At 62.5% G+C, this 56,450-nt stretch carries 52 protein-coding genes and 3 pseudogenes (1 of these 55 running past the window's edge); 28 read left to right on the forward strand and 27 right to left on the reverse strand.

Annotated features, from left to right (window positions below):
• Positions 1 to 325: 325 nt before the first annotated feature.
• On the reverse strand, positions 326 to 1,258 hold the full coding sequence (locus HV770_RS08770) for a dihydrodipicolinate synthase family protein (RefSeq protein ID WP_175159026.1): 933 nt from the start codon (positions 1,256 to 1,258) through the stop codon (positions 326 to 328).
• 148 nt (positions 1,259 to 1,406) lie between these two features.
• On the opposite strand from HV770_RS08770, the gene HV770_RS08775 reads away from it, so the two are divergent.
• A complete protein-coding gene (locus tag HV770_RS08775; RefSeq protein WP_175159027.1) occupies positions 1,407 to 2,396 on the forward strand; it encodes a LysR family transcriptional regulator in 990 nt (329 codons plus the stop codon).
• 194 nt (positions 2,397 to 2,590) lie between these two features.
• Positions 2,591 to 5,671 carry a transglycosylase domain-containing protein gene (locus tag HV770_RS08780; RefSeq protein ID WP_175159028.1) on the forward strand — a complete coding sequence of 1,027 codons (3,081 nt, stop codon included), beginning with the start codon at positions 2,591 to 2,593 and terminating at the stop codon, positions 5,669 to 5,671.
• A 60-nt stretch (positions 5,672 to 5,731) separates the two neighbouring features.
• On the opposite strand, the gene HV770_RS08785 is transcribed toward HV770_RS08780, so the two are convergent.
• The 6 genes from HV770_RS08785 to HV770_RS08810 all read right to left on the reverse strand — a co-directional run bounded on the left by HV770_RS08785 (position 5,732) and on the right by HV770_RS08810 (position 11,669).
• A complete protein-coding gene (locus HV770_RS08785) occupies positions 5,732 to 6,958 on the reverse strand; it encodes an ROK family transcriptional regulator (RefSeq protein ID WP_175159029.1) in 1,227 nt (408 codons plus the stop codon).
• Between the two features lie 31 nt (positions 6,959 to 6,989).
• Positions 6,990 to 7,787: an ATP-binding cassette domain-containing protein gene (locus tag HV770_RS08790; protein WP_121323254.1), complete on the reverse strand. Its 798-nt coding sequence runs from the start codon at positions 7,785 to 7,787 to the stop codon at positions 6,990 to 6,992.
• Between the two features lie 29 nt (positions 7,788 to 7,816).
• The gene (locus HV770_RS08795) at positions 7,817 to 8,803 is read right to left on the reverse strand and encodes an ABC transporter permease (RefSeq protein ID WP_175159030.1); all 987 of its coding nucleotides are present in this window, start codon (positions 8,801 to 8,803) and stop codon (positions 7,817 to 7,819) included.
• A gap of 90 nt (positions 8,804 to 8,893) precedes the next feature.
• Positions 8,894 to 9,895 (reverse strand): sugar ABC transporter substrate-binding protein, encoded by a 1,002-nt coding sequence (locus tag HV770_RS08800; protein WP_175159031.1) that lies wholly within the window; start codon positions 9,893 to 9,895, stop codon positions 8,894 to 8,896.
• A gap of 477 nt (positions 9,896 to 10,372) precedes the next feature.
• Complete coding sequence (locus HV770_RS08805) at positions 10,373 to 10,573, reverse strand: hypothetical protein (RefSeq protein ID WP_175159032.1); 201 nt, start codon at positions 10,571 to 10,573, stop codon at positions 10,373 to 10,375.
• Between the two features lie 64 nt (positions 10,574 to 10,637).
• A complete protein-coding gene (locus HV770_RS08810) occupies positions 10,638 to 11,669 on the reverse strand; it encodes a LacI family DNA-binding transcriptional regulator (protein ID WP_175159033.1) in 1,032 nt (343 codons plus the stop codon).
• A 191-nt stretch (positions 11,670 to 11,860) separates the two neighbouring features.
• Here HV770_RS08810 and HV770_RS08815 point away from each other — a divergent pair, with 191 nt between their 5' ends.
• From HV770_RS08815 to HV770_RS08835, 5 genes are all read left to right on the forward strand, one after another.
• A complete protein-coding gene (locus tag HV770_RS08815) occupies positions 11,861 to 13,024 on the forward strand; it encodes an ABC transporter ATP-binding protein (RefSeq protein ID WP_175159034.1) in 1,164 nt (387 codons plus the stop codon).
• Positions 13,025 to 13,041: 17 nt separating this feature from the next.
• Positions 13,042 to 15,027 carry a beta-galactosidase gene (locus HV770_RS08820; RefSeq protein ID WP_175159035.1) on the forward strand — a complete coding sequence of 662 codons (1,986 nt, stop codon included), beginning with the start codon at positions 13,042 to 13,044 and terminating at the stop codon, positions 15,025 to 15,027.
• 79 nt (positions 15,028 to 15,106) lie between these two features.
• Positions 15,107 to 16,363, forward strand: a complete 1,257-nt coding sequence (locus tag HV770_RS08825) for an ABC transporter substrate-binding protein (protein ID WP_175159036.1) — start codon at positions 15,107 to 15,109, stop codon at positions 16,361 to 16,363.
• A 256-nt stretch (positions 16,364 to 16,619) separates the two neighbouring features.
• A complete protein-coding gene (locus HV770_RS08830; protein ID WP_175159037.1) occupies positions 16,620 to 17,597 on the forward strand; it encodes a carbohydrate ABC transporter permease in 978 nt (325 codons plus the stop codon).
• A gap of 11 nt (positions 17,598 to 17,608) precedes the next feature.
• Entirely contained in the window at positions 17,609 to 18,460 is an 852-nt protein-coding gene (locus HV770_RS08835; RefSeq protein ID WP_121323237.1) for a carbohydrate ABC transporter permease, read from the forward strand.
• Positions 18,461 to 18,577: 117 nt separating this feature from the next.
• Here HV770_RS08835 and HV770_RS38480 read toward each other — a convergent pair whose 3' ends face one another.
• Complete coding sequence (locus HV770_RS38480) at positions 18,578 to 18,949, reverse strand: hypothetical protein (RefSeq protein WP_241991500.1); 372 nt, start codon at positions 18,947 to 18,949, stop codon at positions 18,578 to 18,580.
• Between the two features lie 575 nt (positions 18,950 to 19,524).
• On the opposite strand from HV770_RS38480, the gene HV770_RS08845 reads away from it, so the two are divergent.
• From HV770_RS08845 to HV770_RS08875, 7 genes and pseudogenes are all read left to right on the forward strand, one after another.
• Positions 19,525 to 19,857, forward strand: a complete 333-nt coding sequence (locus HV770_RS08845) for a DUF2322 family protein (protein WP_175159039.1) — start codon at positions 19,525 to 19,527, stop codon at positions 19,855 to 19,857.
• 206 nt (positions 19,858 to 20,063) lie between these two features.
• Positions 20,064 to 20,333, forward strand: a pseudogene (locus HV770_RS08850) (short-chain dehydrogenase/reductase); the annotation flags it as partial.
• 182 nt (positions 20,334 to 20,515) lie between these two features.
• Positions 20,516 to 20,806 carry a hypothetical protein gene (locus tag HV770_RS08855; protein ID WP_175159040.1) on the forward strand — a complete coding sequence of 97 codons (291 nt, stop codon included), beginning with the start codon at positions 20,516 to 20,518 and terminating at the stop codon, positions 20,804 to 20,806.
• Complete coding sequence (locus HV770_RS08860; protein ID WP_175158854.1) at positions 20,807 to 21,004, forward strand: hypothetical protein; 198 nt, start codon at positions 20,807 to 20,809, stop codon at positions 21,002 to 21,004. It begins immediately after the preceding gene.
• Between the two features lie 105 nt (positions 21,005 to 21,109).
• Positions 21,110 to 21,337: a hypothetical protein gene (locus HV770_RS08865; protein ID WP_175159041.1), complete on the forward strand. Its 228-nt coding sequence runs from the start codon at positions 21,110 to 21,112 to the stop codon at positions 21,335 to 21,337.
• Between the two features lie 361 nt (positions 21,338 to 21,698).
• On the forward strand, positions 21,699 to 22,694 hold the full coding sequence (locus HV770_RS08870) for a M23 family metallopeptidase (RefSeq protein WP_246290760.1): 996 nt from the start codon (positions 21,699 to 21,701) through the stop codon (positions 22,692 to 22,694).
• Positions 22,695 to 23,552: 858 nt separating this feature from the next.
• On the forward strand, positions 23,553 to 24,419 hold the full coding sequence (locus HV770_RS08875; protein WP_175159042.1) for a sterol desaturase family protein: 867 nt from the start codon (positions 23,553 to 23,555) through the stop codon (positions 24,417 to 24,419).
• Positions 24,420 to 24,452: 33 nt separating this feature from the next.
• Here HV770_RS08875 and HV770_RS08880 read toward each other — a convergent pair whose 3' ends face one another.
• The 5 genes from HV770_RS08880 to HV770_RS08900 all read right to left on the reverse strand — a co-directional run bounded on the left by HV770_RS08880 (position 24,453) and on the right by HV770_RS08900 (position 31,215).
• A complete protein-coding gene (locus tag HV770_RS08880) occupies positions 24,453 to 25,628 on the reverse strand; it encodes an MFS transporter (protein ID WP_175159043.1) in 1,176 nt (391 codons plus the stop codon).
• Positions 25,625 to 26,419 carry a DeoR/GlpR family DNA-binding transcription regulator gene (locus HV770_RS08885; RefSeq protein WP_175159044.1) on the reverse strand — a complete coding sequence of 265 codons (795 nt, stop codon included), beginning with the start codon at positions 26,417 to 26,419 and terminating at the stop codon, positions 25,625 to 25,627. The genes HV770_RS08880 and HV770_RS08885 overlap by 4 nt, the downstream gene beginning before the upstream one ends.
• A gap of 226 nt (positions 26,420 to 26,645) precedes the next feature.
• Positions 26,646 to 28,178 (reverse strand): PepSY-associated TM helix domain-containing protein, encoded by a 1,533-nt coding sequence (locus HV770_RS08890; RefSeq protein WP_175159045.1) that lies wholly within the window; start codon positions 28,176 to 28,178, stop codon positions 26,646 to 26,648.
• 84 nt (positions 28,179 to 28,262) lie between these two features.
• The gene (locus HV770_RS08895) at positions 28,263 to 30,722 is read right to left on the reverse strand and encodes a TonB-dependent receptor (protein WP_246290761.1); all 2,460 of its coding nucleotides are present in this window, start codon (positions 30,720 to 30,722) and stop codon (positions 28,263 to 28,265) included.
• 82 nt (positions 30,723 to 30,804) lie between these two features.
• A complete protein-coding gene (locus HV770_RS08900; RefSeq protein WP_175159046.1) occupies positions 30,805 to 31,215 on the reverse strand; it encodes a DUF2946 domain-containing protein in 411 nt (136 codons plus the stop codon).
• Positions 31,216 to 31,415: 200 nt separating this feature from the next.
• On the opposite strand from HV770_RS08900, the gene HV770_RS08905 reads away from it, so the two are divergent.
• Positions 31,416 to 33,617 (forward strand): tetratricopeptide repeat protein, encoded by a 2,202-nt coding sequence (locus HV770_RS08905; protein ID WP_175159047.1) that lies wholly within the window; start codon positions 31,416 to 31,418, stop codon positions 33,615 to 33,617.
• Here HV770_RS08905 and HV770_RS08910 read toward each other — a convergent pair.
• The 3 genes and pseudogenes from HV770_RS08910 to HV770_RS08920 all read right to left on the reverse strand — a co-directional run.
• Positions 33,560 to 34,228, reverse strand: coding sequence for an O-methyltransferase (locus tag HV770_RS08910; protein ID WP_175159048.1), 669 nt, complete (start codon positions 34,226 to 34,228; stop codon positions 33,560 to 33,562). The genes HV770_RS08905 and HV770_RS08910 overlap by 58 nt on opposite strands.
• Positions 34,229 to 34,420: 192 nt before the next feature.
• A complete protein-coding gene (locus HV770_RS08915) occupies positions 34,421 to 35,731 on the reverse strand; it encodes a LysR substrate-binding domain-containing protein (protein ID WP_175159049.1) in 1,311 nt (436 codons plus the stop codon).
• Positions 35,731 to 35,937 (reverse strand): annotated as a pseudogene (locus HV770_RS08920) (GntR family transcriptional regulator); the annotation flags it as partial. The pseudogene HV770_RS08920 and the gene HV770_RS08915, both read right to left, overlap by 1 nt.
• A 416-nt stretch (positions 35,938 to 36,353) precedes the next feature.
• Here HV770_RS08920 and HV770_RS08925 point away from each other — a divergent pair.
• Entirely contained in the window at positions 36,354 to 37,199 is an 846-nt protein-coding gene (locus tag HV770_RS08925; protein ID WP_175159050.1) for a gallate dioxygenase, read from the forward strand.
• Positions 37,196 to 37,555 (forward strand): protocatechuate 3,4-dioxygenase, encoded by a 360-nt coding sequence (locus HV770_RS08930; RefSeq protein WP_175159051.1) that lies wholly within the window; start codon positions 37,196 to 37,198, stop codon positions 37,553 to 37,555. Before HV770_RS08925 ends, HV770_RS08930 begins: the two co-directional genes overlap by 4 nt.
• A gap of 133 nt (positions 37,556 to 37,688) precedes the next feature.
• Here HV770_RS08930 and HV770_RS08935 read toward each other — a convergent pair whose 3' ends face one another.
• Complete coding sequence (locus HV770_RS08935) at positions 37,689 to 37,862, reverse strand: hypothetical protein (protein WP_175159052.1); 174 nt, start codon at positions 37,860 to 37,862, stop codon at positions 37,689 to 37,691.
• Positions 37,863 to 37,920: 58 nt separating this feature from the next.
• On the opposite strand from HV770_RS08935, the gene HV770_RS08940 reads away from it, so the two are divergent.
• Positions 37,921 to 38,472 (forward strand): carboxymuconolactone decarboxylase family protein, encoded by a 552-nt coding sequence (locus HV770_RS08940; protein WP_175159053.1) that lies wholly within the window; start codon positions 37,921 to 37,923, stop codon positions 38,470 to 38,472.
• Between the two features lie 120 nt (positions 38,473 to 38,592).
• Positions 38,593 to 39,438 (forward strand): helix-turn-helix domain-containing protein, encoded by an 846-nt coding sequence (locus HV770_RS08945; RefSeq protein ID WP_175159054.1) that lies wholly within the window; start codon positions 38,593 to 38,595, stop codon positions 39,436 to 39,438.
• Between the two features lie 41 nt (positions 39,439 to 39,479).
• On the opposite strand, the gene HV770_RS08950 is transcribed toward HV770_RS08945, so the two are convergent.
• Complete coding sequence (locus HV770_RS08950) at positions 39,480 to 39,953, reverse strand: hypothetical protein (RefSeq protein WP_175159190.1); 474 nt, start codon at positions 39,951 to 39,953, stop codon at positions 39,480 to 39,482.
• Between the two features lie 551 nt (positions 39,954 to 40,504).
• Here HV770_RS08950 and HV770_RS08955 point away from each other — a divergent pair.
• Positions 40,505 to 41,452, forward strand: coding sequence for a phosphodiester glycosidase family protein (locus HV770_RS08955; protein ID WP_175159055.1), 948 nt, complete (start codon positions 40,505 to 40,507; stop codon positions 41,450 to 41,452).
• A 97-nt stretch (positions 41,453 to 41,549) separates the two neighbouring features.
• Here HV770_RS08955 and HV770_RS08960 read toward each other — a convergent pair whose 3' ends face one another.
• The 3 genes from HV770_RS08960 to HV770_RS38155 all read right to left on the reverse strand — a co-directional run bounded on the left by HV770_RS08960 (position 41,550) and on the right by HV770_RS38155 (position 42,656).
• Positions 41,550 to 41,951 carry an SRPBCC family protein gene (locus HV770_RS08960; RefSeq protein ID WP_175159056.1) on the reverse strand — a complete coding sequence of 134 codons (402 nt, stop codon included), beginning with the start codon at positions 41,949 to 41,951 and terminating at the stop codon, positions 41,550 to 41,552.
• 113 nt (positions 41,952 to 42,064) lie between these two features.
• A complete protein-coding gene (locus HV770_RS08965) occupies positions 42,065 to 42,496 on the reverse strand; it encodes a hypothetical protein (RefSeq protein WP_175159057.1) in 432 nt (143 codons plus the stop codon).
• A 13-nt stretch (positions 42,497 to 42,509) separates the two neighbouring features.
• Positions 42,510 to 42,656: a hypothetical protein gene (locus HV770_RS38155; RefSeq protein ID WP_217468577.1), complete on the reverse strand. Its 147-nt coding sequence runs from the start codon at positions 42,654 to 42,656 to the stop codon at positions 42,510 to 42,512.
• Positions 42,657 to 43,546: 890 nt separating this feature from the next.
• Between HV770_RS38155 and HV770_RS08970 the strand changes: the two genes are divergently transcribed.
• Entirely contained in the window at positions 43,547 to 44,677 is a 1,131-nt protein-coding gene (locus HV770_RS08970; protein WP_246290763.1) for a glycosyltransferase family 2 protein, read from the forward strand.
• A gap of 153 nt (positions 44,678 to 44,830) precedes the next feature.
• Here the strand turns inward: HV770_RS08970 and HV770_RS08975 are convergent, their stop codons facing one another.
• The 3 genes and pseudogenes from HV770_RS08975 to HV770_RS38495 form a co-directional block, all read right to left on the reverse strand.
• Positions 44,831 to 45,562: a transporter substrate-binding domain-containing protein gene (locus tag HV770_RS08975; RefSeq protein WP_175159058.1), complete on the reverse strand. Its 732-nt coding sequence runs from the start codon at positions 45,560 to 45,562 to the stop codon at positions 44,831 to 44,833.
• A 75-nt stretch (positions 45,563 to 45,637) separates the two neighbouring features.
• On the reverse strand, positions 45,638 to 46,549 hold the full coding sequence (locus HV770_RS38490) for an ATP-grasp fold amidoligase family protein (RefSeq protein ID WP_425497386.1): 912 nt from the start codon (positions 46,547 to 46,549) through the stop codon (positions 45,638 to 45,640).
• A 102-nt stretch (positions 46,550 to 46,651) separates the two neighbouring features.
• Positions 46,652 to 47,770: pseudogene (locus HV770_RS38495) on the reverse strand (glycosyltransferase); the annotation flags it as partial.
• A 378-nt stretch (positions 47,771 to 48,148) separates the two neighbouring features.
• On the opposite strand from HV770_RS38495, the gene HV770_RS08985 reads away from it, so the two are divergent.
• The 4 genes from HV770_RS08985 to HV770_RS09000 all read left to right on the forward strand — a co-directional run bounded on the left by HV770_RS08985 (position 48,149) and on the right by HV770_RS09000 (position 51,266).
• Positions 48,149 to 48,502 carry a hypothetical protein gene (locus HV770_RS08985; RefSeq protein ID WP_175159060.1) on the forward strand — a complete coding sequence of 118 codons (354 nt, stop codon included), beginning with the start codon at positions 48,149 to 48,151 and terminating at the stop codon, positions 48,500 to 48,502.
• Between the two features lie 154 nt (positions 48,503 to 48,656).
• A complete protein-coding gene (locus HV770_RS08990; RefSeq protein WP_175159061.1) occupies positions 48,657 to 48,905 on the forward strand; it encodes a class I SAM-dependent methyltransferase in 249 nt (82 codons plus the stop codon).
• A gap of 389 nt (positions 48,906 to 49,294) precedes the next feature.
• Positions 49,295 to 49,912 (forward strand): dihydrofolate reductase family protein, encoded by a 618-nt coding sequence (locus tag HV770_RS08995; protein ID WP_175159062.1) that lies wholly within the window; start codon positions 49,295 to 49,297, stop codon positions 49,910 to 49,912.
• A gap of 547 nt (positions 49,913 to 50,459) precedes the next feature.
• Positions 50,460 to 51,266: a hypothetical protein gene (locus HV770_RS09000; protein WP_175159063.1), complete on the forward strand. Its 807-nt coding sequence runs from the start codon at positions 50,460 to 50,462 to the stop codon at positions 51,264 to 51,266.
• Between the two features lie 290 nt (positions 51,267 to 51,556).
• On the opposite strand, the gene HV770_RS39530 is transcribed toward HV770_RS09000, so the two are convergent.
• Genes HV770_RS39530 through HV770_RS09010 form a run of 3 tightly spaced genes read right to left on the reverse strand, consistent with a single transcriptional unit; the run spans position 51,557 to position 52,825 of the window.
• Entirely contained in the window at positions 51,557 to 52,330 is a 774-nt protein-coding gene (locus HV770_RS39530) for a BON domain-containing protein (RefSeq protein WP_343048123.1), read from the reverse strand.
• On the reverse strand, positions 52,330 to 52,551 hold the full coding sequence (locus HV770_RS39535; protein WP_343048124.1) for an MHYT domain-containing protein: 222 nt from the start codon (positions 52,549 to 52,551) through the stop codon (positions 52,330 to 52,332). Before HV770_RS39535 ends, HV770_RS39530 begins: the two co-directional genes overlap by 1 nt.
• A complete protein-coding gene (locus HV770_RS09010) occupies positions 52,514 to 52,825 on the reverse strand; it encodes an MHYT domain-containing protein (protein WP_343048125.1) in 312 nt (103 codons plus the stop codon). The genes HV770_RS39535 and HV770_RS09010 overlap by 38 nt, the downstream gene beginning before the upstream one ends.
• Before the next feature lie 50 nt (positions 52,826 to 52,875).
• Between HV770_RS09010 and HV770_RS38160 the strand changes: the two genes are divergently transcribed.
• The 3 genes from HV770_RS38160 to trpS form a co-directional block, all read left to right on the forward strand.
• Complete coding sequence (locus tag HV770_RS38160) at positions 52,876 to 53,082, forward strand: hypothetical protein (protein ID WP_217468578.1); 207 nt, start codon at positions 52,876 to 52,878, stop codon at positions 53,080 to 53,082.
• A 486-nt stretch (positions 53,083 to 53,568) separates the two neighbouring features.
• A complete protein-coding gene (locus HV770_RS09015; RefSeq protein WP_246290765.1) occupies positions 53,569 to 55,347 on the forward strand; it encodes an alpha/beta hydrolase in 1,779 nt (592 codons plus the stop codon).
• Between the two features lie 424 nt (positions 55,348 to 55,771).
• On the forward strand, positions 55,772 to 56,450 hold the 5' portion of the coding sequence (trpS, locus tag HV770_RS09020; RefSeq protein ID WP_175159065.1) for a tryptophan--tRNA ligase. Its footprint extends 338 nt past the window's final position; the window shows 679 of its 1,017 coding nt (coding positions 1-679); its start codon is at positions 55,772 to 55,774; its stop codon lies beyond the right edge, outside the window.

Below are 56,450 nucleotides of genomic sequence, written 5' to 3' on the forward strand. Positions count from 1 at the left end.
GAGAGGCAACGGAGGCTGGTGTTGCGCTTATACGTGCGACCTCTCGAACGCAAACGAAGCGTTGCGGCTTACCCGAATAGCAAGAACACGGGGTGTGCGCGCAGGCAGAAGAGTGCCGTTGCACGGGCTCGAATCGACGACCGGCGACGGAGCCACGCGATGCAGGACGGACAAAGCATCGCGGGCGGGTTTGATGTGTTGCTTGAGCGTCGCGCTCATCCTGTGAAGGTTCGAACACTTGCCGAGTGCCTGGCAAGCGTTCGAACCGGAATGGATTCGCGGCCGCGTTTCGACAAATGCCGGACAAACGCCCGACAAGCGCCTCTTAACGACCCCAGCGCAACACCAGCGGATCGAGCCGCCGCGCGACTTTCAGCAAGCCTTCGCGGGTGGCCGGATGCATGGCCGGCAGCGGATGGCGCACCGCATCCGAGCGGATCACGCCGCCTTCCTTCATCAGCGCCTTGCACGAGGCAAGCCCGCCCTGGCGGTTTTCGTAGTTGATCAGCGGCAGCCACTGCTGATAGTGCGCGGCGGCCGCTTCGGTATCGCCGGCCGCATAGGCGTCGACGATCAGACGGATGCCGTCGGCGTAACCGCCGCCGGTCATCGAACCGGTCGCGCCAGCATCCAGATCGGCCATCAGCGTGATCGCTTCTTCGCCGTCCCACGGACCCACGATCGCATCGCCACCCAGTTCGATCAGCTCGCGCAGCTTGTTCGCGGCTTGCGGCACTTCGATCTTGAAGTACGACACGTTGTCGATCTCGCGCGCCATGCGGGCGAGAAACGGCGCCGACAACGGCGTGCCGCTCACCGGCGCGTCCTGGATCATGATCGGAATCTGGATTGCATCGGACACCGTACGATAGAACTCATAGATGCCACGCTCGCCGATGCGGATCGTCGCGCCATGGTACGGCGGCATCACCATCACCATCGCGGCGCCCGCGGCCTGCGCGCTGCGGCTGCGTTCCGCGCACTGATACGAGCTGAAATGCGTGGTCGTGACGATCACCGGCACGCGGCCCGCGACGTGTTCGAGTACGACGTGCATCAGCGTATTGCGCTCGTCGTCGGACAGGGCGAACTGCTCAGAAAAATTAGCCAGAATGCACAGTCCGTTCGAACCCGCGTCGATCATGAAGTCGATGCAGCGTTTCTGGCCTTCGAGGTCGAGCCGGCCGGCGTCGTCGAAGATGGTCGGCGCGACGGGGAACACCCCGCGCAATGCGGTGGGAAGCGATGCCTGGGTCATGATGATGTCGTTGTCCTTGGATGATCGGTGAAGCTGTTTGAATGTCTCCAACGCCGACTATACGGCGGCCTGCGCCGCAGGTATATTGAATTGTTTCCATCTTGTGATCGCTTTTACGACTCACCTCCTGAAAACTCGCACCTGTCCCATGAAAGACACTCTGAACGTCCTGCTGTCGAAACTACGCATGAAGCAACTGCAACTGCTCATCGCGCTCGACGACCTGAAGTCGCTGCACAAAGCCGCTGGCGCAATGTCGATGACGCAATCGGCGGCGAGCAAGGCGCTGCAGGAGCTGGAATCGATGCTCGACGCGCCGCTCTTCGAACGCTCGAAGACCGGCATGATCCCGAATCAGCTCGGCCACTGCGTGATCCGCTACGCGCGCCTTGTCGCGACGGACCTGACCGCGTTGTGCCAGGACGTCGCCGAGATACGCTCGGGGCGCGGCGGCCGGCTTGCGGTGGGCGCGATCATGGGCGCAATTCCGGAGTGCGTCGTGCCGGCGCTGAACCGGCTGCATGCGGGGCAGCCGAATCTGTCGATCGAAGTGATGGAAGACACCAGCGCGCGGATGCTGCTGCAACTCGACGACGGCCGGCTCGATCTGGTGATCGGCCGCGCGGCGGTGGCGGCCGACCCGTCGAAGTATCAGTACCGTCCGCTCGGCGACGAGCCGTTGTCGGTGGTGGTGGGCTACGGTCATCCGCCGTTGCCGAAGAAAGAGGTGCGGTTGCGCGATCTGGCCGGCCACCGTTGGGTGATGTATCCGTCGCACATGCCGTTGCACGCGCTACTCGAACGGGAGATGGATCTCGCCGGTCTCGACATGCCGGACAACGCGATTTCGACGGCCTCCACGTTTGTTACGGTCGCCTTGCTGCAAAGCAGCCCCGACTTGGTTTCCCTGCTGCCGACCGCAATTGCCGCGATGTTCGTCCGGCAGAAGATGCTGCGCTTGGTGCCCGTCAAACTCAAGTCGCCGTCACAGACCTTCGGCGTGGTGACGCGCAAAGGCGGCGTGTTGTCGTCGCCGGCCGAACAGTTCATCGGGTTGCTGTGCGACGAGGCGCTGGAGCACACACCAGCGCCCGCGCCCGTGCGGAGACGGGCGGCGCAAAAGCGCAAAGCCGCTTGAAGCGGCGCGTTTCCGGCGCGTGGAAGACCCTCAATATCTCACGCTAATTCGCGTTTTGCCATGTGCCGCCACGATGTGTTGTAGCCGCGACACTGTCGGGTTAATCCGAACCCATGGCGACCCGAGGTTCCGCGCTACACTGCTTCGAAGTCAGCCGGGTTAGGAAGCCTGGCGATCGCTCGGGGAGAGCAGCCATGAATCGGCCACTGCTTCGGTTTCCGCTTCGCGCGGCCGGCACGACACCAGTGCGGAAGTGGTTCAAATGGGGGCTGGCGGCTGCGTTGCTGCTCGCGCTGGCATGGGCGGCGCGTTTCGTGCAGCTCGAGATCGAAACGTCGCGGCTGCAGGCGCACTACCTCTCCGAACTGACTCGCGACGTGGGCTATTCCGTCGCCGACGGTCCCAGTCATTCGATCCGCTTTCCCCAAGCCGACAAAGGCCCGTACGACAGCCGGCTCGGCTATGCACTGCTGCCGTCGATCCAGCAACGTTTGCTGAAACGCGGGTTTGAAATCAGCGCGCAGGCACGCGATTCCGAGCGGATGCTGTCGCTGGCCGATAACGGTCTATTCCTGCCATACGCCGAAAAAGACATTGCCGGGCTACAGCTTTTCGACGGCACCGGCGCGCCGCTTTTCGACGCCCGCTTTCCGGGCCACGTGTACGACAGCTTCGACGCGATCCCGCCGGTCATCGTGAACTCGCTGCTGTTCATCGAAGACCGCTATCTGCTCGATCCCAATCAGCCGAACCGCAATCCGGCGATCGACTGGGCACGCTTTAGCCGCGCATTGGTCGACCAGGGCGTGCGCGTTTTCAACAGCCATCAGCCTGCGCCTGGCGGCAGCACGCTCGCCACGCAGATCGAAAAATTTCGCCACTCCGCGGGCGGCCGCACGGCGACGCCACCGGAGAAATTGCGGCAGATCGCATCGGCGTCGGTGCGAGCGTATATGAATGGTCCGCAGACGCTGCCCGCGCGGCAGCAGATCGTGGTCCGCTATCTGAACTCGGTGCCGCTCGCTGCGCAACCGGGGATCGGCGAAATCAACGGCATCGGCGACGGTCTCGCCGCGTGGTACGGACGCGATTTCGGCGACGTCAACCGCCTGCTGAATGCGTCTTCGACTGCACAGAACCTGGCGGAGCAGGGCAAGGCGTTCCGCGAGGTGCTCTCGCTGATGATCGCGCAACGCGCGCCGTCGTATTTTCTGCATCGCGGCTATGGCGAACTCGAACGGCTGACCGATAGCTATCTGCGTTTGCTGGCGAGCGGCGGCGTGGTGTCGGGTGAGTTACGCGATGCGGCGCTGTCCGCGCAGGTCGAACTGCATCGCGCGCCGGTCGCTACACAGAGCGCCAGCTCGTTCGTATCGCGTAAGGCCGTCACGTCGATGCGCTCGCATCTGCTGGCCTCGCTCGGCATTCCGAGTTTCTATGAACTCGACCGCCTCGATCTGGAGGCGAGGGGCACGCTTGACAACGCCGTGCAGCAGGCTGTCAGCGAACGGCTCGCGGCCGCCTCGACGCGCGACGGCGCGAAAGCCGCGGGACTCGTCGGTTTCGAAATGCTGCGGCCGTCCGACGATCCGTCGAAAATCGCCTATAGCTTCACGCTCTTCGAGCGGCGCGACGGCGCGAACCTCGTGCGGGTGCAAACCGATAGCGTGAACCAGCCGTTCGACATCAACTCCGGCTCCCGCCTGAACCTCGGTTCGACAGCGAAAATGCGTACCCTGGTCACGTATTTGCAGATCGTCTCCGACCTGCACGCGCGTTATGCACCGCTGAGCACAGCGCAGCTGAAAGCCGTGAAGCCCGATCCGACCGACCAGTTGACGCGCTGGGCGCTCGAATATCTCGCGCACACCTCGGACCGCTCGTTGCAGGCGATGCTCGATGCGGCCGTGGAGCGTAAGTACTCGGCGAGCCCCGGCGAAACGTTTTACACGGGCGGCGGCGCCCAGACCTTCAACAACTTCGAGTCCGACGACAACAGCCGCATCCTGACCGTGCATCGCGCATTCCAGCATTCGGTGAATCTGGTGTTCGTGCGGCTGATGCGCGACATCGTCCATTACGAGATGGTGCAGACGACTGGGCCCTCGGCACAATGGCTCGGCGATCCGGCGATCCGCAAGATGTATCTGACGCGTTTCGCCGATCAGGAAAGCCGCGTGTACATGAACCGTTTCTACACGAAGTATCACGGCAAGACGCCGGATCAGGCGTTGGCGCTGCTGGTGCTCGGCGTGCGCAAGTCGCCGCCGAAGGTGGCAACCGTGTTGCGCAGCGTCGCACCGGACGAATCGAATGCGTGGTTCAACGCGCAGATGCGCGCGGCGCTGAAGAACACCCCGGCCGCGTCGATGCTCGACGATGAAGACCTCGCGAACCTGTACTCGAAGTATGCGATCGACCGCTTCAATCTGAACGATCGCGGTTATATCGCGAGCGTCCATCCACTCGAACTGTGGACACTCAACTATTTGCGCGCGCATCCTGCCGCCACGCTCGACGAGATTCAGAAAGCGAGCCGTGACGTGCGCCTGTCGACCTATTCGTGGCTCTTCAAGACGCGTTATCACGCCACGCAGGATCGCCGCATCAAGCGGATGGTGGAACTGCGCGCGTACGACGCGATCGGCAAATCGTGGCAGGCGCTCGGCTATCCTTTCACGACGCTCACGCCTTCGTATGCGGCGGCGATCGGCGCATCGGGCGACCGGCCTGCCGCGCTCGCGCAACTGATCGGCGTGATTGCCAACGACGGCAACAAGGTGCCGACCGAAAGCCTCACGCAACTCGACTTCGCGAAAGACACGCCGTACGAAACCCACTTCAAGCGCGCGGCGGTCGCGCCCGAGCAGCAGTTGTCACCGGAGATCGCCGGTGTGATGAAAACGCTGTTGCGCGATGTCGTGACGGGCGGCACGGCGCGGCGGCTCGCGCAAGGCATGACGTTCCCCGACGGTCAGACGCTGGCGGTGTACGGCAAGACGGGTACAGGCGACCAGCGGTTGAATGTCTATGCCAAAGGCGCGCGGCTGATCGAGTCGCGCAAGGTGAACCGCAGCGCGACCTTCGTGTTCGCGATGGGTGACCGTTTCTACGGCACGTTGACTGCGTGGGTGCATGAACCGTATGCGGCGCGTTATGAATTCACCAGCGCGTTGTCGGTGCAGTTATTGAAGTCGATGGCGCCCGTGTTGCAGCCGCTGCTGGATAGTCCGAAGCCGAAGGCGGCTGTGATGGCGAAGGTGGTGGCGAAGTGATGGCGTGAGCGTCGTGATTGCGTGTTATTTGCCTTCAGCGATGGACGCTGTGAGCAGCGCTCAATAACCCGTATCCGACGCCGGTTTCAGGAACAGCTCGTGCACCGGCGCGAAATGCGCATACAGCGGCAGAATCGCGCCGCCCATCGCACGCGCATCGGCGCCGATCGCGCCTTCGAGCAATTGCGGACGCACCATCCCTTCCCATTCGAAGCGATCGAGCACGCGCTCGGTGCGGCGGATGATTTCGCGCACCAGTTGCCGGTCGAATTCGCCGTCGATAACGATCGCTTCGAGGTCGAGCAACGCGGCCGCATTGGTCAGCGCGCTGGCGATCGCCGGACATGCGCTGTCGAGCCACTGCTCGGTATGCCGCCACAACTCCGGCGACAGCGCGCGATGATCGTGCGCGGCGGCGGCCAACGCGCCCGCGTCGCTGAACAGCTTTTCAAGCACGAAGCCCGATGCCGCGTGCAGCAATTGCCGCGCGGGATTGCGCGCGCTGCCGTCGCGCAGCGGAATCGAACCGACGGCGCCCGCGTTGTCATGCGGGCCGCCATGCAAGCGTCCGTCGATCACGAGCCCGCCGCCGATGAAGGTGCCGACGAACAGATACAGGAAGTTGTGAATGCCGCGGCCCTGGCCCATCACGAGTTCGGCCGCGCAGGCAGCGGTGGTGTCTTTGGCGAACTCCACCGGCAGGCCGGTCATGGTCGCGATGCGGGCGCGCAGGTCGATCTCGTTCCAGGCGTCGAGCGCGTCGGGCGGCGCGCCGAGAAAGTCGCGCCAGCCGCCGAGCCACAGCGGCGCGGCGACACCCACGCCGACCAACTTGGCGGCGTTCGCGCCGAGCGTGCGCTTGACGCGCGCGAGCCTGCTTTCGAGCGCGGGAAACAGCGTGCGCGGGTCGGGATAGGCATACTCGAATACATCGCGGCACACCACATGGCCGGCAAAATCCATCGCCAGCACGTCGAGGCTGCGGCGTCCCACCTTGATGCCGATGGTATACGCGCCGTCCGCGCGCAACGCGATCGGCACCGACGGCTGGCCGATCCTGCCGCGCACGCGCGCCTGTTTTTCGAGCAGGCCGTCGTCGATCAGACGGTCGACGATCATCGACACCGTCTGCATCGACAAACGCGTGAGGCGCCCCACGTCGGCTTTCGGCAGTGGCCCGTGCAGGCGGATCGTCTGCAGCACGATGCGTTCGTTGAATTGACGCATGCCGACCTGATTCGAGCCAACCGTGCGTTTGAGCGGGGAGCGGGCGCCGGTGGTATCCATCGTCGCGAATCCGCTCAGCAGGAGGCGCGCGTCATGCAATCGCCTTGACGTCTGCTTCCTTTGCTCCGGTCATGATCGCAACCGCCTCCGACATGTGCACGTCGCTCCGGTTGACGAGAGCCGCGCGCCGGCCGAGCCGTTGAATATGAATGCGATCGGCGACTTCGAACACGTGCGGCATGTTGTGGCTGATGAGAATCACCGGTAGCCCGCGATCGCGCACGCGCCGGATCAGTTCGAGCACCATGTTGCCTTCCTTCACGCCGAGCGCGGCGGTGGGTTCATCGAGGATCACCACGTGACGTGCAAAGGCCGCGCTGCGCGCCACCGCGACGCCTTGGCGTTGGCCGCCCGACAGCGTTTCGACCGCCTGGCGCATCGAACGGATGCCGATCTGCAGGTCCTTCATGTGCGCAGTCGCTTCTTCGAGCATGCGGCGCTTGTCGATCATTTTGAAGAGCGAGCCGCGCCAGCCTGGCTTGAGCAGTTCGCGGGCGAGGAACAGGTTTTCGGCGATGCTCATGGCCGGCGCGACCGCGAGTTCCTGGTACACGGTTTCGATGCCTTGCGCGCGCGCATCCAGCGGGCTGCGGAATTTGACCGGTTTGCCGTCGAGCAGTATCTCGCCTTCGTCCGGCACGGTCGCGCCGGACAGCGCCTTGATCAACGACGATTTGCCTGCGCCGTTGTCGCCGATCACTGCGAGAATTTCTCCGGGCAGCACTTCGAAATCGCAACCGTCGAGCGCGGTCACGTTGCCATAACGTTTGACGAGTCCGCGCGCCTGCAGAACGGGCATCGTGGAGGAAGCGGAAATAGGTGTCGACATGACGGGCTCCATGCAAGTGCCGTGAGTACTCAACCGCGACGATGAGAGAGTTTGTCCGCGGCCACCGCGAGAATTACCAGCATGCCGGTGATCAACACCTGGTAGACCGAAGAAACACCGATCAGCGTCAAGCCATTGCGAAACACGCCGACGATCAAGGCACCGAGCAAGGTACCGACAATCGAGCCGCGTCCACCGAACAGGCTCGTGCCGCCGAGCACGACCGCTGTAATGCTGTCGAGGTTCTCCGTTTGCCCCGCCTGCGGATCGCCGACACCCGTGCGCGACACCGACAACAGCGCGGCGATGCCGTAGATCGCGCCGGCCAGCGAGTACACCGTGAGCAGGATCTTCTGCGAAGAGAGGCCCATCAAACGCGCCGCCTCGGCGTTGTTGCCGAGCGCATATAAGTGACGCCCCGGCACCGTGTCGCGCAGCACGAACCAGGTGGCGAGATACATCAGCAGCGTCAGGACGGTGCCGTACGTGACCTCCGCCGGGCCGAGCTTGAACGTGTTGCCGAGGAACATGATCGCGTCGGGCAGGTTCGACACGCTCTCCGCATTCGAATAGATCTGCGTGAGCGCGAACGCGATGTTCAACGTTCCCAACGTGACGATGAAGGCGGGCAGTTTGATGCGCGTGATCAACACGCCGTTGAGCGCGCCAAACAAGGTGCTCGCGGCGATCCCGCACAGGATCGCGAGAATCGGCGGCACGCCCAGCGTGACCGCGAATTTGGTCATGATGATGGAGCCGAACGCCATCACCATGCCGCACGACAGATCGATGCCGCCAGTCAGCACGATCAGCGTCTGACCGATGGCGATGACCGCGACCACCATGGTCTGTTGCAGGATCAGCGAGAGGTTCTGGAACGACAGAAAGCGGCTGCTCTGCGAAATGAAGAAGCTGCACGCCAGCACCAGCGCGATCAGCGGACCGACCTCGGCAAGCGACGGCAGACGGTCGGTGAAAGTGCGTGAGTGGCCGGCGGGCGCGGAAGGAGTCGACATGATGATGTCCTCGATACAAGAGCGTGGCATACGGGCCACGCGGCAAATCGGATTGCGGCCCGCCGCGGCGGGCACGTCACACAGTGCGAGTTACTTGCCCCAGCAGTTGTCGAGGCCGAACTTCGTATCCTTGCTGTCGATGCCGGACATCGGCTTGTCGGTAATCAGCGTTACGCCCGTGTCCTGATAACCGGAGACTTTCTTGCCGGTCTTCGCGTACTCGACCCCAGCGTTCACCCCGAGTGCGGCCATCTTCAGCGGATACTGCTGCGAGGTCGCGGCGATTGAACCGGCCTTCACGTTGCGCACGCCTTCGCAGCCACCGTCGATCGAAACGATCATCACGCTCTTGTCCTTGCCCGCCGCCTTGAGCGCGCGATATGCGCCCGCCGCGGCCGGCTCGTTGATCGTGTAGACCACGTTGATGTCCGGCGATTTCTGCAGGCAGTTCTCCATTGCCGTCTGGCCCTTCGCCTGATCGCCCCGCGTGTCCTGGCTGCAGACCACCGACGGGTCGCCTTCCTTCACGCCGAAGCCTTCCAGAAAGCCGTTATGACGCAGTACGCCGACCGATACGCCGGGCGCGAGATCGAGCGTGGCGATCTTCGCCGGTTTGCCGTTGAGCGCCGCCTTCGCGTATTTGCCGATCAGCACGCCGGCCTTGAAGTTGTCGGTGGCGAAGAGGGCGTCGGTGGCGTTCTGCGGATCGGTCGGCGTGTCGAGTGCGACCACCATCACGCCGGCGGCGCGTGCTTTTCTGATGCTCGGCACGATCGCCTTGGTGTCGCTCGGCGTGATCAGAATCGCTTTTGCGCCGGCCGTCATCATGTTTTCGATCGCGGTGACCTGGCTTGCGTTGTCGCCGTCGAACTTGCCGGCGGCGCTGATCAGCTTCGCGCCGTCTTTCGAGGCGGCCGCTTCGGCACCCTGTTTCATCTTCACGAAGAAAGGGTTGGTGTCGGTCTTGGTGATCAGGCCGACGACCGGCTGGTCGGCGGCGTGGCTCGCGCTCGCACACCAGAGCGCCGATGCCGCGACGCACATTGACACGATTTTCCTGGCGACAGGATGCCTGCGGGAATGCTGGTTCATGGGACGCTCCTCCGGTTGTTGGCGACGACGTTGTGGACTACTGGTTGCCAGCGGCGAACGCGAAACGCTGCTGGTCGGCAACCTGGGTTATTGCGTTGAGGTGAAGTGGCGGCTTGCGGCGACGCTGCGGTGAAAACTGCCTGCCTAAATCACTTTGGTTGATTTAGTACAGCAGGCGTGCAGACTTGCGTCAAGGCAGGATTTCCACGGGACGTTGATGCGCGCGAGCACGCCAGAAGGCGGCAGGTCTTATGGGGAGGGGCTTGCGCGCTGTGGTGCGATGCAAGATGAAGGACCGGGCTTCGGGAAAGTCCTGGCTCGTTCGAAAGCTGTTTGAAGTCTGAATGATGCGATTTTTGCCGGCAAACGGTGTGCGTCGCACGGGTATTCAGCGAACCCTGAAGTGCGCAGTGAACACCGTGGCGGCGAGGTAGTGGCCGCTGCCGTGTTTCGACCAGGTGCGAGCTCGTTGAAAAATCAACGCCGCGGCAAGAGGGCTTGCCGTTTCGCCTCCGGTGGCGTGACGACGCGCAGCAGCGTGTGCCCGGCGACGCCTGGCATCCCTACGAATCGGCCGCCGATCACGACATGCCGCTCGCCTGTCGGCGCGGTCGATTGGCGTGGCGCGGCGATTTTCTGGTCGACCCGCAGCGAGCCGAAGCCGCCGGGTTGCAGCATGACGCGAGCGCGGTGAACCCGGTGCGAATGCCAGCGGGCAGCGTGCGCTGCTGTTACGGCCACATCACCGCGCGCGCGGCGCACCCGTGGAGGCCCGCACGACAAGTTCGGGCGGGGACGAGACCCGCATCGGCACGTCGGCCGCGCTGCGCCCTGCCTGGCCATACGACGACTCGATCAGCTCGCGCAGCAGCGACACCGCCAGTCCGGCAACCTCGACCGTAGGTACGGCCACTGTCGTCAACGCGGGCCGCGAGTCGCGCGCGAGTTGAATGTCGGTGATGCCGATCACGGACAGGTCGCCAGGGACATTCAGGCCGAGATCGGCGGCGGCGTGCATCGCGCCGAGCGCCGGCAGGTCGTTGGTCGCGAAGATCGCGGTGAGCTTCGGATCTGCTTCGAGCAGCGCGCGCGCCGCGACGTAGCCGCCATGAATCGTATCGGCCGCGTGCCGGACGCGGTTCTTTGGCGCGCCGGCCGCGCGCAGCGCATCGACGAAACCCTCGTAGCGGGCTGCATGAATGCCCGAAGCCTTACTGCCGACAATTGCGCCGATCCGCCGATGCCCGAGTTCCAGCAGGTGCGCACCGGCCAGTTCACCCGCGCGCCGGAAGTCGACCGCGACGCACGGCAGCCCAGGCGGTTCGTGCGGCCGTTCCCACATGCACAGCACCACCGGCGTGCCGCGCGCTTCGGTCGTATGAAGGTCGGCGAAGTCGAGATTCGCGTTCGTCACGAGCACGCCCTCGGAAAGCGTGCCTGCTATCTGGTCGAGATACGCGCGACCGGTCAACGGATCTTCGTTCGTATTGCAGATGATCACGAAGTGGCCGCTCGTGCGCGCCGCGCGTTCGACGGCGAGCGCGAACTCCGGATAGAACGGATTGGCGATGCTCGACACCATCAGCGCAAGCGTCGGCGCACGGCCTTCGGCGAGCGCGCGGGCGGCCAGATGCGGGCGATAGCCGAGCGCCTCGACGGCGACGAGAACCCGCTGCCGGGTCGCCGCACCGACGCGGCCGCGATTGCGCAACACGTTCGATACGGTCGCAGGAGTGACGCCGGCATGGCGCGCGACTTCGCTGAGTGTGGGCATGTTCTTTTCAATATTTGGGATGACTGTTCGACATTTGCGTCGCAGCGCAAGGCGCGGCACCATCTGTCGCACAAACAATCGATATCGGAGACAGCCCGACCCCAACGATCGCAAGCGATCGATTTTTTCGGGTCTGCTGATTAAGCGCTTAATCTCCGACTTCGAGCTGATTAAATCACGGAGTCGATGCAATGGCGAGCATTTCGTTAAGAGGCGTGCAGAAGGCGTATGGCGATGGCGCGCCGGTGATCCGCGACGTCGATCTCGAGATCGCGGAGAACGAGTTCTGCGTGTTTCTCGGCCCGTCGGGGTGCGGCAAGTCCACCTTGCTGCGGATGATCGCCGGTCTCGAAGACGTCAGCGACGGCGACCTGTCGATCGGCGGCAAGCTCGTCAACGACGTGCCCGCTGCGCAGCGCGGCGTGGCGATGGTGTTCCAGAGCTACGCGCTGTTTCCGCACATGACGGTGTTCGAGAACATGGCCTTCGGCCTCAAGCTCGCCAAAACCCCGAAAGACGAAATTGAGCGCAAGGTGCGTGAAGCCGCGCGCATCCTGCAACTGGAGGCGCTGCTCGAACGGCGGCCCAAGGCGTTGTCGGGCGGACAGCGGCAGCGCGTCGCGATCGGCCGGGCCATCGTGCGCGAGCCCGGCGTGTTTCTGTTCGACGAACCGTTGTCCAATCTCGACGCTACGTTGCGCGGGCAGACCCGCGTCGAGATCGCGCGGCTGCACAAGCAGTTCGCCAAGGCGAGCGTGGTCTACGTGACGCACGACCAGATCGAGGCGATGACGCTCGCCGACAAGATCGTGCTGCTGCATGCGGGCAAGGACACCGAGCGTTACGGCAGCATCGCGCAGATCGGCGCGCCGCTCGAGTTGTATCACCGTCCGAAGAGCCGCTTCGTGGCCGGTTTCATCGGCTCGCCACGGATGAATTTCCTGCCGGGCAAAGTGACGTCGATCGATCCGCAAGGCGTGGCTGTCACGCTCGACCACACTGCTGAAATCTTGCGCGTGCCCGTCAGCGGCGAAGGTCTGCAAAGCGGGCAAACGGTCACGCTCGGCGTGCGTCCCGAGCATCTGGAGTTCGTCGACGCGTCGTCCGCTTCAACTGCCGGCTCTGCCGACGGTGTGCTCGCGCGCACCGTATCGCTCGTCGAGCAACTCGGCGAACACAGCTACGTTCACCTCGATCAGCCCGGCGGCGCCGTGCTGATCGCCAAAGCGCCGGGCGATACGCGCCTGGTACCCGGGGATGCTGCGCGTTTGCGCGTGCCCCGCGTTGCCTGCCATCTGTTTACCGAAGACGGCTTTGCGGCCGCTTCGCTCGAATCCGTCGAACACTACGCATAACGTTAGGGGACATTGGGATGCGCCTTGGAGTCTGTTATTACCCGGAACACTGGCCGGAGTCGATGTGGGAAGACGACGCCCGCCGCATGAAAGCGCTCGGCATCGAGCAGGTGCGGATCGCCGAATTCGCGTGGAGCCGCATGGAGCCGACGCCCGGCGAATACGACTGGGGCTGGCTCGATCGCGCGATCGACGTGCTGGGCGCGGCCGGGCTGAAGGTCGTCATGTGCACGCCGACCGCGACGCCGCCCAAGTGGCTGATCGATCGTTATCCTGACATTCTGCCGATCGGCGCGGACGGGCGGCCGCGTGCCTTCGGTTCGCGGCGTCATTATGATTTTTCGTCGCCGTCGTATTTCGAAGCGTCGCAACGCATCTGCACGGCGGTGGCCGAGCGTTACGGCAAGCATCCGGCGGTCGCGTACTGGCAGACCGATAACGAATTCGGCTGTCATCACACGGTGGTCAGCTATTCACCCGCGGCCGTGAAGCGCTTTCGCGAATGGCTGAAGGCGCGCTATTGCACGATCCAGGCATTGAACGACGCGTGGGGCACGGTGTTCTGGAGCATGGAGTACCACAGCTTCGATGAGATCGACGCGCCGGTGGCAACCGTCACCGAAGCGCATCCTTCGCACCGGCTCGATTACCGGCGTTTCGCTTCCGACGAAGTGGCGCGCTACAACCGCATGCAGGTCGAAATCATTCGCGCGCATTCGCCGGGCCGCCCGGTCGCGCACAACTTCATGCAGCTCTTCACCGAGTTCGACCACTACAAGGTCGCGGCCGATCTCGACGTCGCGAGCTGGGACAGCTATCCGCTCGGCGCGCTCGAAGAGCAATGGTTCGCGCCGGACGTGAAGGCGCGCTGGCTGCGCAGCGGTCATCCCGACTTCGCTTCGTTCAATCACGACGTGTATCGCGGCATGTCGAAGCTGCCGTTCTGGGTGATGGAGCAACAGCCGGGTCCGGTGAACTGGGCGCTGTGGAACCCGGCGCCGCTGCCAGGCATGGTGCGCCTGTGGAGTTGGGAGGCGTTCGCGCACGGTGCGGGCTGCGTGTCGTACTTCCGCTGGCGTCAGGCGCCGTTCGCGCAGGAGCAGATGCACGCGGGGCTGAACACGCCGGACAACCGGCTCGACGTCGGCGGCAACGAGGCGGCTCAGGTGGCCGACGAGATTCGCACGGTGCTCGCCGCGAATGCCGACGCCGACGCGGCAATCCGTTCGAAGGTCGCGCTCGTCTATGACTACGAGGCGAAGTGGCTGTTCGAGATACATCCGCAAGGGGCGGACTTTCACTATCCGCGCTTCGCATTCGAGTATTACTCGGCGTTGCGTGCACTCGGCCTCGATGTCGATGTCGTGCCGGTGAACGCGCCGTTCGATGGCTACAGTCTGATCGTCGTGCCGCCGCTGCCGGTCGTGCCGGACGATTTCGCGGCGCGCCTCGCCAGCTCGGGCGCGCAGGTGGTGCTCGGTCCGCGTACCGGTTCGAAGACGTCCGATCTGCGGATTCCGGCGAATTTGCCGCCGGGCCCGCTGGCCTCGGTGCTGCCGGCGCGCGTGTGGCGGGTCGAATCGATGCGGCCGAACGTGACCGAAGGCGTGCGTCTCGCTGACAGCAAAAAGACCGCCAATGACGACGGCTACGCGCGTCATTGGCGCGATTTCATCGATAGCGATGCGGCAGCCGCGCTCGACGTGCGCGCCCGTTTTGCGGACGGCCATCCCGCGTATGTGCGCGGCGGGGCGTTCCATTACTTTGCGAGTCTGTTCGACGATGCGCTTACGGTGCGACTGTTCGAGCGGATCGCGCAGGAGGCCGGTGTCGCGACTATGCAACTTGGTGAGAGCGTGCGCCTCGCCCGGCGTGGCGCGTTGACCTACGCGTTCAACTACGGCGACGCCATTCACACGCTCGGCGACGTGGCCGACGACGCTTTCGTAATCGGTTCACGCACGCTCGCGCCGCAAGGTGTGGCAGTCTACCGGTCGCGCTGATGCGCTGAACCAGGCGCGAAGAGGATCCACCCAGTAACAAACAACGACGCTAAATCAAGGCATAAAGGAGACAGGCAGCATGAAACTGAAACCACGCAAGATTCTGTTGGCATTCGCGTTGGCTGCGGCGGCAGCGGGGGCATCGGTCGTCAGCACGGCTTCGCAGGCCGGCACGCTCGCGGTGAATATCGCGTTCAAGGGCGCAAGCCAGCGCGCGGTATGGCAGTCGGTGATCGACGAGTTCAAGAAGACGCATCCCGGGGTCGACGTGAAGGTGTCGTTCATCGACGAAGAAGCGTACAAGGTGCAATTGCCCGGCTGGCTCTCCACCGTCGCGCCCGATATCGTCAACTGGCATGACGGCGAGCGGATGGCGTATTACGCGCAGCGCGGCCTGTTCGAAGATCTGAGCGGCGACTGGGCGAAGAACGGCTGGAACGACATGTATGCGTCGACCAAGGAAGCGTCGTCGTATAAGGGCAAGCAATACGCCGCGCCGACGGTGTACTACTCGTGGGGCATGTTCTATCGCAAGGATCTGCTCGATAAAGCCGGCGTGAAGGGCGAGCCGAAAACGTGGGATGAGTTTCTCGACGCTGCGAAGAAGCTTAAAGCGGCCGGCATTACGCCGATCGCCGTGGCGGGCCGCGATGCGTGGACGCTCGCCGGGTGGTTCGACTATCTCGATCTGCGTCTGAACGGCAATGCGTTCCATCAGAAGCTCATGGCGGGCGAGATTCCGTACACCGATCCGCGGGTGAAGAAGGTCTACACGACGTGGAAGCAACTGCTCGACGCCGGCTATTTCATCGACAATTCGCTCTCCTACGATCTGGACTCGGTGCAGCCGTTCCTGTTCCAGGGCAAGGCCGCGATGATGCTGATGGGCACCTTCATCACCTCCGGTTTCCCCGCGAACGTGAAGCCGCAAATGGGTTACTTCCAGTTCCCGGTGATCGACCCGAAGGTGCCGACCGCCGAAGATGGTCCGGTCGAATCGCTGCATATCCCGTCGAAAGCGAAGAACAAGGCGGATGCGCACGCGTTCCTCGCCTTCGTCGAAACGCCGCAGATCGGCGCGCAACTGGCGACCGGACTCGGCTCGCTGTCGGCGAACAGTAAGTCGCCCGAACCTGAAGACCCGATCTCGAAGATCGGCTTCCAGATTCTCGCGAATACGAAGGGCGGCATTGCGCAGTTCTACGATCGCGATATGACCAAGGAAATGGCCGACGAAGGGATGAAGGGGATGCAGCAGTTCGTCTCCGATCCCACCAAGCTCGACGACGTGCTCGCGCAACTCGAGCAGACGCGCAAGCGGATCTACAAGAAGTGAACGGGGGCGGCCGTGAGGCCGCTTTGCTGTGGTATTTGGTTGGCAACTATCTTGCATGGGACCAGAGTAAGCGCTAAAGCGCCAACTCTGGTCGACCGCTTTGCATGGGACCAGAGTAAGCGCTAAAGCGCCAACTCTGGTCGACCGCGTTGCATGGGATCAGAGTAAGCGCTAAAGCGCTAACTCTGATCGACCGCTTTGCATGGGACCAGAGTAAGCGCTAAAGCGCCAACTCTGGTCGACAGGAGAAAAGATCGTGTCGCAATCCGTGAGCCGTCACACTGTCGGCGGCCCTGTTGAACCCAGTGTGCCGGGAGCGCCTGCGCCGGGCGGTGCGGTGCGTAGCGGCTCGTCGGCTGCGCCGCGCCGACGCCGTCCCACGCCGACCGCGCGCCGGCAGCGGCGTGCCGCGTTCCTGTTTCTCGCGCCGGCCTGCGTCATGGTGGCGATCTACGTCGTCTGGCCCATCCTGTCGACCATCCGGCTCAGTTTCTTCAACTGGGACGGCATGACGGAGCCGTCGTTCATCGGCCTCGCGAACTACGTGGAGCTGTTTCACTCGCAGACGTTCTACACCGCGCTGAAGAACAACCTCATCTGGCTCGTGCTGTTTCTGCTCGCTCCGCCAATGGGCCTCGCAGTCGCGTTATATCTGAACCAGGCGGTGGCTGGCATCCGCATCGTCAAGTCGCTGTTTTTCGCGCCATTCGTGTTGTCGGGCGTGGTGGTCGGTTTGATCTTCTCGTGGTTCTACGACCCGACTTTCGGCCTGCTCGCGTTGATGCTCGGCCACGGCGTGCCGGTGCTCGGCGACCCGCGCTATGCAACGTTCGGAATCGTGTTCGCCGCGCTGTGGCCGCAAACCGCCTATTGCATGATTCTTTATTTAACCGGCCTCACGTCACTGAACGCCGAGCAGATCGAAGCCGCGCGCATGGAAGGCGCGCACGGCTGGTCGATGCTGTGGCACGTGATCCTGCCGCAACTGCGGCCGACGACGTTCATGGCGATCGTCGTCACCATCATCGGCGCGTTGCGCAGCTTCGATCTGATTTCGGTGATGACGGGTGGCGGCCCCTTCGAAAGCTCGACCGTCCTTGCGTATTACATGTACGACCAGGCGATCAAGTACTACCGTATCGGCTATTCGGCGGCGGTGGCGGTCGTGCTGTTCTGCATCATGCTGGTGTACATCGTTTATCACTTGCGGCGGATGCTGCGCGCCGAGCAATAAAGGAACCGATCATGTTTCCGATCCCGATCGACAAATGGAAGCCGCTCACGCGCCGTGCGTACAAACTGACCTTGCCCGTCGCCTTGCTGATCTGGCTGCTGCCGATGATCGCGGTGCTCGTCACCTCGGTGCGATCGACGGAAGAACTGAGCGAGGGCAACTACTGGGGATGGCCGAAGCACTTCGCGATGTTCGACAACTATCGCGAGGCGCTGACCACGTCGCCGATGCTGCATTACTTCTGGAACAGCGTGCTGATTACGGTGCCTGCGGTGGTCGGCTCGATTGCACTGGCCGCCATGGCCGGCTTCGCGTTGGCGATCTACCGCTTTCGCGGCAATTCGACATTGTTCGCCACTTTCGTCGCGGGGAATTTCGTGCCGGTGCAGGTGTTGATGATTCCGGTGCGCGATCTGTCGTTGCAACTCGGGCTGTTCAATACCGTGAGCGCGCTGATTCTGTTCCACGTGTCGTTTCAGACCGGTTTTTGCGCGCTGTTTTTGCGCAACTTCATCAAGCAGTTGCCGTTCGAATTGGTCGAGGCGGCGCGGATCGAAGGGGCGAACGAGTGGACGGTGTTCTTCCGGATCGTGCTGCCGCTGATTCGTCCGGCGCTCGCGGCATTGGCGATTCTCGTGTTTACGTTCGTGTGGAACGACTATTTCTGGGCGCTGTGTCTGACGCAAGGCGATGACGCCGCGCCGATCACGGTGGGCGTTGCCGCCTTGAAGGGGCAGTGGACGACGGCGTGGAATCTCGTTTCGGCGGGGTCGATTCTGGCCGCATTGCCGTCGGTGGCGATGTTCTTTGCGATGCAGAAGCACTTTGTCGCCGGCTTGACGTTTGGGGCGACGAAGGGGTGAGGGTGGGTTGTCTGTTGCTTGAGTCTTGAGTCTTGAGTCTTGATTCTTGATGCCGTAGAAGGGTTGCCCGCGAAAGCGGGCTTTTTTTTCAGGGTTGCTATTCGGACCGATGGTTGCTCACGGTCGGCGTATCGCGACGCGCAGCGCTGCGTGGGCGCTATCGAGCGGTTGCCGGCCCTGGCTGGCGAACTTCACGGCTGGCGCCATCCATGGATGAGCAAACGCGACGACGCTTGCGCCCGCCTCATACGCGTCGTCCGCCGATGCCGCGACAGCGGCGAGGCATGCGTTCATGTCACCACTTTTGAACAGTGCCCAGACTTGCGGCACATGAATGACTTTCACGGACGCATCAGTTCCGCTCGCGTGTTGCGCGAAGAGTCGCCGGGTGGGCTCGATCGCGGATTCGGCGGCGCACAACACGGCGATCGATCCGCCGACTTCCGCTGCAGCGGCGGCCAATGCGGCATCCGCTCTCACGATGGGCACCGGTGAGCCCTCCATCTCCGCGACGGCGGGCCCGAGCGTAGCGCAAGTCACGATGACGGCATCGGAATTGGCTGCCAATTGCTGAAGACAAAGGCTTGTCTGTGTCAGCAAGTCGGCGGTGAATGCCCCCGCGTGCTCAACGGCCTCGCGGAGATCTGGTCTCACTTCATGTCTAAGATCATCGCTGCGCAGACCAAGACTATTGGCCGCGTGTTCGAATACCTGGCGATTTCCGCCGATCGTGTGCAAAAAAGAAATGCGCATTGGCTTCTTCCCCGGTGAAGTTGTCTGAGCCAGATTCATCCGTCCCGAGCGGATTCGGCGCGTCGTGCGTCGGCAGGCGGGTCGAGTGCTGTACCGGCATTGTTGCGGTGTCACGCTCGGCTAACAAGACAACTTCTGCTACTGGTATCGCTGATACCCGCTTTGGGGAAATGAATTGTGCCGACCGCATATCGAGGTGCGGGAGCTGACGTTCCGGTTCAGACGCCGGCCTTCGGAAGCAGGCTGCGCAAGCCTCTATCGGATAAGATACGCCCCGCTATGTATTTTTTAGAACGGAAGGAGTGTTGTCAGTGATTCAACCGAGCGGCGTATTCAAGGAAAATCTCGCACAGATGCCGGCGATCGACGGCATCGCGCGTCTCGATCTGGTCGACGGCAAGGGCATCGTGGTCGCGAGCATCGAGAACAAGCCGGGCAAGCAGGGCTCGCTCGCGCTGTACAACTATCTGCGCGAGGCATTCGGGACGCTGGACGTCAAAGCGGCCGAGGCAGGCCTCGCGCTGTTCGCCGAACATACGGCCGACGCGCGTAACCGTCCGGGCGCGCACCCGAACGTCGACCTGCTGCTTGCGATCGTGGCGGGTGGCGAGGCGTTGCGTATCGAAGTCATCGCCGCGGGTTGAGGCGAGACGTCGTGACTCGGGCCGGTTGCCTCGATTGACGCTGAGGCCACTGCCTCGGGAGCCACACACAGCGAACCCCACCTAGCTCGTTTGCTTGCTGTCTTGCTTCGCGTCGCCGCACGAGCGGCGCGAAGCTCGGCCGAATCGACAAAGAAGTTTTTGCTCTCGGCCATCCGTTCGACCATGAAGTCGATAAAAGTCTTCACGCGCTGATGATCGCGCCGGATGTGATCGCCGACTACGACGCTTCGTCGGGCGAGGTTCGCCGCAAAGCTACGCAGATGAATCACAACCAGCCCGGCGATCCGAAAAAATTGGCGCAAGCGCTCGTCGTGCTGGCCGACGCGCCGAATCCGCCGCTGCGTTTGCCGCTCGGAACCGACACGCTCGCCGCCATCGTCAGGGAAAACGCTTACCTGGAGCAGGAAACGCAGACCCGGAGAGCGCTGTCGGCCTCGACGGATTTCCCTGCATGAGAAGATTGAAGGTTGGCGATCGAAAGCGGCAGGCCAGATAGCCGCCCCCGCCTATTCTTCAGCTGAATACCGCATTTTTCCGAAGACTCCGGATTGGCTTCACAAACGGCTTCTATTCGACAGATTGAAAAGCACCGGTCCGGCACAAACTAGCGCCGTGCCATTCGCGCCAGGAGCCTGCGATGTCTTCCCGCCACGACAAAGATCACCCGTTCGAAGCCGGCTTGCCGGAGCAGGCCGTGCCCGAATCGAACTGCCCGCCGCCGGGTCGGGACGCTGCGATGCACGAGTTGCAACGTGCGTCGGAGACCGTGTTGCGCCTTGCCACGCAAACGCACGCCGCCGTCGCCCGTAGCGACATGGCCGGCGCGGAAATCGCGCGCACGTCGCTTGAACGGCAACTGACGCTGACCACGCGCATGATCGGCGGGCTTCTGTTCGGCAGCAGCGACGATCAGCCTACGACGCACTGAGTGGCCGGCAGCCACGGCGACATCAATCACAGTCTCGAACCTCTGAAAACTGAAATGAGCGTTTTAACGGTAATTCTCTGCATCTGGGCCACGCTCGCTTTCTGCGCGATCCTTTTTATCCGTGGCGCCAGCGCGCGCATCAAGCGTCCGGCGAAAACGCCGCAACGCCGTGCATCGCGCTATTCGATCGCGGAGTAACGGCGACCCAATGCTGCCGCCGCGGCGCAAGCCGGCGAGGTAACATGAAGTGCGCCAGCGCCCATGCTGGATTGCACTGACGGTACCTTCAGCGGAGGTTGTCGCATGGACACGCATTCGATTCTGGGCATGATGCACGCCGAAGAGGCTTTGCTGGTCTCCGTCGTGCGATCGTTGCCCGCGGACATCAAACGCAAGATCGCCAACGATTTCCATGAGCAGGTTCAACTCGCGGAAACCTCGCATCTGAATCCGACCAGCGATCGCGAAGCCAGCGACGCGTTCAAGGCCCATCTCAGACGGCTGTCGAACATGCTGGCTTCGTTGTCTTGAGAGAAGACGGCGGCGCGGAATTCCTCGATGCGGTGCGTCTCCGAAACAAGCCCGTGCGGCTGTCGAACAGCCGCTCGTGCCTCGTATTTCGATTCGCCCCCTGAAAAAAGCGGTAAACGCGAGCGCGGGGGCAATCCGCGCTGTCTCCACTGACGCGCCGCAATGCATGCCCAATGCACGCGCAGCCGCCAACTCCCTAGCCCCTGTTTATTGGGGGCAGCTTAATCCTCGCTTAAGAAAGCATCCCTAGGCTTGCCACCAACCTTATGCAGCGCCTCATGCAGTGACTGGGGGCGCTGATCAATAAACCCACCAGCATGTGCGTGTCGTCGGCGCACCGCCGGTCGACCGCTTTTAGTCAATGCCCCTATCTGTAGCTCGTGTCCTGCCCGGACGGGCCGGCAAAATCATCGTTGTCTGTGCGATCAGCTCCGTGTGCGCGGCCTATCTGCTGAGCCACGATCACACTGCTCGCACCGAGGACCCCGACGTCTCTCTGGTGAGCAAGGACTCGGCGAAACCTGCCGCCGCCTCACCCGCTGTGCCTGCCGCAACCAGCCCCCCCGCGACGAAGCCGCCCGCTTTCACCGTCAAGCATGCTTCGATCGAACACAGCTTCGCGGCCGCCGCGAAAGCCATGGGTGTCGATCCCGCCACCACGGCGATTCTTACGCGCGCATTCCGTGGCGAACTCAACTTTTCTCGCGATCTGCGATCCGGCGACAGCGTGAGCGCGGTGTTCGACGAAAGCGGCGACGGTGCTGCGGAGAGCGAGCCGCTCGCGGTTCGCATCGTTCGTGGCGGGACCACGCACGACGTGTTCCTGCACAAGGATCTTCGGGGCAAGCCCTTTTATTATTCCAAAGACGGCGCGAGCACCAGGCCTTCGTTCGAGCGCTATCCGTTGGAATTCACGCGGGTGTCGTCGGGCTTTTCGTTGCATCGACTCGATCCGGTACTGCATCGCTGGCAAAGTCATGACGGTGTCGACCTCGCCGCACCGGCAGGCACCCCCGTTCATGCAACGGCGCGCGGTGTGGTTCGCTTCATCGGCCGGCAGACCGGCTATGGAAAAGTGGTCGTCATTCAGAATCCGCCGCCGTATTCGACTACGTTCGCTCATCTGTCGCGCTTTGCGAAAGGCTTGCGTCGCGGCAGCCGGGTCAGTCGCGATCAGGTGATCGGCTATGTCGGCGAAACGGGTTGGGCGACCGGTCCGCATCTGCACTATGAAGTGCACGTGAACAACGTCCCACGCGATCCGCTGACCGTCGAGTTGCCGCCGAAGACACCGCTTCGCGCCGACGAGATGCCGCAGTTCAAGGCACGCGTCGCGGAATTGACGGCACTCCTGTGAGCCGGCGCGGGCCGCGACGACGCAATCCTCCGAGAGCGCAGCGACGGCGTCTCAGCTTTGCGACATGTGGGTCAGGGCTGCATAACCACTAGTTTCATCACTCAAACACCGATATGTCTGATCGAAGCGTTCGGCAAACCATTGTCAGCCGGTACGGTTACGGGTTTTCCATCGGTGGCTAGATCGCGTGCCCGATTCGTGCGGAAGCGTTGCCACCCAAACGGCCAGCGTTGCAATTCCGACTCATTGCGTGCCGTGAAGCAGGCATCAGCACGGAAACCGAATCACACGACGTTGTCCAGCAAGGCTTTGAGGTCTCGTGGCATAGCTGTTGCAATAAGCGAATCACAAAGCAAAACACGCTGCAGCCGGAGATACAAAGCAGTACCACGCAGTGAACAAATGCCGGCAGCAGCAAATGTCTTCGTGGATCGCGTTCGGGGAAATCGACGCATCTCACGGGGTGCGGCGGGGCCAACAAAAATACGGATGTCAATAAAACAACGACGCCGGTGGCCGATACGGCATGTATCGACCGCCCGCGATCGTGACGACGTGTGACGCGGGGGCCTCGCCACTTTTTTCGTCCAGAGCGTGCGAGCGCCACGGACCCGAGCGTGAGTCGGACGGAAGATTGCTGAAACTGCGATGCCGTTCGATACCCATCGGGCCCGACGTCGACATGACCCTTCGCATTCGTACCACCAAAGCCCACGCGAACCGAACGCTTGCGTACCACCCGGCGGGCTGCGAAGATCGCATTAAAGCCCTGTCATCCTCGGCTTTGCGTCGAGCCGCGCCACGCCGGCCAGCTGCACGGCGAGGCGCCTCTGATACACCGTGGTCACGGGGAGTCCCATGTTTGCGTCAAGTCCGTTTTCCGGCCTGCTGCACCACGCGAGCCTCTGGCTGCAAGCGTACGCGCTCGTGCTGGTCATGATGGGCGTGGGGGCGTTGCTGGAGCGGCGCTGGCCCGCCACGCTGCTGCAGTCGCGCGCGGGGCAGCGACTGAATATGGCCTATGCGGGTTTGTATCTGGCGCTCGTGGAGGCGGTGAAGCCGTTGGCTGCGGCAGCGAGCGTCGCAATCGTGAACGCGCTCGGCGGCGGCATGGTCGTGCTGGTGTCGCGGGGATGGGGTGCGCTGGCGTCGTTCGTGATCGTGCTGCTGACCATCGATCTGCTCGAATACGCATTCCACCGCCTGCAGCACACCTGGCCCGTGCTGTGGAAGCTGCATTCGCTGCACCATAGCGCGGTCGATTTCAACGTCACGGTGACGTTGCGGCATCACTGGTCTGAAGCGCTGATCAGGGGCTGTCTGCTGTATCCGCTGGTCGGTGTGCTGTTCAGGGTCGAGCCGTGGATCGCCGGGGCGACTTCCGTCGTATTCATGTTCGGCAATTATTTTGCGCATCTGAATCTGCGCGTGGATCTTGGCCGCTACGTCACGTGGATCAACAATCCGCAATATCACCGCTTGCATCACTCGACCCGCGCCGAGCATTTCGATCACAATTTCACGCAACTGTTGCCGCTGTGGGACCACCTGTTCGGCACGCTGTGGGTGCCGGCGAAACACGAGTGGCCCGCCACCGGTCTCGACGACGGCACGCAGCCGCACTCGCTGCTCGGCGCGATCAGCTGGCCGCTGGGCGTGCACGTCGGGCGCGCGCTTGCGCTCGAGCGCGAGCCGCTCGCGCTGCTGGACAAGGAAACGAAGTGACGGTGCCGAGCGCGCGGAGATCGGGCCGCTGAATCAGGCGAGCCGCGCGCTGCGCACCGCCTTGCCACCGAGCAGGCAAACGATCGCCGTCGCCATCACGAGCACGCACAACGCCACGCGCAAGCCGAGCACGCCTGCGCCGAGGCCGATCAACGGCGGTCCGACCAGGAAGCCGGCATAGCCAGCGGTAGCCGCCATCGACACACCCGTCGCTGGCGTCACGGTCGAGCGGCCCGCCGCGCTGAAAATCACCGGAACGATATTCGCGAGGCCGACGCCGGCCATCGCAAAGCCCACGCATGCGGTCAGCACGCTCGGCAGACTCAGCACCAGCGCGAGTCCCGCCACCGCAACGAGCCCGCCAAGCGCGACGACCCGGCTCGAACCGAAACGGCGCACCGACACATCGCCGACGATGCGGCAGGCCGCCATCGAAAACGCAAACGCGGAATAGCCGATGGCGGCGACGCTCGCCTCCTGATTCAGGGTCGAGCGCAAGTACACCGCGCTCCAGTCGGCGACCGCGCCTTCCACGAGCATGCACAGAAACGCGAGCATCGCCAGTTTCATCACGCCGCCGCTCGGCCACGCGAATCCACTGGATGCCACGGCCGCGCGCGGACCGAGGTCGCGCAACGCCAGCGTCGCCGCGCTGACGATCAGCACGGCAATGAACACGTCCGGCGCGAGCAGTCCGCCGATCACACCGACGCTGCCTTTCTGCAACATCGCACCCGTCGCCGCGCCGAGCAGTCCGCCCGCACTCCAGGCGGCGTGAAACGATGACATGATCGGCGCGCGCCACTGCGTTTCGATGGTGCTGGCGTGGCCGTTCATCGACACGTCGAGCGCGCCGTTCGCCGCGCCGAGCGCGAACAGGACGAGACACAGCACGGCCAGGCTGGGCGCGAACGCGGGCAGCGGCAACGCGATGACGAACGCCGCGCCGAGCAGCGCGGTCGCGCGGCCGCTGCCGAAGCGCGGCGCGAGTTGTCCGGCCAATGGCATGGCGACGATGGCGCCCAGCGCAAACGCGAACAGCGCGATACCGAGCGACGTGTCGCTGAGCGCGAGACTTTCCTTGATGCGCGGCACTTCGACGGCCCACGCGCCGATGCCGAAGCCGTTGGCGAGAAACACGCCGACGGTCGCAATGCGCTCCTTGAGCGGCTTGACGTGGTTCACCTGAGCGTTGGCGAGTGCGTTCATGAGCGGGCCACCATCACGTTGTCGCAGACCGCTTCGAGACTCGTGAGTCGCGCGGGCGGCACGTCGGCTTCGACGAACAGATAGTCGATGGCCGCGGCCGGCGCCACCGAAAAGGGCGCGGCGGTCATCAGCTTCTCCGAGGTCAGCGCGATGGCGATCTGGCCGCTTGCTTTCACCATCGCCCGTTTGAGTTCGGCATCTTCGGCATCGAATGCGGCGACGCCTTCGTCGGGATCGAGCGCGCAGGCGCCGAGAAAGCACAGGTCGGCGCGGACTTGCTGGATCTGCAGCAACGCGGTCGCGCCGAGCGCGCCCGCCGCGCCGCGCGTCATGCGCCCGCCGACCAGGATCACGTCGAAGCCCGGGCGGGTCAGCAGACGGCTGCACGCCTCGGGCGAATTGGTCACGACGGTCAGGTCCGCGTTGTCGGGCAGGGCCGCAGCGATCGCGACATTGGTCGAGCCGGCGTCGAGCAGAATGATCTGCTTCGGGCGCACGATCGAGGCCGCCGCGCTCGCGAGGCGCGCCTTTCGGTCCACGGCTTCGCTCATGCGAACGGCGGCAGGCTTATCGGCGGGCGAGATCAGCAAAGCGCCGCCGTAGACGCGCTTGCAATGTCCCTGTTCGGCCAGATCACGCAGATGCCGCCGCACCGTGTGCTCCGAGGTCTGAAGTTCGGCGGCAAGCGCGGCCGCCAGCACGCGTCCGTGCGTGCGCAGCCGCTCCAGAATCACCTGTTCGCGCTGCTCGGGCAGCAATCCGTTTAGGGCTTCTTCACGCGTTCGCTGCATTTGTCCACCTTGCTGTTTGGCTTGAATCGATCATAAACGAGCAAAATATAGCGTAAATGTGCGATGTGTGCAACGCTGTTTAGAAAAGGCGAGAAAGTCCATGAGGAGCGGAGCCGCCGCGCGAAGGGGGGCTGCCAGGAGAATGCGCCGCCTGGCACGGCAAGACCACGGATGCTGCCACGGCCCGAGCGGATCGAAGTACGCGTCGGTAAGGCGGCTAGTTCGTCTAGCCGCGGGTCAAACGCCGCGAAGTCCGGGCAAAAAACATCCAGTCGAGCACCCACACCGCGACAAGCGTCGCGCCCATCAGCGGAAAAACGATGCCGAGCAGAACGAGGCCGGTTTTCCAGCCGCGCATCGGCGGCGCGCCGCGTTCGCGCGATGGCGCGCCGAGCGTGCGCTGCGGCCGCCGCATCCACCACATCACGCAGCCCGTCACGGCCATCGCCGCGAGGCCGAGCGAAATCGCGGCGCACAGAATCTGATTGGCGAGCCCGAAGTAGCGGCCCATATGCAGCGATGTCCCGTACGACACGGCCTTCGATACCGCGCCATAGTCGCTGTAACGGATGTCCTTCAGCACCGCGCCGCTGTATTGGTCGATGTACAGCGTGCGCTCGTTCTTCGGATCGTCGGGAAAGTACGAGACCGTGTACACGCCGGTCGCGGACGTCGGCAGCACGATGCTGTAGCCGTCCTTCACGCCGAGCGACGCGGCGATTTCGACGATGCGCCCGAGCGTTAGTGATTGCGGCGCGTCGGCGTCCGCGCCGTCATGGGTGACGGCGGAGGACGGCACGCGCGTGTTGCCGACCGCCCAGGGAGTGAGCGGCAGAGGCAGGTCGTCCATCACCATGCCGGGCATCGAGTCCGCGCCGGACGAGTGGCCGCCGTGTTCGTCGCGTGCGTCTCGTGTGGAGTTAGCTTCGCCTCCCGCAGGCCTATTCATCGACGAGTCTCGCTCGCGCCGCGCGCCCGGCAGCGCGGAGCGCAACGGCAAGCCGCCCCACGAACCCGGCGGCGCGCCGAGATTCGCCGCTGTCGCGAGCGCTTTAAACTGCTTGCCCCACGAACCCGACCAGGGCAGACCCGTCAACACGAATGCGAGCGCGCCGAGCGCGAGCCAGATGCCCATCACGGCATGCAGGTTCCTCCACAGTGCGCGCCCTTTGAGCGTGAAGCGCGGCAGCAACGTTGCGCGGGCGGTGGTTTTCTCGCGCGGCCACCAGAGCGCGACGCCGGTGCCGATCATCACCAGCGTCCAGCATGCGGCGAACTCCATCAGCAGTTCGCCGGGTTTGCCGAGCAACAGCTTGCGATGCAGCATCCGGTCTACCTGCATGAAGCGCCGCTCGACGCTCAAGGTCCCCAGCACTTCGCCGTTGTACGGATTCAGATAGACGCTCTCCTTGTTGCCGTCGGCGAGACGGAAGACGTACTCGGCGCTGCGGCGCGGATCGCTCGCCATGACGGCGGTCACCGCGCTCGAGCCAGGCGGCATTGCCGCGCGGGCCTTCGCAAGTAGCGCGTTGTCGGGCAGCCGGGGCGTCGCCTGCGATTCGACCATCAGCCGATGGCGATATAGCAGCGGCTCGATTTGCGGCTGGAAGCAATACAGCGTGCCGGTGATCGCGAGCACGACCAGAAACGGCATCACGAAGAGGCCGGCGTAGAAGTGCCAGCGCCAGAGTGTTCGATAGCCGGGATTCGTGGCGCCGGTGGCGGGGCTGATGCGTTGAGCGGCGGTAGTGGTGGACATGCAATCCTCGTCAGGCATGAATGGGTCGGTCGGCTTGCGCTCGTGAGGCGCTCATGTCGAGCGCCCGCAGGCGCCCGCAAGCGCTCAGATGCGCAGCTTCGCCTCCACATAAAACGTGCGGCCCGGATACGGGTGATAAACGAAGTAGCGCGCGTCGAACAGGTTGTCGACGCCGATGCCGATCTCGCTCAGCTTCGTCGGTCTGAAGGTGAATTTCGCGTCCGCTACTGTGTACGAACTCGTGCCGCCGAAGACGTCCGGGTTCGTGTCGGTATTGGTCAGCGTGTTGTACTGACGTCCCGAGTAGCGCGCGGCGAGCGTGAGCGCGGCGCGTTCGTCGAAGTGATAGGTCGCGGCGATATCCGCACGCCACAGCGGAATCCGGTAGAAGTACTTGCCGACCGTGGCCGGGTTCTGCGCGTTGGCAATGATCTTCGATTGCGTATAAGCGACGCTTGCCAGCAGATCCAGACCGCGCACCAGCACGTCCTGTCCCGAGTAGCTCGTTTCGACGCCGCGCGAACGAACCTTGCCGATGTTCTGGAAGTTGGTCACGTTGGGAATCACGGTCGTGTCGGTCTGACTGAAGATCGTGTTCTTCACGTCGTCCTGGAACAGCGAGAAGCGGAACACGCCGTTCCAGTGCGCCCATTCGGCGCTCAGTTCCTTCGACAGGTCGTCTTCGGGTTTCAGGTTCGGATTGTTGTTGACGATCGACGAGCCGTTGATTTGCCCCTGGAACAATTCGCTCACGGTCGGAAAGCGGTAAGCGCGGCCAATCGATGCGCGCAAAGTCAGATCGTCGCTGACGTCGAACGACAACGACGCCTTCGGTGAAAAGTGACTCTGGCTCGCATCGCCAAACGCAACGGTCTTGCCGGGCAGCGACTGCGCGCCGTCATAGGCTTGCCAGTTTTCGTAGCGCACGCCGTAGACGAGCTTCCAGCGCGGCAGAAAACGCCAGGCGTCCTGCGCGTACAGCGCCTGGGTCTGCGTCTTGCCGACGAACGCGTTCGCAAACGACGTCGCATCGCCGTCGCGCCAGTTCAGCGTGTTGTAGCCCTGGTTGTCGAGGAAGTAATTGTCGTAGTGATAGCCGAAGCTCAGCGCGTGATTCAGAAGACCGGCCTGAGTCGTCACCGGCGTATACGTGCCGCGCAGATCGAGCGTTTTCCAGCCGGTGCCGTCACCGAAGATCACCGTGCCCGGACCGTTGCCCGGCGCGCCGGAATTCGCGGTGCGCGCGACGCTGTTGCTGATGTCGTAGTACGAAGCAATCGCCTCGCCGTTCCAGCCGGTCGCGTTGCGCGTTTTGAGCGAGAGTCCGTACAGCCAGTTTTCGCTGTTTCCGCGGCTCGGCGCGAATGCGGCCTCGGGAATTGTGTAGCGGTAGCCGCCTATCGACACCGTGCCGCTGTACACGGGGTTGCCATTTTCATCGCGCAGGAAGGTCGAGGTCTGGCTATCGTAGGTCTGGTGCCAGTAGCCGAGCGTGAAGCCCGCTTGCAGGGTCGGCGTGAAGTCGTACTGCATCTTCAGCTTGAACTGGTCCTGCACCGTGTGTTCGATGCCTTCGCCGTTCACGCCGAGGACGGTGGTCGGCGTGTTGGTCTGGTTGTTGTAAAAGTACGCGCCGGTCACGGGCGTATCGCCGGCCTTCGCGGGTGTGCGCGATTGCGCGAGCGTCGCGAACTGCAATGGCTGGCTGGTGTTCTCCAGGTGATTCACGCCGAGCAGATATGAGAACTTGCCGATCCGGTCGCCGATCGACGCGCTCATTTCGCTGCCGTTGAAATTGCGGTTCACACCGTACAGGCTGAAGTGCTGGGTGAACGCCTTGACGTCAGCGTTAGCTTCGAATTGCTTCGGCATGCGCGTGCTGATGAGCACCGTCGCACCGAGCGAGTTGCCCGGATATAGCGCTGAATACGGACCGTAGATCACGTCGACCTGCTGGATCTCGTCGGGATACACCATCGACCAGCGCGGCGCGAACGTGAAGCTGTTGCCGAGCAAATTGGAGAGCAGCAGACCGTCCGCGTAGACGAGACCGCGCGCGCTTTGCGCGTTGCTCGTGCCGCGCACGGCGATCAGCGAATTCAGATCGCCGATGAAGCGCTTGCGCACGGCGAGATTCGGCATGTACTTCAGCACGTCTTCGGTGTTGACGACGTTCCAGTTGGCAAACTGCTCGCGTGTGACGGTTTCGACCGATGCCGGCACATTCGGATCGACGGCGCGCGGCGCGGCGGCCGCATTTGCATTGGCGCTGACGCTGAGCGCGGGCAGCGTGGCCTCCGTGTTCGTGCTGTCGGCGGCGTGGGCCGACGACGATACCAGGGCCGGCACCAACGCCGACACGCAGGCCGGAATCAGCGCCGGCCAGTACGCGGGAAAACCCGCCGCGAAGAACGGCTGTCGCAACCGCCGAGACGGGACAACGCGTGGGACACCACGCAAGACGCCGCGCACGTCACGAGGCACTTCAAGACGCGCGTTGCGGCGCACGCAAAGGGACAGGCTTCGCAGGGCGAAGTTGAACATGAACGTTTCCTTGATGCATTGAACAGACGATCGCGCGCACCCGCGACGGGCGCGACGAAGGCGCGATCAGGACTGGCAGTGATCAGGAAACGGCAGGTGGGGCTCGAGGGCGTCCCGAGGGAAACGCGCCGAGTGGCGTGAAGCGGGTGGAGAGCGTGGGCGGCGCGGTGCCGGCCAACGCGAGGGTGGCGAGGGGTTCGACGGCGGCGACCGTCGGCATCGCGACATGATGTTCGAGCAGATGACAGTAGCCGCACGCGCCGAAGGCGTCGTCGTGGCTCAGATGCACCGGCTCGGGGGCGGTGTGGGCGGCCTGTGCAACCAGGCCGGCCTCGCTCGCGCCGGACGGCTGGAGCGCCGAACAGAGCGCGGCAATCGGCTCGTGCGCCCGGTGCGACATCAGCATCTGACTCACGAGCGGCGCGAACACGACGAGCCACATGGCGAACAGGCCAAGCCAGGCAGTCGTGCGGTTGCGGGATCGTAGCGTCATGATGGTCGGGATGAAGGCGGGGCGATTCTAACATTGCCGCGCGATCCTTTCTCGCGTGATGCCGGTTATAGCGGTGGAATAGACGGCAAAAAGCCGCTCATTTCCGCGCGCCGGAGCCGCGACGGATCACTTAAGCTGCCGGTTGCACGCAACGCCGCGCGTCTGGCCGGCGCCGTGCCGCTTGCCTTTCTTCTTCGCTTATGACGCCCACGCAGACGCTCGCTTTCCCGATCGCCGACATCAATCAGCAGGCCGTCACGTTATGTTCGGCCGGACAGTTCGCCGCGGCCCTGGCGATGGTGACGCCGCTGCTGGACGACAGGACGCTGCCGGACGACACACGCGCCGACGCGCTGAACATCGCGGGCGCCTGTTCGTTTGCGTTGCGCAACGTGGCGGATGCGGAACGCCATTGGCGCGAGTGCCTGCGCGTCAAGCCCACCTACGCCGAGGTGTACGGCAGTCTCGGCGCGCTGTTCAGATCGCTTGGACGCCTGTCCGCCGCCAAGGCGATGTATCGTCAGCTGGTGGCGCTGCAACCGCATCGCGCCGACGCTCATCATCATCTCGGCGCCGTGCTGTACGGGCTCGGTTACAAGGAGGCGGCGGAAGCGTCGTATCGTCACGCGCTGGCCCTGCGCCCCGACTATGCGGAGGCTCACTACAACCGGGGCATCGTGCTGCGCGATCTGCGCCGCCCGCAGGAAGCCGAAGCAGCTTATCGCGAGGCGCTGAGCGGTCTGCACGATTACGCGGAGGTGCACAACAACCTCGGCAGCGTGCTGGTGGAACTCGGCCGCCACGAGGAAGCCGACGCGGCGTATCGTCAGGCACTCAGCATCCGGCCACAGTATCCGGAGGCGCTCAACAACCTGGGCGGCGTGTTGAAGACGGCGCACCGGTTCGTCGAAGCGGAGTTGGCCTGCCGGCTCGCGCTGACTATCCGGCCGGACTATGCGCAGGCGCACCTGAACCTCGGCGCGGTGCTGGTGGACCTCGGGCGTTTGTCCGAAGCCGAGGCCGCCTACCGTGAAGCGATTGCCTGCCGCCCCGACTACGCCGAGGCGCACTACAACCTCGGCATCGCGCTGTTCAGGCAGGAGCGTCTGGTCGATGCCGAGCAGGCCTACCGCGAAGCGATTCGCTGGCAGCCCGGCATCGCGCACGCGCATAACAACCTGGGCTGCGTGCTCCGTTTGCTCGACCGCTTCCCGGAGGCAATCGAGGCCTTTCAGCGGACGCTCGAAATCTGCCCCGACCTGGCCGAAGCGCATTTCAACCTCGCCAGTGCGTTGACGCGATCCGGGCAGCTGCACGAGGCCGAACGCGGCTACCGCGAGGCGCTTGCCCTACGACACGACTATGCGGACGCCCGCTTCGGTCTGGCCGCGCTGCTGCTCGGCCTGGGCCGCTTCGACGAAGGCTGGCAACTGTACGAGAGCCGCTACGGGCAGCCGTCGTTCGTGCATCACCAGACTCGCGCCTTGCTCGCATGCCCGCAGTGGCAGGGGGACACGCTCGCCGGTAAGTCCCTGCTCGTTTGGCAGGAAGACGGCCTCGGCGACATGCTGCAGTTCAGCCGTTATTTCGCATTACTTAAAGCGCAGGGAGCCACGCATATCACGTTCGCGTGCGCGCCGGCGTTGCATCGGCTGATGGCTCGCGTCGACGGCGTGGACGCCGTGCTCGATCATGTCGCCGCGATGGCGCGCGCGTCGAGCTACGACTGCTGGACGAGTCTCCTGAGCGCACCGTTCTATCTGCGCACGACCCTCGATACGATTCCGTGTGCCGTGCAACTGCCGGTCGACCCCGCGCTCGTCGAACAATGGCGGCCGATGCTCGATGCGCTGGCGCCGTGCCGCAAGATCGGTCTGGTCTGGAAGGGCAACGCGAAACACCATAACGACGCGAATCGCTCCATTCCCTCATTGACGACGCTTGCGCCGCTCTGGCGCGTGCCCGGCCTGAGTTTCGTGAGTCTGCAAAAAGGGCTGGGCGAGGACGAAGCGCGCGATCCGCCAGACGGTCAGCCGTTGCTCGATCTCGGCGCGAAGGTGACGGATTTCGCCGATAGCGCCGCCATCGTCGCGCAACTCGATCTGGTCATTTGCGTGGATACGTCCATCGCGCATCTGGCTGCGTCGCTGGGCAAGCCCTGCTGGGTGCTGCTGCCGGAGCGAGACCCCGACTGGCGCTGGATGCACGAACGCGACGATTCGCCGTGGTATCCCGACGCGTTGCGGCTGTTTCGCCGCGCGCCGGGCGAAGGGTGGTCCGCGTCGGTCGAGCGGGTCAGGCAGGCGTGCGCCGAGCGTTTCGGCGCGGCGCCGCCTCACGCGCATCAGCTTGACACGAGCGTCATCGAGAAGCCGTCCCATCCTTTCGAGCCGACGGTCTGAATCGCGGTCGAGTCGAGGCGCGGATTCATTGCGAGCAGTCTGAAGAATTCGTGCAGACCGATGACGTCGGGGTCGGTATTCGCCGCATCGGCAATGCGGCCCGCGCGTATCACGTTGTCGCCGACGATCAGCGTGCCGGGCCGGCTCAGTTGCACCGACAGGCGTAAATAGTCGGGATAGTTCTTCTTGTCGGCGTCGAGAAAGATCATGTCGAACGGTTCGACGCCATCCGTGACGAACTTGTCGAGCGTCTGCGCGGCCGCGCCGATCACGATCGAGACAACGCCCGACAAACCGGCTCGCTGGACGTTGGCGCGCGCCACCTCGGCGTTCCCGGGATTCGCTTCGAGCGAGATGAGCCGGCCGTCCGGCGGCAGTGCTCTGGCGAGCCAGATCGTGCTGTAGGCGCCTAACGTGCCGACTTCGAGAATTCGCCGCGCGCCGCGCAACTTCGCGAGCAGATGCAGCAGCTTGCCCTGATTGGGCGCCACGTTGATCGACGGCAGCCCGGCCGCTGCGCTCGCCTCCAGCGCGGCATCGAGCGCGGCGTCCTGCGGCAGCAAGCGGCTCGTCAGATAGTTGTCCATCGCATTCCACTGTTCCTGATTCATCGTCTCACCTGGTCATGTGCCGATATGGAATAAGGTACGTTGTAGCAGAAAAGCGGACGGTGCACTGTTGGGCAGCGCCGGCTGCCTCGACATCAACTCGGTTTCGCCAAACACCAAGCAACATGCGCAGGCGTGCATCGAGGGCGCCAGCGCGCACTACGTCGAAGCAGCCGTGATGGCGTCCGTGCCGCCCTATGGCCTTGCCGTTCCGATGCTGATTGTGCGCGTGACGTCCACCACCGAGAGCCGGATCGCATCGATCAACGCGCGCGCCGCCGGTGACGGCGTGCCGGCCGCGCGCACGGTCAGGCCGATGTCGCGCCGCGTGTTGTGAAGGTGCACGTCGAGCACCACCAGTTGTCCCGATTGCACCTCGTGATGCAACTGCTGCGCCGACAGCGCGGCCGCCATGTCCGTGCCGAGCAGCAGGCCGCGTATTACCGCCAGGTCGGCGGTTTCGACCGTGGGCAACGGCGGCTTCACCTTCATCCGCTTGAATTGCGTCTCGAACAGCGCGCGCGCCGGCGAGTGGCTGCGCGGCAGGATCCATTGCACGTCGCGCAGGCCCATGACGGTCAGGCCTTGCTCAAGCGTCAGCGGATGATCGCGGCGCACCAGTACCACCATGTTTTCCGACATCAGGCGCTCGTTCTTCAGGCCGCTCGACGCGTCGTTGTTGCGCAGCGCGCCGAGAATGAAGTCGATGTCGCCCGCGCGCAGACCGGCCACCAGCGTCTCGTACGAGCTTTCGTCGGTGACGACGCGCACGCCGGGATTCTGCGAGGTCATCCGCGCGATTGCTTTGGGCAGGATTAGCGTGCGCCCGAGCGGCAATGCGCCGACCGTCACCGAGCCTTGAATCTTGCCGTGCAATGCCGCGATATCGTCGGGCACGTGCCGCAGTTCGTTCAATGCTCGACGCACGTGCAGCAGAAACGTTTCGCCTTCGGCGGTGAGCAGGATGCCGCGCGGGCTTCGATGAAACAGACTCATGCCCGAGCCGCTCTCCAGCACGCGAATCGCGGCGCTCACCGCGGGTTGGCTGATGCCGAAGGTCTTCGCCGCGCTCGGCATATGCCGATGCCGCGCAAGCGCCGCGAGCAACTGCAGCCGCCGTGTGTTGAGCAGATACGCCGGCAACGCGCCTTCCGCCGCGGGACGGCGGCGCGCCTGACGCGCGGCGCACCACTGCGCGAGCTGTTCCAGTTCCGCGAAAATCCGCTCGCAACGATGCAGCACGGCGCGGCCGACGGGCGTGGGCAGCATGCCCGACGGGCCGCGCTCGAAGAGCGGCTCACCGAGCGCCGATTCCAGTTCCTGCACCGAACGCGTCACCGCCGACTGTGCGCGAAACAGCGCCGCGGCCGCACGCGTCGCGCTGCCCATTTCGGCGACGAGCCGGAACGCGCGCAGTTGCGCAAGGTTGAGCAGGTCTTTGCTGTTCAAGGACGACGGCGTTTTGGCCGGCGCCGCGTCGCTGGCCATCGACGTGTTGTCGCTCATCACGCGGCCCCCGCGATCAGATGCAACCACGACAGCGACAGATTCAGGCTTTCCTTCGAGAGCTGGGTGTGCTCTTTCATCAACGCATCGACGCGCGCGCCTTCGCCCTTCTTCAGCGCATCCACGATCGCATGATGCTGGCGATGCGCATACATCAGCATCATGAACTGTCGCTCGCGCGCGGCTTCGTCGAAGGCGATCGTGAAGGTTGCCTGCTGGGTCGTCTCGTTCATTGTTGTCTGCTCGTCAGAAGCACGGAAGTATAGCTATGCGCTCCGCCCCACACCACGCCTGTAAAACGGCTTGCGACTTCTTTTCAGGGCCATCTATTCTGTTTATCGCGCGCGGACGGATGGGCGCGGAGGCGGGACCCTGAGAAAACGGCTTGGGATACCGATGAAGCCATGCGCCGCGTGACTTGCAGCGGCGCGCCGTCGTCCGTCGAGCACCGGCGGGCCGCGTTTTGCCCCATTACCCTATCGCTGAATGAGGTTTACCCGCACTTCCTGTCAGAGGGCACAATTCCTATCTTTGTATCCCAAGATGGTCGTGCTGGCTACTTCCCCGCTCGCGCGAACCTATCCGATTGGCAGGCGGTACGAAGCAACGGAAGTCAACAAATATGGCAAGGATCATTGGCGGTATCGGCACTTCGCACGTGCCCACTATCGGGTTGGCGTACGACAAGGGCAAGCAGAACGAGCCCGCGTGGGCGCCGCTCTTCAAGGGCTACGAGCCGGTGGCGAATTGGCTCGCGGATCGCAAGCCCGACGTAATGGTGATGTTCTACAACGATCACGCCAACAGCTTCTTCTTCGATTGCTACCCGACCTTCGCGCTGGGCGTGTCGGCGAATCACGAATTCGCGGACGAAGGCGCGGGCAAGCGTCCGCTGCCGGACATCGCGGGCCATCCTGATCTGGCGATCCACATCGCTGAGCAGATGGTCGCCGACGAGTTCGATCTGACGATCTTCCAGGACCGTCCGCTCGACCACGGCTGCAATTCGCCGCTCTCGCTGATGCTGCCGCATGACGGCGGCTGGCCGATGTCGCTCGTGCCGCTCGAAGTCAACGTGCTGCAGTATCCGCTGCCCACCGCGAACCGCTGCTACCGGCTCGGCCAGGCGCTGCGCCGCGCGATCGAATCGTTCGATCAGGATCTCGATGTCGTGGTGGTCGGCACGGGCGGGCTCTCGCACCAGGTGCACGGCGAGCGCAGCGGCTTTAACAACACCGAGTGGGACATGGAATTTCTCGACCTGATCGTCAAAGACCCCCAACGTCTCGCCGCGATGAAGCACGTCGATTATGTGCGCCTTGGCGGCGCGGAAAGCGTCGAAACGATCATGTGGCTCGCGATGCGTGGCGCGCTCGGGCCGAAAGTCCGCGAATTGCACCGCAACTACTATCTAGCGACCAGCACCGCGATGGCCGTGACGATCTATGAAGACGAGGTGGCGCAATGAACCCGCAACTGATCGGCGTCGAAGAACTGACCGGCACGTATCCGTTCGATATTCGCCAGAGCATCAAGGCGATGCGCTTGAACCGCTTCTTCTGGCAGATGCGCGAAGCGCCGGCCCGCACGCTGTGGCTGGAAAACCGCGGCGCCGCCTATGACGCGGCGAAACTCACGGCCGAAGAGCGCACGCTGGTCGACAACACCGACTGGATCGGCCTGATTCGTTACGGCGTGTGCTTCTTCGTGCTCGAAAAATTCGCACGCGTGGTGAAGATCACGAACCTCGGCATGTACGCGAGCATGCGAGGCGAAACACTCGAAGCGTTTCTGAAGACGCGCAAGGTGCCTGACGCGGTATAGGGCGCCGGATTCTGCCGGGGCGCACCGGCAGGCATTCACTTCTCGACATTAGAAGATCCCCGGATTCGACAGAAATCCGGACGGCGTTTGCCGACGCGCGCCAGAGGCCGAGTTCTCCTCATTGCGTGCGCGTTCATTCGCGCATTTGCCGCAACGCCCATTCCACGCGGTGGGCATCATCCATCGTTTCTGATGCGAGGTTCATGTAGTGAAGAAGCCGGGTTGCTCGATAGCCCGGCTTTTTTTGCACGGCCGTTTTCGCGTCGGCTATTACATCCGAGGTAATTGCCGCGCTGCTCAGCCGCATCTAATCTTCGGTGGTCGCGCGGTTCATTCCGGATCGCGCTCGTCATCGAGGACAGATCATGTCGACGTTCCAGATTCATACCATCGAATCCGCGCCGGAATCATCCAAACCGGTATTGCGTCTGCTTCAGCAGAACTTCGGTTTCATTCCCAACATCGCGGGGGCGATGGCCGGGTCGCCCGTTCTGATCGATGCCTTCTTGGGTCTGTTCCAGAAGGTTCATGCAGGCACGTTCAATGAAGCGCAAATCCAGACCTTGCTATTGACGAATGCTGTGACCAACGCCTGTTCATGGGCGGTAGCGTTTCACACCGCGCTGGCGCTGAACGAGGGACTTGCACCCGCCGATGTCGATGCGCTTCGTGCCGGTCGTGCGCCTGCGGATCGCCGGCATGCAGCGCTTTCCATGCTGACGAAGACCTCGATCGAGAAGCGGGGTCATCTCGACGAGCGAGACGTGAGCGCGTTTCTCGAAGCGGGTTTTCGCCACGATCAGGTGCTCGAAGTGCTGGCCGTCGCCGCGGCGTCGACGATCACGAATTACGTTGGCAACATCGCGCAGCCGCCGTTGGAGAAGCAGTTTCACGAGCACGTTTGGAAGCGCGCCTGAGTTTCTTTCATACGAAGTCCGATAAGCCGAAGCGAGTATGCTGACCGCTCGGTTCGGTGAGCCCGCGTGGCTCGCCGGTCGCCAGACTTTGCGTGCATCCAGACTTGCGGAAAGACAGCGATGAATCCTGCGAACCCAACAAAGAAAGCCCCACCGAACGACCTCGGCGCGTTGTTGCGTCGCTGGCGAGATATGCGCGGCATCAGTCAACTGGACCTGTCGTTCAATGCCGGGGTCTCGCAGCGTCATATCAGCTTTATCGAAAGCGGACGCAGCGTGCCGAGCCGTCAGATGTTGATGGATATCGCGCAGGCACTCGACATCCCCCTGCGCGAACGCAACACGCTACTGCTGGCTGCAGGCTACGCGCCGATGTACGCCGACCCCGCGTGGAACGCGCAGGAAATGCAGAGTGTCACGAAAGCGCTCGGAAGGATGTTGCGCCAGCACGAACCGTTTCCCGCGCTGGTCATGGACCGCTACTGGAATGTGCTGATGACCAACGAGTCCGCGCCGCGATTTTTCAATTGCTTCATCGATATGACGGCGCGCAAGGGACCGCGCAATATGCTGCATCTGATGTTCGATCCCGATGGATTGCGCCCGTTTGTCGCCGATTGGAAAAGTGTTGCGGATAGTTTAATTCAGCGCGTTTATCGGGAGGCGGTGGGGCGGGTGATTGACGAGCGCACGCGCGACCTGGTTGCGGCGTTGCGTGCGTATCCGGATGTGTCGGAGGGGGAGAGTGCCGATTCTCAGGCCGGTGCCGCTGCTGCGATGCCGGTGATACCGATTGGCTTCGTCAAGGACGGCCATGTGCTGAGGTATTTCTCGATGGTCGCGAGTGTCGGCACGCCGCAAACCGTTGTGGCGCAGGAACTGCGTATCGAATGCATGTTTCCCGCGGATGACAAAACTGAAGCGCGTCACCTGGAAATGCTCGACGCGCTGCCGCTGCGGGATTGAGGCGTTGTGTCGACTGGTTCCGGGCGGACGCTGCGGGTGAATTAATGCCGCACCGGCGCGCGGCGCCGTGTCGTGTCCGTTCTCACGATCGTTGCGCTTCTCGTCGAAACGCGTTTGCGTGGCGTCGGCTTTTCCGTTGTTGTCGGGCCTGGCGGGTCTTGCGTCGCGACGTTTGCCGAATCTGTCAGCAGACGGGCGGCCTGGTTAGCCGTGATGCGGCTGTGCGCGACGCCCTTTGCGTCGAGTGCGATCACCTGGAATAGCTCGCGGTCGCATGCAAGCTCCTGCTGGTATTGCTCACCGGTCTGGACCAGCAGTTCGAGCATCGTTCGCTGCCGATGACGTTCATCATTCGTGATCGCGGGACTTCTGCAAAGTGAGGCCGCGAGTGAGATGAGCGTGTCCAGGTTGTTCATCTGGCGGTCGCATAGCTCGAAGGCGGAGAGGGCGAGTTTTTCGTATTGGAGAGCGTCGACCGGCGGGCGGAGTGCGCGTTGTTTCGTGGGTTTGGTCATGATGCGTCTCCCTGAGATTTGTGAATCGCCCGACATTCGCCTGGTTACGTGGGTGAGCGGGCACGTGATGGGATTGGAAGACCGGGTCAGAAACATGCCGGCGAGCCTTGCGGCTCCCCCACCACAGCCCGCCCATTGTTAGATAGATAGACGTGCAGCAGTTGACGCACGATCCGCCTGGGCGGGTGCGCGGTTTCTAACGACAGGCTTCCAAACCTGACCGCCGGTTGTGTTCCGATGGCTTGGTGATTATATGTGAGGAAAAGAGAGCAATTTTTATGGGATAGGGATAGTTGATGGAGTTAAATCTGCAATTCAATCACGATAGTGAGAAGGAGTAGCAGGGAAATTGCGTAGTCGGTCATTTAGCCGTGGCGGCTATTGATATCAATCTAACTGCTGGTGGTTGAACGATTTTTTTCGAGAACGTGGGTGAATGCCGAAAGCTGAACGAAAAGAAGAAATCACGTGACGGTCATGTCCCGTCTATAAGGTCTGCGGCACGGTAAGAGGCGACAGCTTCGTCGCCGCCGTCAATGGAGACTAAAGACATGGCACGTGTTCTTTTCCCTGCATCGGCAACGCTCAAGGCGCTCGCCGCTGCGGCGATCATCGGCCTCGCTTCGGCGCGCGCGCAAGCCGACGTACCCGATCCCACCACGCAGATCACGCAAAGCGGCTACTCGCCGGTGTACGTCGGCGTCGATGCAGAAACCGCGACCGTGCCGTCGAATCCCGCGGCGGCGGGCGGCAAGCCCACCGTGAGCCGCGCGTACGTGATGCGCGTCGATCTGCGCGCGCCGGGCGTGAGCGTCGAGACCACCGGGCATAGCGGCCCGCTGATGACGACCTCGGAGACGATTTCCCAGTTTGCCGCGCGCACCGACGTGCGGCTCGCGATCAACGCGAACTTCTTCGCACCATGCTGCGCGACAACGTCCGAGCCAAAGACGATCATCGGCTTGCTGGTATCGCACGGTCAGATCGTGAGTCCGCTGACCAGCGATCCGACGCAAAGCGAAGCGGTGCTCGCGATTACGCGGCAAGGTCGCGCGTATATCGCCAATGCGCCGCAGATCTCGGCGCAGGATCTGAAACTGATCGATACGGCGGTCGCCGGCTCGGCGATTCTGCTGAAAAACGGTCAGGATGTCAGCGCCCAAAGCCCGAATGAAGGTGATCCGCTCAATCCGAATCCACGCACACTGGTCGGCCTGTCGCATCAGGGGCGGTTTCTCTACTTCGTCGTGATCGACGGGCGTCTCGCGGGTTATTCGACGGGCACGACCAACGCGCAATCGGCTCAACTCATGAAGGCGGTCGGCGCGGACGATGCGATCAATCTCGACGGCGGCGGCTCGACCGAACTGGTGCGCGCCGATCAGATCGGCGTGCCGTTCATCGTCGATACACCGAGCGGCGGTGCGGAACGGCTCGACGCGTCGGCGATCGGCGTGCATGCGTTAAAACTGCCGGAATTGCCTGGGTTGCCGTTTTAAAGCGGTTAATGTCTGCGGGAGTGCCGGTTGCTTTAAAAAAACCAGGCGCTCATACGTCTGGTTTTTGTCGGAATTCACGGCAGACCGAACTCCAGGATCACTCCGCCTCGAGCAGTTCCTTTAGCCTGTTCAGATCGCGCATGACCCATTGCGCGTCGGCGGCGAATTTTTCGTCGCTCATCCCCGGCACGCGGAACAGCGTGAGCATCACTTCGCTGCCCGTGCCGTTCGCGATCACGCGCATCGGCACGTAAATCTCGCTGCCGGTGGGCAACTCCACGTAGTGATCGAGCACGCCGTACGCGTTGGGTTCGGTGAAACGGATCGTCACCGGGCCGTTCTCGCCTTCGAATCGCCACACAGCGCCTTCATTGCCGAGCGGCTTGCCGAGACCGGACGCCCAGCGCGCGAACGCGGCGGGCGGCGCGGTGAAGTCGTACACGTCCTGCGGGCTGCGCTGGATCGATATGCTGATCATTTTCGATTCGGTCGTTTGCATCGCGCTGTCTCCGGGTTTGCCTCAAGCATTCGCAAGAGTGTCGTGTTGATGGATGATGCAGCCTTCACCTCCGGCGATTGATGCTGGCGAGTGTGTTCGGGGCGCAGGCGTCGTCAATGATAGATCGTCATGGACGACTGCAGCTTAGTCAGGACTCCGCGCTTGAGCCGGAACCAGCCTTGCGAGCTTTGCATCACGACTTCATCGCTTTGCCAAAACACGCGCTTAACCGTCATGCGCTTGCCCGAACGCTCGACGATCGGCGGATTGTGGCGGAAGTCGTACAGCACCGGGCCGGAATCGGTCTGCACGAGCGTGCGCGTGACGGTGTCGTTCGCATCGCTGCTGTCATCGAAATGCGTGAGCGTGTTTGCGCCGAAGCGATCGAAGATCCTGTTGTCGAGCATGCCGACAAAATCGCGGTCGGCGCGCACGAACTGCAGTGTGCCCGACGGCGTGGCGAGCGGTCCGGCGTCGCTGCTTTGCGCGTGAACGGAAGTCGCTAAAGAGGTGGCTGCGAGCGCAGCGATGAACAATCGTTTCATATCTTCCAGCGGGTTAAGTGGCGGGTCGATCGCGCCAGGCAAACCCGGTCTGTAGCGGCACCAGGAAGAACAGTGCAGAGCCGACCGAGACCATCAGGCGAGTGTGCATACCCGCCGCGTCGTTCAGGTCGGCAAACTCGCCCAGCGCCCTTTTTGCCAAACTTCATGCCTCCAGCCATTCATGGTCGTCTACCGAACTCGCTTTTGGCGTAATCAGCACGACTTTAACGGAAATGAAGGCGCGAGACGGCGACGCCGCTGCGTTTTCGTGCCGCGTATCGCGTGGCGACGGCTCGCAATAGTCTGCCTGCGCTACGTGGGCGTTGCCGTTCAAGCCCGCGCGGGCCTGTGCGATGGTCTGATAGTCCGTCACTGACCGGCCGCGGCCCACAACATATCCAGTGTCGATCATTGCATTTTGGCCCCGCGCACCCGGAGTAATGAATGAGTATGTGCGGTATGCGACGAACGCAGTGACGTATTGCCAATGAACCATGCGCTAAATAGTAGCCTCCGCAGCCTCAAATTGGTTCCTTCTGCACGGGTTATGTGCAGGTGAAATTTTTTTGAAGGTGATTCGAAAATATTTTATTTCCAAAAATTTCTTAGGAGCTGTATTCGCTGACATATAGCGTATTCTGTTGCCGTCGTGGGCAAGCGCATGACTGGTGCCTGGGGCTGTGTGTCATTCCTGCCGGCGTCGTGCCTCAGCGCAAATCCTGTGCGCGTCGGGAACAATAAGTGCAGAGGTTTCTCAGCTGTTCTGGAAAGCAAGTGAAGTGAAGGCGGGTTCGCGCGGATTACTGCGGGTCTGGTCATCGACAGCGGTCGGCGGGCTCCGTCAGGACGCGTCGGACCTCAACCGTCGTGAACATCCATTGCCTTTTAACGCGATCTAAAGCCAATAAAAAAGTACTCGGCCAGCGCCTCGAAAAACGCGTCGCTCGCCAAAGCCATAACGTTTTAGTTTTCGATAAGCCTCTTCGTTGCTGTACCGGAAGAGCGGGTGCAGGCGGCTGGCTCATAACCGTTGCAACGCGCTTCTAAAGCATGAGTTACAACGCCCGACCGTCGCCCAACGACGGCGCTTCATTACGCACGCACGCACCCGGTATGACGATCAACACGTACACGTCACGTTACGATGCCCCGCTTCTTACCATCGTTGTAGCGGCCTACAACGTCGAAGGCTACATTGAAGAGGCGCTCGCGTCGGTACTTAGGCAACCCTATGGGGATGCAATCCGGCTCGTCGTAGTCGACGATGGTTCCACCGACGACACCTGCGCTGCGGTGCAGGCTGCCATGAAGCGCGATGGGCGCAATCACGTGGAATTGATCCGGCAAGACAACGCGGGCGTGAGTGCTGCGCGCAACAGAGGCATGGCAGCGGTCACCACCCCGTACGTCGGATTCCTGGATGGCGATGATATTTATCTCGACGGATTCTCAGCTGCGGTTATTCCGCAGTTAGCCGATCTTGCGTGGGACATGGTCGAGTACAACGTGACTATTATTGACGACGATGGACGGCGACTGGAAGACATCGAGATCGTTCCGGCCGGTAGTGAGGGTGGTAAGCGCATGGACGACGCCGGGCGCAGACAGTTCGTCGATCTCTTCCACACATTCGTATGGGCGCGCGTGTTCCGCACATCGTTATTCGACATTGCGCCGTTCCCCGTGGCGAGGCATTACGAAGACATGGCGGTCATGCCGTCGATCTACATGCGAGCGCGTAGCGTGTTTCGCATTAGCTCGCCGCTGCTCGGCTATCGACGCCGCTTTGGCAGCATCACGCAACGGGCGTTGTTACGCGACATCAAAGATCTGCGCACGAACGGACTTGAAGCGCTCGCGCAATGTGGCCGCAGCGAGGCCGCCGACTTCTGGCTTCGCGTGTTCAATAATAATTTCGAGCGTGCGTGCCATGTGGGCGCCCGCGTAGATCGCGGCTCCTTTCGCGAAGCCTTGGAGATTCTCTTTGCGATGGCTGCCGATCGTCGCAAGGCCTGTTCTGATCAAGGGCGGGCGACTTCACGGTACGTCGCGGAGCTCGGCCGATTGCACCTTAAAGTCGGCATAGATAGATTGGTCCATTTGCTCAAACGTATCGTGAAGAAGGCGTTGCGGCGCAGGCTCGACCGCCAGGCTCGACCGCGCCGCCACTCGATCAATTAGAGTCTGACGGCTGGCGTGCCGCGTGGGGTCTGGCTGGCGTGAGTCACTGCTCGATCAGATCACGGCCCCGTCGTGTTAGTCACCGCTGCGGCGGGCATCTAATAGCCGTTGTTGTCCGGTCCAGCCGGCAACTGGCCGAAGACCGCCTCACGCTCAACGGGCGAGGGCAGGGTCGATCTCGTTGTGTGTCAGGCCGAATCTCGCCATGCGAGCACGGTGGTTTGACGAGCCCAGATATGACCGTAGCTGTTTGTTTACCGCATTGAGCAGATCGCCGCTTCTTCTATTGAACGAGAATGCGCCGAGAGGAAGGCTCTGCTGCCGCCCTCTCGTTCCCGTCTCGTGCTCCACCGCCTCAAGGACCGAGTCGCCGATGCGATTCGCCAGTATGCGATTTCCCAGGGCGGTGCTCGCGTACGCATCGATCGCCCCCGAGCGTACCGCCGCGATTGCCTCGCTCTGGTGCTCGAAGACGGATATTTGATCCTCGATGACGCCTGATTCTCTCGCCGCGTCGTGCTGTACCTGACCGGCAATGATGCCAAGGCGAGCATCGCGGCGTTCGGCAAGTGATGCGTAGCTTTTAAGCGCTTTCGGGTTCCCGGCCCGTACGAGGAAGCCGTCTCCGATCGCCCATACGGGCACGCTGAACGCCACCCGAGCCGCACGTTCGGGCGTCACGAACAGGGGAACGTTCATATCCCACCGGCCGGCCTCGACGCCCGGCAGCAGTTCACTGAACGTCGTCAGACGATGCTCGATCCGGGTGACACCGATCTCCCGAAGAACCGCTTCGGCCAGGTCAATGTCAGCACCGGTAGCAGTACGATTCGCGCTCGTCCAACCGAACGGTGGTTCGTCGATATAGGCAATCGTTACCTTCATCGCTGTATCTCAAGAAGGGAGGCGGCCTTCGAAATTTTCCGAGCCGATTGTCGATGATTCTACGTGCATGCACGCTCAGACGCCACGCGCGGCGCTTAGCAATTCTCCCCACTCGTAGTCGACGCGATCCGGGGTGAAAGGCAATACACCGGCGCCCGGCGTGAAGGTCAATTCGCCGAAGTAGAGTCGATTGTCAAAGGCATAAAGATCGACGCGGACGTATTCGAAATCGCTCGCCAGCGTCGCCGCTGCTTTCAGAAGCGCATTGAGGTTCGATGGTCGCGCTAACCCCTGATCGCTGCGCTTGTACGGCCCAATTGCGATTTCCATGCGGTTCCAACTGGCATCGTACACATCTCCGCGTGTGTTGCTACCAAACCGGTCGCTGATGACAAGGATATACATCACCGGTTTTCGGAGGTTTCCCGAGAAACAATGGATTTTGAAGTCGGCCGGAATGTTTCCGTCGCGATCGAGCAGCAGGGTCTCGAAGAAAATGCGTGGTTTGATCTCGCGGTAATGCCGCTCCCGATCTATCCAATAGAAATCTGTGGAAAGCCATTTTTCCTCAAGTTGCTTTAATTCTTCAAATGAAGTTGCGGATTTGTCTCTGACTATTTTGACGAAACTGCTGCCATGATTTGCCTTCATGACAAACTGATCCGGCAGGCTATCGTAGACTTCCCGGCAAAAATCGGCGGGTGCCGCAATCAATGGAACGACATGTTGGCTGCCCAGCTTCCTTTCCACGTACGCACGTGTGGCGAGTTTGTCGCTCAGTACCGCGTAGCGTGGATCGGGTCGCAGATTGCGCTGAAGTATCTGCTCATTGAACGTGATGGGCTTGCGCAGTCGAGGGAAGCGCCCAATGCACTTCTTGTGCAGCAAACGAAGGAACAGGGCATCGGGCAAAAGTGATTTCCCGGCTTCCTTGAATCTGCGGGTCAGGCTTTGCGGTTCGCATTGATGCGAACGCTCGCCGGGCAGAGCGTGATTGCCATTGCAAACGTCGGTCAGTTTCTCAAGAAGCCTGACTGCTTCAATGTGCGCGTTGAATCGCGCCTCGATCTTATGGCGCGCGTTCGCTGCTATTTCCGTCAAGTTGTACATGCCTGCAGAAATTTCATCGATGACCTTCGCCAAGCCGACCGAATCGCGCTCATTCACGAGAAAACCTGAGACACCGTGATCGATTAACTCAGGAATGCCGCCATGACGTGACGATACGGTTATTACGCCCGAGGCCATCGCTTCCATCAGCACTACCGGCACGCCTTCCATGTCGCCATCCGACGCAGTCACCGAGGGGAGCACAAAGATGTCGGCTTCACTCATCAACGTCCGCACTTTCTCGTGAGGCTGCCCGCCTAGAAAACGGACATGCGATTCGAGATTCAACTGGGCCACCAAAGCTCTCAGCGCATTTTCAAGTTGACCTGAGCCGACGATGGTCAGCTTCACCGCACACTTGATATATGCCATGGCCCGAATCGCATATTCGACACCTTTCTTTTCCGTCATTCTTCCAATGAGAAGAATACGCAACGTCGTCGGTGACGAGTCGCACCTCGAGAAAGGAAATTTGTCGATATCGACACCCATACGGCTGACATGGATCTTTGCGGAATCGCAACCCCACCCCCGAATGCGCTCTGCAAGGAACTGACTGACTGGCAGAAAGAGTTGGCCACATCGAAAGAGGCGAAGATACTCGCGACGATAGGAACGAACCAGCCTGTGGCTCGTCACGTCATGGCCGTGAAAGACAGTAACCAGGGCTCCAGAAATCAGTCCTGCGTCGCGCAAGTATTGCGCACGAACACCGACCATGCCGAAATGTGCGACTACCGCTTCGTACTTCAGGGCCGAGTTCATACTCGAGACGCGCGCAATATCGGCCGCCGCTGCCCATCGCCGCTGAAGCACCGCGCGCGCCGCGACTCGGCAGGCATGATGTGCGCGCTGATCGTAAAGTCCGCGCAACACGAGTTGTGCAACAGCTAGTATTTTCGCAGCGCGACTCGCGCCGCACTTCGGACTCTCGAAGGGCGGACATTCGCGGTCTATCACCCGGACAAGCGAGTCATCGCCCCGCGTGAGGCCCAGAATCGAGACATCGGCGCCAGCATCTCGTAGCGCCCGCGCTTGCTCTATGATGAACGTCTCGGAAAGCACAGGAAAGCGTTGCGCAATGATAAGTATCCGCATGAATCGGCCCTCGTTAAGCGTGCCGGGAACAATAACCACGTGCACCTCACGCGAAAAGCTCAACGCCTACCCTATTGCTATTGACCTTCGTGAGACGCAAAGCGCATGTGAGGCGCCTTATAACTCCCCGAGTCTTGCGCATCCGTTGTGAATGCTGACGATCCGTACATAACGAAGAAGACCGAACGCATCTCGCCGAACGTTTGTGAGCGAATCCCGATCGCGGTCTGAGGACCGACGCGTCAATGCGATGAGCCGAGTCCGTCGCTAACGAACACGTCGCACACAAATGTCCTCGCACCGGCGCAGACATCGCAAAAGACCACACGAACGCGTAGCGCCACCCTGGACGCGCCGCTGCCGACAGTTGCGCCGCTCATGAAGCGACCATTGACCCGCTTGACTCGCCAGGACAACATCGCAGTCGTTGTTGGCAAGGAAATTCGCCAGCAACGACTCGATCCTGTGAATATTCCGATGGCCCCGATTGCGCGCGAGTTTGACGCTGCCATAGCGGGCATTCTTCGCATGCAGCGCTTCAACGATCGGCCAGGTGCGGTTGCGGGAACCGTCGTCGACGAAAGTGATGCGGCCTTCGTTACTCACTTCGCCGGCGTCGGTCAATCGCTCCACAGGGCGCGAGAAGCCGCGTACCCGTCTCAGGATGGCCTGCTTCGTTGTGGCACGGTACGACCAGATTCAACGTCGTCATCGGCAAATCCCCATTTCTGAAGCTGCCTCGACCCGGAGTCAGGCGTTTAACGTATTTGGACATTAATACGCATTTCCGATCACATGCAAGCGCAAGGTCTTAGCGTGTCCGAAAATCACTAAAACAACGGGGAAAACGCCGAACCAGAATGCATCATCCTCGCCTGCAACATTTGTGCATCTCGCGAAGGGTCGGCGTTTTTTTGCCGAGTACAAGACTCGCGACATCACCGAGCAGACGGCTCGCCGTCATGCGTTGCCCGCGCCCATGCTCGATTTCGGAGCGGGCGTGGGGGCGTCGATCGCTTGGGTGAAGGGCAACTTGCCGAACGTGCAGCTCACGTGCGCGGATGTATCGGAGCGCTCCCTGGAAGTCGTGCAAAGCCGCCTCCTGGTGACGCATGACCGTCCGGCTCCACCATGATGGACGATAATCCACTGGCACGAAAGATCTTAGGTTTCGCCCCGGTGGTCCAGTCCAACGGTCGACGGATGACGATGCGGGGCATGCGGCCGGGCGGCTCTTCATGGCCGGCCGGGCGCAGCCTCACCCGATTGCCGCGGACAGCTTCGACATCAGGCGGCGAACGGCAGCATCCGGCCCGAGCCCCGAGGCCGACATAGCACAGGTAGTCAGCTCAGGCGACGGCTGCCAATTCATTCAAGCGCAGACTGTTTCGCGGCACGGCCTGATTCAGGGCTAGGCCTCGCGCGGTCATGACGTGCAGCGTGGTGGTGCGATGGTTGTCGATTTCGATGCGAGTCGATCGTCGTATCTTCAAACCGATCGGATCCGTAGACACGGAGAACTTTATGCGCAAGCTCATTGTTTTCACTTTCATTAGCCTCGATGGCGTCGTTCAAGCTCCAGGCGGGCCCCAAGAAGATACCAGCGGCGAATTCCGCTTTGGCGGCTGGACGGTTCCCTACGCCGACGAAGCCGTCGGCCAAAACCTGCAGGACGTGCTCTCGGAACCGTTCGAGTTACTGCTAGGGCGTTGCACCTACGACATATTCGCGGGGTATTGGCCGCACGTGCCGGCCGACTCAGGCAGCCGCGCGATTGCCGACGTGTTCAACCGCGTACCCAAGCACGTGGCCACGCATCGACCCGGTCCCCTCGACTGGCAGAACAGTCGCGCGCTGCAGGGCGACCTTGCCGACGCCATACGCACGCTAGAACCGCAAGACGGCGCCAATCTGTTGACGTTCGGCAGCGGCGCGATGGTGCGCCAACTGCTCGCCGCCGGTCTGGTGGACGAGCTTCGGCTTCTGATTTACCCCGTCATGCTTGGACGCGGCAAGCGCTTGTTCGGCGACGACGCACTGGCCTGCGCTTTCACGCTGGCTCACTCGGTCAGCACGCCCGGCGGTGTGCTGATTACCCGCTACCTGCGCGACGGCGAAGTGCGCACAGGATCGTTCGAGTAGGGCGGCTATCTCAGCAGGGAGCCGGCAATTCGGGATGCTCTTCCGGGCACGACGAATTGACGCCTCACGCATCCTTTCAGCCGAACCCATTTCGCGGTTCGGCTGAGTGTCTGTGTTCGTGCGAAGAGGCGAATCCATGAGACGATTCGCATCCGTCTTTGCCAGCAATTCGAAGTCGTTAGTCGATCGCTTTCCGAATTGCCATTAACGGCGGACTGGGTCCCCAGCTCAAAATGCAAATGCAAATGCAAATGGCATATAACAATCGATGGCACTGACAGCGGTCCGAGAGCGCACCCAAAATGTGTGTCTGTGCACCTGATAGACAACATCAGCAATCACGATCACCTCGCCCCAATCCATACGCCAGGCGCGCCGCAATTCATCCAATGCGCAACACCCCTCACACTCCCATAAAAAAAAATCCTCACCGTCACCGAATGTGCTAGAAATAACAACTGCACGGGGGCACCGGCAAACAGCCGTACGGGGCAAGCGAGCAAGCGATCTTGGGCTTTCAAAATTCTTAATCGCCGCGAGGTGGATCATGAGAATAAAAACGCTTTTAGGGTTCGGGGTGACGACGGTTGCCTCGGCGCTAACGCTACAGTCCGCCCCTGCGTGGGCCGACGGTCCCGAAGCCGCCTATGCGGCCGACGAGGAAGCGCCGGCTGCTTCGCTCAGTCCGGATGAATATCAGGTCAACGCGGACGGCATGAAAGAGGACCCGAAAGCGAAGATGTCGGATGTGGCTCGTGCTTATCGCAACGGCTATATCAATCGTGGCAAGGAGGATCAGGCGGGTTATAACGCGATGATCGAATCGCACAACCACGGCCAGCGCAAGCCCACCAACACGCAGGTGGCCCGAGTGGACGTACCGCCCTTGCCGGCCGGCCTTCCCGAAGACGACAACTCGAAGTACACCACCATCCCGCCGCAGCCTCGCCAGTATGCGCAGCGCCAGGTCTCGCAACCGCGCCAGGTGCCACAGCCGCCGCAGCAGCAACAGCCGCAGCCTCAGTACCGGCAGGCCTATCAGGAGCCGCAGTACGCACCGGCTATGCCGATGCAGTACCAGCCGGCGCCCGAGTATGCACAGGCGCAAATGCAGCCGGTCTACGCCGACAGCCAGCCTGTGTATGTGCGCCAGGAGTATGCGCCGCCGCCTCCGGTCCAGTATGTCCAGGTCTACGCGCAGCAGCAGTATGAAGAGATGCCGGTGGTGGAAACCGTGATGCAGCCGGTCGCGCCGCCTGTCGCCTATCAGGTCTATCGGCCGCCGGTCTACTACAGCGCGCCGCGCATGTATGCGTATCGCGCGCCGATGGTCAGCTATCGGATGTGGCGCTGACGCGTTAGCCAGGCGGCGCTGAACGGCGATGCACGGTCGGCGGGGAAGGGGAACGTCCGGAAAGCAATCGATGGAGTTTGTGTAGGCTCGGCAGATTCACACCGAGCCCCCGAGTCTTTGCGCGCACGAGAAGTGCGATCGCGCAAGGCGCGCAACAGATGGCGCCTCAAACTGAAGTGTTGCCCGGCCGGCTCATGCAAACCAGACCGGTCATGTCGAAGCTGCTACAGCGGCACCGGTCCTGATTGTTCGATGCCGTCGAGCCGCGCATCGACGACAACGCGTCGAGCCTAGTGACCGCTGCTGTGCCGTGTGCGCACAGTCAACCGGTTTGTCACGGCCCTGACGCCGCGAACCGATCGTGCGGCATTCCCGGCACGCTGAATCTGTGAGCGCTGCGGCACGCTGCCCGTCAGCGTCACCACGCCGTGGCGCGCCTGCACATGAATCGACGCGGAGTTCAGCCCGGTCGTGCGCGTAAAGGCGCGGCGAACGTCGCGGACCAGCTGACTATCGGTTCTGGCTCGAGACGGAGACGTCGTGATTGACGGGTTTTGCGCGGACGCATCGTTCGGCATACCGCCGGGCGTCTGAGCAAACGCATACGTTGCGCCAATCGCGAGGGATACGGCGACAATCGCGCCGACTATTCTGCTCGTGCCGTTTGTTCTCACTATTCCTCCTTTGCCGGTTTGTCCGGGTCTGCCTTTCAAGCTGCGTGGTGCCAGCGGGGGCGAAGCGGTGAAACGTGACGCCGCCTCGAGAAGCGTGTGCGACCGCCGGATCTGATTATATGCCGCGCTGACAGTATGGACGGGGCATTCACGACCTTGCCGCGTGACGGCCGGTTCTCGCGGGTGAGGCGAGGGCGACGAGTCACGACGCATGTGTTGTTGTGACGGCGGCGTGTCGACGGAGAACGGCGGAAAGCGGCTTGCCGGAGGATGGCGAAAGCGCGAAGGGCACACATACTCTCCGGCCAGTGCGCAGCGCAAGCGCCGCAGACCGGCGGGAAGATTGCATCGCGAACGTGCGTCGATTGCCTCGCGACCGGGTGCGTGCATCAGCGCCTCAAGCCTCGCATGCGATCCACCTGCTCGTTGAGTTGGGCGACCGAATTGGCGAAAAACTTTGCGTGCGCTTGCGCATCACATGGCGCTGATCGGCGCTTCGCAGTGCGTGCGCTCAAGAGCGCCGCCGTCGACGCTGCGATCGCAATGATGATCGACGGCGCGAAGATGGCGGGATCATAGTGAATCGCAGGCTCCATCAGCAACGCGTGCATGCCCACCTAATGCATGCTGGCGATGCCCAGACCCATCAACACCCCCCACCAGCAACCGGACCAAACTCAGATCGTTGCGTGTGCCGATATACAACGCGAACCACGAGACAAGCACGGCAATGAGAAGCGAGTAGCCGGTCACGGCGAGATCGGAGTCGAGTGGAATGCTCAGGGAAGACGACAGCATTTCGATGAAGTGCATCGACCAGATGCCGACGCCCATCGCCAACGCGCCGCCGGCCAGCCGGATCAGCCGCGTGCGCGCGCAGGCCAAAGGAGATCCGGTCCGCGAGACCGAGCGCCGTATAGGAAGCGAGCGTCGCGATGACGAGAGAGAAGGCGACCTTTTATAAGAGCTCGATTTGTGATGACAGGCAGAATCGCCCGCATTCGTTGTCGATGAATGGCTCGCAAATGGCCCGCAAATGGCCCGGCCAGCAAACCGCACTGGCCGATGCCGTTGTCTATTCAGTCGGAGTCTCCTCCATGGCAGCCGGATCATTCCGCGGCATTGCATCGGTTGCGAATTGAATTCGGTTCGGATGCAGAGCGGAGCGGAAAACAAAACGGAATGGCGTTTAGTCCAGCCGGCGGCAAGCTAATTGAAGAATTGAAGGGAAAATGACGGGTTAATTCCAATTGTTGCCGGATGTATGGCGGGTCGGCGGCGTGGCGCGCAAGCGCGGTCAGTGACGGGATTCGGCGCCGTTCGACCCGGTTGAGGCCTGCCTCTGACGAATATTCAGCATCCGCGCTTCAAACCGTGACAGCCCCATGTCTTCTGGACGAAGCCGGCCTTGCGGGGACGGCCGCCTCGGCGAACGCACGGTATCCTGGCGGAGCTCATCAACCCGCCATGTGCGTAAGCGCACCGACGGAGGGCATTACGCCGGCGCGTAATAGAGCGAAAATTCCTGGTTCAGAAAACCTGCTATGGCCAACGCATTGGAAATGCTTTCTGCTACACCCCTCGAGAATCGGCGCGAGGATAGCGAAGCGAATAAAATCGACTTCAAAATGCATCCCGTCAGTTTCGGCGGGCATTTTGGTTGGCTTTCCGAACCGTTGCCAAAATTCGCTAAAAATGGCAAAGCGGGCATCGTATTTTGCGCTCCGCTCGGTCACGAAGCCTTATGGCTGCATCAAACTTTGCGCTCGCTAAGCGAGCGCCTCGCGGCCCGGGGATTCGTGGTCCTGAGATTCGATTATGCGGGCACAGGTGATTCCATCGATCCGGGCGGCCTGGTCGAACCGGACAAATGGGTGGATGAGGCCGTCGAGGCCGTGGGCTTCATGAGACGCGCGACGGGTGTCGAGCGTGTCGCGCTGGTGGGATTCCGCTTTGGCGCGATGGTCGCCGCGCAGGCAGCGCGGGCGGCGCATGTCGATACCGTGGCGCTCGTCGCGCCGGTCGTCGGCGGACGGCAGTTCGTGCGGGAATTGAACGTGCTGCAGCGCACCTGGCTGGAGAAGGCGAGGCAAAACGTTCGTGACGACGCCGACGCGGCGGCCGGTGCGTTCGACGTGCTGGGGCATCGCTTCAGCCGCGCCGCCATCGACGCGATCGCGCAATGCGATCTGCGCCGCGCGACAGCATCCCCGGCGAGCAAGCTGCTGATCGTGCACCCCGGTGATCAGGGCCCCAGTAACGAGTTGGCGGACAAATATGGCGCGCTCGGCGCGCAAGTCGATTCGCTTCCATTTGTCGACTACGCCGAGGCCCTGCAGCCCTCGTGGCAGGCAAAGCTGCCGGAGGCGACACTCGCCTCAATCGAAGCATGGTTCGGCCGCGTGTTCGAGCCTTCGTTCCCGGCGACGGGCTTTCCGCCTGCGGCATTCAACACGGTGGCGTCGCTGCTCGGGTATCGGCGCTCGCGCGGATTGAACGGCGCGGTGGAAAGACCCGTGGAACTCGCCGACGGACGTTTGTTCGCAATCCTGTGCGAACCGAAAAACCGTGCGGAACGCGCGCCGCTCGTCGTGATCGCCAACACGGCGGCGACCAGCCATGTCGGCGACGGCCGCTTTAACGTCGAACTCGCGCGCTCGCTGGCGCGCGCAGGCTTCGCATCGCTGCGCGTCGATGCGCACGGCATCGGCGACAGCCGCAACGCATGGATGGTCGCCGATCCTTCCTTGCTCAGCTACGAGCAGCTTGCCGCCGATACGTCGCTGGCGGTCGATTGGGCGGTGGCCAGGGGGCATCCACGCGTGGCCGTGTTCGGCATCTGTTCGGGCGCGTATCTCGGCCTTCTCACGGCCACGACCAATCCTGCGGTGCGGGCGCTGCTGCTGGTCAATCTGCAGGCCTTCGATTTTCCGGCCGATTTCCGGATGTGCGACGCCACCACGGTCGGTGCGGGTTCGACGCGCGCGCACTTTCGGGCGATGCTGCGGCTGCGGAAATGGTCGCAGGTTCTGCGCGGCGAGGTCGGTCTGCGGCCTGTGTTGCGAACGTTGTCGCGCTATGCCGTCGACGCTGTCGTGAGCAACGTCGCGGCCTTGACCGGCGACGCAAGTCGCGCCACGGCGAACAAAGGCTCCCGCGCCCGGCAGCGGATGAAAGATCTCGATGCCCGCGGCGTGCGTGTCAGGCTGCTGTTCAGCCCGCTGGATCATGGGCTCGACGAACTGCGCATGCACTTCGGGCCGGGCGGCCGCCGGCTCAACAAGTTGCTGCACGCGCGCGCGATGATCATCCCGAACATGGACCACGAAGTCCTGAATCGTGCGGCACGGCAGCAGGTCGCCGCGGTGTGCGAGAGCTTCTTCAAACAGGCACTCGCTCACGAATAAAGCGGGTGACGTGTGCCGGTGCGCGTGTTCGCGCGCGCCAGGCGAACGGCGACGGTGGGCCGACGCGCTTGCGACGTTCGTGTGCGTGACGTCAATAGAAGCGCTGACCCATGCAGCAGAGCCGGACTACTCTGAAAGTCTCTCCGAGGAAGCGTTTCTGACGCTGGTCGACGAGGCCACACGACTCATGGTGCGGTATCGACAGTAGACGCCGTGGACGTTGACGGCAGGCCCGAATGCTAGGCTATACTCCAATCCATGGACACGAAACCGACCGCGCTGAATCTGCATCGTTGGTGGCCCGCCTGAATCCGGCGGCCCGTTTCCTCACGCATATCGCAAACGTGATGCCGCCAGTCCCTGGCGGCATTTTCGTTTCTGCACGCCGATGGCTGGTGGTTTCAGAAGCATGAGACTCCAGTTCATGACACAAGCCAATCGACCCACTATCCTGACCGGCGACCGAACTACCGGTCCGCTTCACCTCGGCCACTACATCGGCTCCTTGCGAGCCCGCGTTCAGCTTCAGCACGAGGCCCAGCAATTCCTGCTTCTCGCCGATACGCAGGCGCTGACCGACAACGTGGGGCGGCATCAGCGTGTCACCGAGAACGTCATCGAAGTCGCGCTCGACTATCTTGCCGCAGGCATCGATCCGTCGAAGTCGACGATCTTCATCCAGTCGCAGGTGCCGGAGCTGGCGGAACTCACCCAGTACCTGCTCAACCTCGTCACGCTCGCGCGTCTCGAACGCAATCCCACCATCAAGGAGGAGATTCGTCTGCGTGGCTTCGAGCGAGACATTCCTGCCGGCTTTCTGACCTATCCGGTCAGCCAGGCGGCAGACATCACGGCGTTCAAGGCGACGCACGTGCCGGTGGGAGATGACCAGATACCGATGATCGAGCAAACCAACGAACTGGTGCGCCGCTTCAACAACACGGCCGCGCGGCCTGTGCTGGTTGAGTGTGAGGCGGTGTTGTCCCAGGTCACTCGACTACCCGGTATCGACGGCAAGGCCAAGATGAGCAAATCCCTTGGGAACGCCATTGCATTAGGCGCCACACCGGACGAAATCACGGCGGCGGTCAACAACATGTACA

It is taken from the genome of Paraburkholderia fynbosensis (assembly GCF_902859935.1).
GTDB classification, from domain to species: Bacteria; Pseudomonadota; Gammaproteobacteria; order Burkholderiales; family Burkholderiaceae; genus Paraburkholderia; species Paraburkholderia fynbosensis.

Bases quoted from the DNA above. Each gene is read 5' to 3' on its own strand.
- HV770_RS08770 (WP_175159026.1), bottom strand. From the start codon at position 1,258: ATGACCCAGGCATCGCTTCCCACCGCATTGCGCGGGGTGTTCCCCGTC.
- HV770_RS08775 (WP_175159027.1), top strand. From the start codon at position 1,407: ATGAAAGACACTCTGAACGTCCTGCTGTCGAAACTACGCATGAAGCAA.
- HV770_RS08780 (WP_175159028.1), top strand. From the start codon at position 2,591: ATGAATCGGCCACTGCTTCGGTTTCCGCTTCGCGCGGCCGGCACGACA.
- HV770_RS08785 (WP_175159029.1), bottom strand. From the start codon at position 6,958: ATGGATACCACCGGCGCCCGCTCCCCGCTCAAACGCACGGTTGGCTCG.
- HV770_RS08790 (WP_121323254.1), bottom strand. From the start codon at position 7,787: ATGTCGACACCTATTTCCGCTTCCTCCACGATGCCCGTTCTGCAGGCG.
- HV770_RS08795 (WP_175159030.1), bottom strand. From the start codon at position 8,803: ATGTCGACTCCTTCCGCGCCCGCCGGCCACTCACGCACTTTCACCGAC.
- HV770_RS08800 (WP_175159031.1), bottom strand. From the start codon at position 9,895: ATGAACCAGCATTCCCGCAGGCATCCTGTCGCCAGGAAAATCGTGTCA.
- HV770_RS08805 (WP_175159032.1), bottom strand. From the start codon at position 10,573: ATGCTGCAACCCGGCGGCTTCGGCTCGCTGCGGGTCGACCAGAAAATC.
- HV770_RS08810 (WP_175159033.1), bottom strand. From the start codon at position 11,669: ATGCCCACACTCAGCGAAGTCGCGCGCCATGCCGGCGTCACTCCTGCG.
- HV770_RS08815 (WP_175159034.1), top strand. From the start codon at position 11,861: ATGGCGAGCATTTCGTTAAGAGGCGTGCAGAAGGCGTATGGCGATGGC.
- HV770_RS08820 (WP_175159035.1), top strand. From the start codon at position 13,042: ATGCGCCTTGGAGTCTGTTATTACCCGGAACACTGGCCGGAGTCGATG.
- HV770_RS08825 (WP_175159036.1), top strand. From the start codon at position 15,107: ATGAAACTGAAACCACGCAAGATTCTGTTGGCATTCGCGTTGGCTGCG.
- HV770_RS08835 (WP_121323237.1), top strand. From the start codon at position 17,609: ATGTTTCCGATCCCGATCGACAAATGGAAGCCGCTCACGCGCCGTGCG.
- HV770_RS08855 (WP_175159040.1), top strand. From the start codon at position 20,516: ATGTCTTCCCGCCACGACAAAGATCACCCGTTCGAAGCCGGCTTGCCG.
- HV770_RS08865 (WP_175159041.1), top strand. From the start codon at position 21,110: ATGGACACGCATTCGATTCTGGGCATGATGCACGCCGAAGAGGCTTTG.
- HV770_RS08870 (WP_246290760.1), top strand. From the start codon at position 21,699: ATGCCCCTATCTGTAGCTCGTGTCCTGCCCGGACGGGCCGGCAAAATC.
- HV770_RS08875 (WP_175159042.1), top strand. From the start codon at position 23,553: ATGTTTGCGTCAAGTCCGTTTTCCGGCCTGCTGCACCACGCGAGCCTC.
- HV770_RS08880 (WP_175159043.1), bottom strand. From the start codon at position 25,628: ATGAACGCACTCGCCAACGCTCAGGTGAACCACGTCAAGCCGCTCAAG.
- HV770_RS08885 (WP_175159044.1), bottom strand. From the start codon at position 26,419: ATGCAGCGAACGCGTGAAGAAGCCCTAAACGGATTGCTGCCCGAGCAG.
- HV770_RS08890 (WP_175159045.1), bottom strand. From the start codon at position 28,178: ATGTCCACCACTACCGCCGCTCAACGCATCAGCCCCGCCACCGGCGCC.
- HV770_RS08895 (WP_246290761.1), bottom strand. From the start codon at position 30,722: ATGTTCAACTTCGCCCTGCGAAGCCTGTCCCTTTGCGTGCGCCGCAAC.
- HV770_RS08900 (WP_175159046.1), bottom strand. From the start codon at position 31,215: ATGACGCTACGATCCCGCAACCGCACGACTGCCTGGCTTGGCCTGTTC.
- HV770_RS08905 (WP_175159047.1), top strand. From the start codon at position 31,416: ATGACGCCCACGCAGACGCTCGCTTTCCCGATCGCCGACATCAATCAG.
- HV770_RS08910 (WP_175159048.1), bottom strand. From the start codon at position 34,228: ATGAATCAGGAACAGTGGAATGCGATGGACAACTATCTGACGAGCCGC.
- HV770_RS08915 (WP_175159049.1), bottom strand. From the start codon at position 35,731: ATGAGCGACAACACGTCGATGGCCAGCGACGCGGCGCCGGCCAAAACG.
- HV770_RS08925 (WP_175159050.1), top strand. From the start codon at position 36,354: ATGGCAAGGATCATTGGCGGTATCGGCACTTCGCACGTGCCCACTATC.
- HV770_RS08930 (WP_175159051.1), top strand. From the start codon at position 37,196: ATGAACCCGCAACTGATCGGCGTCGAAGAACTGACCGGCACGTATCCG.
- HV770_RS08935 (WP_175159052.1), bottom strand. From the start codon at position 37,862: ATGCGGCTGAGCAGCGCGGCAATTACCTCGGATGTAATAGCCGACGCG.
- HV770_RS08940 (WP_175159053.1), top strand. From the start codon at position 37,921: ATGTCGACGTTCCAGATTCATACCATCGAATCCGCGCCGGAATCATCC.
- HV770_RS08945 (WP_175159054.1), top strand. From the start codon at position 38,593: ATGAATCCTGCGAACCCAACAAAGAAAGCCCCACCGAACGACCTCGGC.
- HV770_RS08950 (WP_175159190.1), bottom strand. From the start codon at position 39,953: ATGACCAAACCCACGAAACAACGCGCACTCCGCCCGCCGGTCGACGCT.
- HV770_RS08955 (WP_175159055.1), top strand. From the start codon at position 40,505: ATGGCACGTGTTCTTTTCCCTGCATCGGCAACGCTCAAGGCGCTCGCC.
- HV770_RS08960 (WP_175159056.1), bottom strand. From the start codon at position 41,951: ATGCAAACGACCGAATCGAAAATGATCAGCATATCGATCCAGCGCAGC.
- HV770_RS08965 (WP_175159057.1), bottom strand. From the start codon at position 42,496: ATGAAACGATTGTTCATCGCTGCGCTCGCAGCCACCTCTTTAGCGACT.
- HV770_RS08970 (WP_246290763.1), top strand. From the start codon at position 43,547: ATGAGTTACAACGCCCGACCGTCGCCCAACGACGGCGCTTCATTACGC.
- HV770_RS08975 (WP_175159058.1), bottom strand. From the start codon at position 45,562: ATGAAGGTAACGATTGCCTATATCGACGAACCACCGTTCGGTTGGACG.
- HV770_RS08985 (WP_175159060.1), top strand. From the start codon at position 48,149: ATGAAGCGACCATTGACCCGCTTGACTCGCCAGGACAACATCGCAGTC.
- HV770_RS08995 (WP_175159062.1), top strand. From the start codon at position 49,295: ATGCGCAAGCTCATTGTTTTCACTTTCATTAGCCTCGATGGCGTCGTT.
- HV770_RS09000 (WP_175159063.1), top strand. From the start codon at position 50,460: ATGAGAATAAAAACGCTTTTAGGGTTCGGGGTGACGACGGTTGCCTCG.
- HV770_RS39530 (WP_343048123.1), bottom strand. From the start codon at position 52,330: ATGCACGCACCCGGTCGCGAGGCAATCGACGCACGTTCGCGATGCAAT.
- HV770_RS39535 (WP_343048124.1), bottom strand. From the start codon at position 52,551: ATGCACGCGTTGCTGATGGAGCCTGCGATTCACTATGATCCCGCCATC.
- HV770_RS38160 (WP_217468578.1), top strand. From the start codon at position 52,876: ATGACGAGAGAGAAGGCGACCTTTTATAAGAGCTCGATTTGTGATGAC.
- HV770_RS09015 (WP_246290765.1), top strand. From the start codon at position 53,569: ATGCATCCCGTCAGTTTCGGCGGGCATTTTGGTTGGCTTTCCGAACCG.